This window comes from Oceaniovalibus guishaninsula JLT2003 (genome assembly GCF_000299575.1).
Classification (GTDB): Bacteria; Pseudomonadota; Alphaproteobacteria; order Rhodobacterales; family Rhodobacteraceae; genus Palleronia; species Palleronia guishaninsula.
The window spans coordinates 113,595-169,691 of sequence record NZ_AMGO01000011.1; the positions used below are offsets into that span (position 1 = coordinate 113,595).

Sequence of the window (56,097 nt, forward strand, 5' to 3'; positions counted from 1 at the left end):
ACCCATGCGCTTCCGACCAATTCTGCCGGGTTCGAGCGTCTGGCCGCGCTGATGGGCACCGACACCCGGTTGCTGCGAGGCGAGGTCGGCGATCGCCTTGCACGGGTTGAGCGGCTTACCGAAAGCTTCTTCGCGCCTGACCGCCCTTCGGACGGGATGCCAGACCTCACCGACGAACAGCGCGCTGTCATCGCAAGGTGGCGCGCGCTGCCGCTGTTGCGGTCCGAACGGGCGCTCGACATCTTCGACCGCATCCTGCCCCGGATGATGACGGCGCTTCTGGCGACCCCGAGGCCCGACCAGGCCCTGATGGCCTTCGACGGCTTCCTTGCCGGTCTGCCCGCCGGCGTGCAGCTTTTCTCGCTGTTCGAGGCGAACCCGCACCTGACCGACCTCATCGCCGACATTGCCGGCACGTCGCCGCAACTGGCGCAATATCTGGGCCGCAATTCCGCCGTTCTGGACGCGGTCATCGGCGGCAGCTTCTTCGACCCGTGGCGCGACGACGATCACCTTGCCGCGCGGCTGGATCGGCGGATCGCCAAGGCCGCCGATTACGAGGCCCGGCTGGACGAAACGCGGCGCTGGCAGCGTGACTGGCACTTCCGCATCGGCGTCCACCACCTGCGCGGACTGATCGACGGCGCGCAGGCCTCCCATCAGTATGCCGCGCTGGCGCGGACGGTGCTGCAAGCGCTCTGGCCCATGGTCGTGGCCGAGTTCGCCGCGCGCCACGGGCCGCCGCCGGGCCGGGGGGCCGCCGTGGTAGCCATGGGGTCGCTGGGGGCCGGGCGATTGACGGCGCGATCCGACCTCGACCTCATCGTCGTCTACGATCCTGCCGACACCGAGGCGTCCGACGGGCGCAAGCCGCTGGCGGTGCGTCCCTATTACGCGCGTCTGACGCAGGCGCTGGTGACGGCGCTGTCGGCGCCCATGGCGGCGGGGCGGCTATACGAGGTCGATATGCGCCTGCGTCCCTCGGGCCAGCAGGGGCCGGTCGCCACATCCCTGACATCGTTCGAGACCTATCAGCGCAACGATGCCTGGACATGGGAACATCTGGCCCTCACCCGCGCGCATCCCGTCGCGGGCGAGCCCCCGGTCATGGCAGAGATAGAGCGAATCCGAACCGCCATCCTGACCGCGCCGCACGACACGCTGAAGATCCGGCATGATTTGGCGGACATGCGCGCGCGCCTGCGATCCGCCAAAGCCGCCGACGAGACTAAGTCCGGGCCGGGCCGATTGCAGGATATCGAACTTGCCGCAACGGCCCTGGGGCTGCTGACCGGCTGTCCCGCGCGCGCTGTAGCGGCCCAGCTTGCGGCGGGCCGACGGGACGGTCTGCTGACGCCATCCGAATACGGCGATTTGGTCGCGGCGCACGATCACCTGACCGCGATCCGCATGGTCGAACGCCTGCTGGGTGCGGACAGTCTGGACCCCGAAAGCCTGGGGGCCGCCGGTCAGGCATTCCTGATGCGCGAGACGGCGACGGACGATCCCGACACGCTTCGCGCCAGAACCGGCAGGCTTGTCCAGGCCGCCGCATCCGTTATCGACCGGCTTTTCCGCGACATCTAGACTCCGGTCAATCCGGCCGCCTCGCGCGCCAGGGCGGTGATCCCGTCCCAGTCACCGGCGCGGATCCGATCCTCGGGCGCCACCCAGCTTCCGCCGACACACAGAACGTTGGACAGCGTCAGATAGTCGCGCGCATTGCCCAGTCCGATGCCGCCTGTCGGACAGAACCGGATGCGTGGAAGGGGCGCGCCGATCGCCCTCAACGCGGCAGCGCCGCCCGAGGCTTCGGCGGGAAAGAACTTCTGCACGGTATAGCCGCGTTCCAGAAGGGCCATCGCTTCGGTCGCGGTCGCGGCGCCCGGCAGCATCGGCAGCCCGGCTTCTTCGGCGGCGTCCAGCAGGGACGGCGTGGCACCGGGCGAGACGCCGAAACGTGCCCCGGCCTCGCAGGCCCTCGCCACATCGTCGGGACCGAGCAGCGTGCCTGCCCCGACGCAGCCGCCCGGTTCGCGCGCCATCTCGGCGATAACCTCGAGCGCTGCCGGGGTTCGCAGGGTGACTTCCAAAGCGGGCAGGCCGCCGGCGATCAACGCACGGGCCAGGGACCGGGCATCCGCCGGATCGTTGACGACCAGAACGGGAATGACAGGGGCCAGGCGGCAGATCTCCTCGGTCCGCCGGGACGCTTCATCGGGGGTCATGGGACGTTCCTTTTCGCATACAGAACAGGGGCTTATACGACGACGCTCGCCCCCTCGCTGGCAGGACCGACCGTGCGGCGAAAGACCTCGAACAATTCCCGTCCAAGCCCGTGAGCGGTGCCCGACAGGTCGGCCGCTACCGGATCGCGGCTGTCCAGATCGACCCCCAGAACGTCGATCGTGCCGCGCTCTCCATCCACGCGCACCTTGTCGCCGTCGCGCAGTCGTGCGATCGGGCCGCCATCCGCCGCCTCGGGCGACAGGTGGATCGCCGCGGGAACCTTGCCGCTTGCGCCCGACATGCGGCCATCCGTGACCAGCGCGACCCGCAGGCCGCGGTCCTGCAACACCGTCAGCACCGGCGTCAGCGAATGAAGTTCGGGCATGCCGTTCGCCTTGGGGCCCTGAAAGCGCACGACGACGACAGTATCTTCGGTGAACTCGCCGTGGCGGAAGGCATCCTTGACGGCCTCTTGCGAATGAAAGATGCGCGCCGGTGCCTCGATCACGCGCCGGTCCGGGGCAACTGCGCTGACCTTCATCGCGCAACGTCCCAGATTCCCCGACAGATCGGCCAGGCCGCCGGTCTTCTGGAACGGGTCCGATACCGGCCTGACGATCTTGTCGTTGAACGTCCGGCGATCCCCCGTCCGCCAGGCCACCGTTTCGCCGTCCAACACCGGTTCCTTCGTATAATCCTGCAAACTCTCGCCAGCGACGGTCAGCGTGTCGTCATGCAGCAACCCGGCATCCAGCAATTCGCCGATCAGATAGGCAAGGCCACCCGCCGCATGAAAGTGGTTCACGTCGGCCAGACCGTTCGGATAGACCTTGGCCAGAAGCGGCACGACAGCCGATATATCGGCGAAATCCTGCAAATCCAGAATGATACCGGCCGCTTTTGCCATGGCGGGCAAATGGATGATCAGGTTGGTGGATCCCCCCGTCGCCATCAGTCCTACGATGCCGTTGACGAAGGCGCGTTCGTCCAGCACCCGGCAGGCCGGACGGTAATCGTTGCCAAGGGCCGTGATCTGCGCGGCACGTTCCACCCCGGCAATGGTCAGTGCGTCGCGCAAGGGCGTGTTCGGATTGACGAAACTGGCGCCCGGCAGATGCAGGCCCATGAACTCCATCAGCATCTGGTTGGTATTCGCGGTTCCGTAGAAGGTGCAGGTGCCCGGTCCGTGATAGGACGCCATTTCGGCCTCCATCAGCTTGTCGCGGCCGACCTCTCCGGCGGCGAATTGCTGCCGCACCCGCGACTTTTCGTCGTTGGGCAATCCGCTCGTCATCGGTCCGGCCGGCAGAAACACCGCCGGGATGTGCCCGAAGGTCGCGGCGGCGATGACGAGGCCCGGCACGATCTTGTCGCAGACGCCAAGGTAAAGCGCCGCGTCGAAGACATCGTGCGACAATCCCACACCGGCCGCCAAGGCGATGACATCGCGCGAGAAAAGCGACAGCTCCATCCCCGGCTGTCCCTGGGTGACGCCATCGCACATCGCCGGAACGCCCCCGGCAACCTGTGCCGTTGCGCCCGTGCGGCGCGCGGCCTCGCGGATCAGGGCCGGAAACCGTTCGAACGGCTGATGTGCGCTGAGCATATCGTTATAGGCGGTCACGATGCCAAGGTTGGGCTGCGACCCGGTGGCCAGCTTGTCCTGATCGGCGCCGGCGGCCGCATAGGCATGCGCCTGGTTGCCGCAAGTGAGGTGCGCCCGTTTCGGCCCTTCGCCGGCCGCGCGCTGCATCCGATCCAGATAGGCGTCGCGCGTCGGTCTGCTGCGCTCGACGATACGGGCCGTAACGGTGGCAATGGTCTGGTCGAGAGGCATGTCCGTCTCCGATCTGTGCAGCCGATGTCCTAGCACGGAGCAGCTAGCGCTACCAGCGAGTGCCTTCCCATTGTCGGTCGGCCGGTCTAGGAAACGTGCATGACCCAACCGCGTTCCGATCTGCCTGTCGTCCGCCTTCGCCCCAAGGCCAATGCCCGCGCGATAAGGCACGGGGCCCCTTGGGTTTTCGCGGACGAACTGGTGGTGGACCGCCGGACCGGGAAGTTGCCGGGCGGCACGATCGCGCTTCTGGAGGATGCGGATCGCAACGCCATGGGCGTCGTGGCCGTCAACCCGGCGTCGAAGATCATTGCGCGGATGCTCGACCGCAATCCGCAGGCAACCATCGACACGAGCTGGTTCGCCGGGCGGATCGCCCGCGCGCTGGATCATCGCGAACGGCTGTACGAGCGGCCCTTCTATCGCCTGATCCATGCCGAGGCGGACGGGTTGCCCGGCGTCGTGGTGGACCGTTTCGGCGATGCGCTGGCTGTTCAGCCGAACGCAGCCTGGGCCGATAACATGCTGGAAACGCTTGTCGATGCCTTGCAGGCCGTGACGGGCGCAGGGGTCTTTGTCAAGAATGCGGGGGGGCGGACGCGGGCGCTGGAAGGGTTAGACGATCGGTCGGACGTGATCCGCGGCAGCGTGGGCGGGCCGGTGGCGGTGCCGATGAACGGCGCCGTCTATCTGGCGGATCTGACCGGCGGACAGAAGACCGGGCTGTTCTTCGACCAGCGCGAGAATCACGCCTTCGCCGCAAGGCTGGCGCGGGGGCAGAAGGTGCTGGATGTGTTCAGCCATGTCGGTGGATTTGCCCTTGCCATGCTTGCGGGCGGTGCGGAAAATGCTTTGGCCGTCGATGCTTCCGCACCGGCCTTGGCCTTGGCGTCCGAGGGCGCCGAACGCAGCGGGACCGGCACCCGGTTCGGGACGCGCCAGGGCGATGCGTTCGCGGTGATGGAAGGACTGGCGCGCGAGGGGGCGCGGTTTGGGGTCGTCGTGTGCGATCCGCCCGCCTTCGCACCGGCCAAGCCCGCGCGGGAAGCGGGGCTGCGCGCCTATGAGCGGGTGGCGCGCATGGCGGCGGGGCTGGTGGCGGATGGCGGCTATCTCTGCCTTTGTTCCTGCTCGCATGCCGTTGATATGACGGCCTTCCGTGACGCATCCGCGCGGGGGATCGGCCGTGCCGGGCGGGTGTCGCAACTGGTGCATTCGGGGTCGGCCGGGCCGGATCATCCGGTGCTGCCGCAACTGGCGGAAAGCGGATATCTCAAGTCGCTGTTCTTTCGGCTGTGAGGGCCGTTCTGGATGCCTGCGTCCTGTTCCCGACGGTTTTGCGTGAAATATTGATAGGTTGCGCGGCGGAAGGAATGTATCGCCCCGCCTGGTCGGCCCGCATTCTGGAGGAATGGGCGCGGGCCACGGTCAGGCTGGGACCGGGTGCCGAGCCTGTCGCGCGGGCCGAGATCGCGCTGTTGCAGGCCGCATGGCCGGGGGCTTCTTTCATGGCGGATCAGGACGTTATGGACCGTCTTTCACTTCCCGATCCGAACGATGTGCATGTGCTGGCGACGGCCGTCGCGGCGTCGGCGGATGTCATCGTGACGTTCAACGCGCACGACTTTCCGCGGGCGACACTGGCGGCCGAGGGGATCGAGCGTCTGTCCCCGGATCAGTTTCTGCTGGCATTTCAGCGTGTTGTGCCGAATGCTGTGCAAGAGGTCGTGGGGCGTGTGCATGGCAAGGCCGAGCGGTTGTCGGGCGAGGCGCTTCCCTTGCGGGGTCTGCTGAAGCGGACGAAATTACCGAAGCTGGCCAAGGCGTTAGCTGCCTAGCCACTTTCTTTCATTGGCTTCGATGGCGGCGATGCGGTTGTCGGTGGCCGGGTGGCTCATCATCCAAGCGGGCACCGCGCCGCGTTGCCCTGTCAGGGTTTCCAGCTTACGGAACAAGGACTTCTGGTGCGACGTTCCGATACCGGATTTGAGCAGCAAAGCTGAGGCGTAGGTGTCGGCTTCGTATTCGTCGGACCGGCTGAGCCGCGCGGCGAGGAGCGAGGCGATGCCGTTGGCGATCAGGATGCCGATACCGGGAAGAAAACGGCTTAGAATCATGGCCATAGCGGTCCGAAGGGCATTCTGGCCCGAGAAGTCGATCATCCGGCGCCGTGAATGGCCGAGCGCCACATGGCCGAGTTCATGGGCGATGACGGTCGCCAATTCTTCTGCCGTTACAACGCCTTGGCGATACTTGTCGTAGAAGCCGCGGGTGATGAAGATGCGGCCATCGGGGGCGGCGAGGCCGTTCACCGGATCGATTTCGTAGATATGGACCTTGATCGTGGCGAGATCCAGCGCCTCAGCCATGCGGTCGGTCAGCTTTTTCAGTTTGCCGTCAGCGAGTTGCGTGGATTTCCCGTCGAGTTCCTGCTTGGTGCGCCAGACCGAGAAGCGGTACATGGCGACGGCGTAAAGAATGGCCAGCAGGATCGGCGTGAACTTGAGCATGCCAGAGATATGGGGTGCGCGAGGGGCCGCTCAAGCGGCGGCCCCTGCGTGAGATGTACAATTTGTACAATTCAGGACGCGAAACGTACAAGTCGGCGTCGGATCGGTGCCGATGTCAGGCGAGGCGCGCATCCATCGTGATGGTCGGGCCGGCCAGCGCCTTGGAGACCGGGCATCCTTCCTTGGCGGCCTTGGCGGCGTCCATGAATTTCGATTCGTCCGCGCCCGGAATGCTGGCCGTCACGTCGAGGTGGATTTTCGAGATCTCGAACCCGCCCTCGACCTGGTCGAGCTGGACGGTCGCCTTGGTGTCGATGCTGTCGGGGGTCAGATCGTGATCGCCCAGGATGTTCGACAGCGCCATCGAGAAGCAGGCGGCGTGGGCGGCGGCGATCAGTTCCTCGGGGTTGGTATGGTGCCCCTCGCCGAAGCGGGAGTTGAAGCCATAACGCTGCTTGTCGAGCGCGCCCGTCTCGGTCGAGATCGTGCCTTTGCCTTCCTTCAGCGAGCCTTCCCAGTGGGCGGATCCGGTCTTCTTGGGCATGGGGTATCCTTTCGTGGTTCGGGGCGAGAACGTGCGAGGGAAGGAGGTGTTCCCTTCCCCCGGCAGGTCAGCCCAGAACCTTCATGCCCCGCGTCAGGCCGTCGAGGGTCATCGGCACCATGCGTCCTTCGCCGGTGATGGCGCGGATCATCGCGGTGCTTTGGGTATGGGGCCAATATCGTTCGGGGACGGGGTTGATCCAGAGATGCGCCGGCCAGTGATCGAAGGCGCGGCGCAGCCAGGTTTCGCCCGATTCGGCGTTCCAGTGTTCGTTGGCACCGCCGGGCATCGCCACTTCGTAAGGGGACATGGCGGCGTCGCCGACGAAGATGCACCGCCAGTCGGGACCGTAGGTGTTCAGCACGTCCCAGGTGGGGATCTGCGCGTCCCAGCGGCGGCGATTGTCGCGCCAGACGCCTTCGTAGAGGCAGTTGTGGAAGTAGTAGTATTCGAGGTGCCGAAACTCGGACCTGGCGGCCGAAAACAGGTCGGACACGGTGGTGACGTGATCGTCCATGCTGCCGCCCACGTCGAGAAAAAGCAGCACCCGCACGGCATTGCGGCGTTCGGGGCGGGTCTTCACGTCGATGAAGCCCTGATGCGCGCTGGAGCGGATCGTAGCGGGCAGGTCGAGTTCGTGCACCGCCCCTTCGCGCGCCCAGCGGCGCAGACGGCGCAGCGCGACCTTGATCGTGCGTGTGCCCAGTTCGCGGGTGTCGTCGAAATCGCGAAACTCGCGCTTGTCCCAGACCTTGACCCCGCGGCGGTGGCGGCTGGCATCCTGACCGATCCGCACGCCTTCGGGGTTGTAGCCGTAGGCGCCGAAAGGCGAGGTGCCGGCGGTGCCGATCCATTTGCTGCCGCCCTGGTGGCGGCCCTGCTGGTCGCGCAGACGCTGGCGCAGCGTGTCCATCAGCTTGTCGAAGCCGCCGAGCGCCTGGATCTCGGCCCGTTCTTCAGGCGTGAGGTGCTTTTCGGCCATCTTGCGCAGCCAATCCTCGGGCAGGTCGAGCGCGTTCAGGATTTCGGCGGGGGGGATCGCCTCGACGCCGGCGAAGGCTTCGGCGAAGGCGCGGTCGAAGCGGTCGATGCGGGATTCGTCCTTCACCAGCGCCGTGCGGGCGAGGAAGTAGAACCCGTCCACGTCGTAGGTGACGAGGTTGGCGCGCATCAGCGACAGGAAATCCAGAAACTCGCGCAGGGAAACCTGGACGCGGTGGCGGCGCAGCGTGTCGAAGAAGGGCAGGAACATTCACAGCATCCGTTCGAGGATCACCGTCAGGATAAGCCCGAGAAGCGCGCCGGCAATGGCGGCGGCGGCGGCCCATTGCGCCATGTCGAGGCGGTTGCCCTGACGCTTGCGGGCGGTAAGCGCGCCCCAGAGCGCGCCGATGACGATGCCGGCCAGAACGATCATGCGGCGGTCTCCTTGCGGTAACGGGGAGAGATCGAGGCGATTTCGGCGGCGCGCAGAAGCACCTCGTCGCCGGGGCCGAAGCCGTAGCTCGCCCATCCCAGCGCCTCGCGCCGCAGGGCCGCGGCGTCGGCGGGACGGTCGAGAAGGACCAGCGCCTCGGATTTGAGGATCAGCAGGGTGGCCAGAAGGGCGGCGTTCTGCGCGGCGATGGCGGCGTCGGTGCTGGCATCGACGATGGCGACGGTGCCCTGCGGCTGCCCGGCGGCCAGCGCGAAGGCCGCAAGCTGCATGGCGACATGGGCTTCGTGGATGCGGGTTTCGGGCGACGCGGCATAAAGGGACGCCGCGCGCAGGAAACTGGCGAGCGCCAGATCGGGATTGCGGCCCAGCGACAGGCGGCCGAGCGCGAATTGCGCGAAGCCCGCGCGGTTGTCGGTCCAGCCCGCGTTCTCGGCGATGCGGACGGCGCGGCGGGCGGCGGCCTGGCGGCTGCGGTCGCTCCCATGCGGGCCGAGCGCACGTTCCATCGCGGCGATCCAGGCGCGCGGGGTGAGCGCGCGCGGATTGGCGGCCACGCGCCGGCCAGCGGGGTTGATGCGCGCCATGATGCCGGGCAGGGCGCGCGCCACCGCCGCGCGGTCCATCCCCGAGCGCAGTTCGGGCGCGTAGGTCGCGCGCAGGATCAGCATGTCGAAGCCGGTCAGCACGGTATGGAAATTGTCGTCGTTGAAGACGCTGTCGGTCAGGCGATAGAGGTCGTTGAGCGGGCCGAGGGACTGGGCGATCTCCTCGTGCAGGCAATCGCGGGTTTCCTGCGGGGACACGTCGCGGGGGATGAAGATGGCGACGCGGCGGCGTTCGGTCAGCGTCGTCCAGTCGGTCGCCGCGCCGCGCGGATCGCTGCGGAACTCGGCCCAGGACGCGACGCGCGGCACGACGAAGCAGGCGGCCTGCGGCACGGCGCGCTGCAATTCGGCGCGCGGGACGATTTCGACGTTGATGGCGGCGGGGCGGTCGGCGGGGACGCGCGCGATGGCGATGCGCGCCTCGGTCCGCAGCCGGGTCAGCAGACGGCCGAGATCGGGTTCCAGACCCGGCGGCGCGTCGCCCAGGACGCGCAGGGTGATCGGCCCCTCGAACCGGGTGAAGACCGGCAGCGCGCGCCCCGATTCGAGCTGGAAGGACAGATCGAGGAAGTCGGCCGCGATGTCCGCGTTGGCGCGGGTGGGCGGCAGCGCGCGGGACGCGGCGAAGACCTTCATCGGCGGCAGCGCCATGGCGGGGACCGACAGCCGCGCTACGGGCTGGGCCGCGGGCGCGCATCCCGTCAGCGCAAGCGTCAGGCACAAGGCGAGGCGGCGCAGAAGTCCTGCGGGACGGTCGGAGAATCTCATCGCAGGCTCCGGGCGGGGTTCGGCGGCATTTTGGCGATATGCGCGGGGGAATGATAGGGTGCCCGGCAGGGTTTCGGACGGGCGCGACGGGATCGGGATTGAAGTTTGTACGCCATTGGCGTATATGAGCGGGACGGGAAGGAAGCCGGATGAAGATCCAGTGCGTCGCGTCGCCCACGGTCTATGCCGATGCGGCCCATCGCGGGATGAGCGAGGAGGATCTGGCCGATCTGATCGTGCGGCTGATCTGGGATCCGAGTGCCGGGCGGCGGGACGGCGACGGGTTTCTGTGGCTGGAGTGGCGCGGCGTGCGGGCGAAATACGCGCTGAACGAAACGGGGGGCGACGTGACGATCCTGCTTTATCGCCTGCATCCGGTGGAGGCGCCGGTCGCCGACAGATCGCGCGCGGTGGCCTTCGTGAAGGAATTGTCGGTGGGCATTCTGCGCGACTGGATCAAGCGCAAGTTGCAGCAAGCGAGGGGCGAATGACGGACAAGAGCTATGCCGATATGACCGAGGCCGAAAGGGACGCGCAGGCCGAAACGGCGATTGCCGGGCATCTGGACGGCAGCGCGCCGCTGGAGGTTCTGGGCGAGCGCGAGATCGCGCTGGTCGATGTGCGGGCCTTGCGCGCGCGGCTGGGGCTGACGCAGGACCGTTTCGCGCGGCGGTTCGGATTTTCCACCGCCGCCGTGCGCAACTGGGAGCAGTCGCGCCGCTGGCCGGACCGGTCGGCGCGCATCCTGCTGCGGATGATCGAGCTGGAACCCGAGAAGGTCGCGCGGATCGCCCGCGAAGCGTGAGTTGCGGGCGGCGGATTCGGGTATTTGGGGAAAGATGAAAGGGCGCGGTCAGCCGCGCCCGCGCGCCATGAAGGCCAGCCGTTCGAACAGATGCACGTCCTGTTCGGTCTTGAGCAGCGCGCCGTGCAGGCGGGGCAGGGCCGATGTGCCCTTCTGGCGCAGATCCTCGGCCGTCAGATCCTCGGCCAGAAGCAGCTTGAGCCAGTCGAGCACTTCGGAGGTCGAGGGCTTCTTCTTCAGGCCCGGCTGGTCGCGCAGTTCCAGAAATTGCGTCAGCGCGGTGGTCAGCAGCGCGTCCTTGATGCCCGGATGATGGACGGCGACGATCCTTTTCAGCGTCTCCATGTCCGGGAAGCGGATGTAGTGGAAGAAACAGCGGCGCAGGAAGGCGTCGGGCAGTTCCTTTTCGTTGTTGGACGTGATGATGACGATGGGGCGCTGGCGGGCGCGGATCGTCTGGCCGGTCTCGTAGACGTGAAACTCCATCCGGTCGAGTTCCTGCAACAGGTCGTTCGGAAACTCGATATCGGCCTTGTCGATCTCGTCGATGAGCAGGACGGTGCGCGTGTCGGCGACGAACGCCTCCCATAGCTTGCCGGGGCGGATGTAATTGGCGACGTCGTGCACGCGCGCATCGCCCAGTTGTGAATCGCGCAAGCGGCTGACGGCGTCGTATTCGTAAAGCCCCTGCTGCGCGCGGGTGGTCGATTTGACGTGCCATTCGATCATCGGCAGGTCGAGCGCTGCGGCCACCTGCCGGGCGAGTTCGGTCTTGCCGGTGCCCGGTTCGCCCTTGACCAGAAGCGGGCGTTCGAGGGCGATCGCGGCATTGACCGCGACGGTCAGATCCTGCGTCGCGACATAGCTGTCGGTCGATGTGAATTGCATTGGAAATCAGCCATCTGGGGGGCGGGGTCGCGGCCGACATTAGGGCTTGGCGGATCCGTCCGCAACCGCACATATCGCGCGTGACACCGCCCGGCCCATGCCGTAAGGGGCGCGCAGGGAAACGCCACAGGGACATGCCGGGCCGGGCCCTTCGCCCAGCCCGTCACGGGGAGAGAGCGACATGAGCAATATGAGGGTCACGGGCTTTTCGGCGGACGAATATCGCCCGCGCGACGACGAGCCTTTCATGAACCCGCGCCAGAAGGAATATTTCCGGCGCAAGCTGATCGACTGGCGGGCCGATCTGCTGGACGAGAGCAAGACCACGATCACCGGGTTGCAGGACGGCACGCGCAACATCCCCGACGTGGCCGACCGCGCCAGCGAGGAGACCGACCGCGCGCTGGAGCTTCGCACCCGCGACCGGCAGCGCAAGCTGGTCGCCAAGATCGACGCGGCGCTGCGGCGGATCGAGAACGGCGAATACGGCTATTGCGAGGTGACGGGAGAGCCGATTTCGCTGAAGCGGCTGGATGCGCGCCCCATCGCCACGCTGAGCCTGGAGGCGCAGGAGCGGCACGAGCGGCGCGAGAAGGTGCATCGCGACGACTGATCGCCGGCGGGAACGGGTGGGGCACCGGGGGACCGGTGCCTTTTTCATTGGGGGTGCGGCGATGCGGGTGGCGGTGCTGGGCGGCGGGATCGGCGGGCTGGCGGCGGCGCTGGCCTTTGCGCGGCGGGGCCATGACGTCGCGGTGTTCGAGCGCGCGCCGGACCTGACGGAAGTGGGCGCGGGGTTGCAGATCAGCCCCAACGGCATGGCGGTGCTGCGCGCGCTGGGCGTGGGCGATGCGATTGCTACCGCGGGGCTGCGCAGCGCGGCGGTGGTGCTGCGCGATGGGCCGTCGGGGCGGCTTGTGCTGCGGATGGATCTGGCGGGACGGGACTTCCTGCTGATGCACCGCGCCGACCTGATCGGGGTGCTGGCGGATGCCGCGCGCGCGGCGGGCGTGGCGCTGCGGCTGGGGCGCGCGGTGCGCGCGGTGGGGACCGACGGCCGGGTGGATGGCGAGGCGTTCGATCTGGTGGCGGCGGCGGACGGGCTGCATTCGGTGGCGCGGGGGGTGCTGAACGGGCCGGCCCATCCGTTCTTCACCGGGCAGGTGGCGTGGCGCGCGACGGTGCCGGGGGACGCGGCGCGCGAGGCGGTGGTGCGGATGGGGCCGGGGCGGCATCTGGTCGCCTATCCGCTGCGGGGCGGGACGGTGAACCTGGTGGGCGTCGAGGAACGGCGCGACTGGACCGCCGAGGGTTGGCACCATGCGGGCGACCCGGACGCGTTCCGCGCGGCCTTTGCCGGCTTCGGCGAGGCGCGCGATCTGCTGGGCCGCGTCGATGGCGTGAACCTCTGGGGGCTGTTCCGGCATGAGGTGGCGCAGATATGGCAGGCAGGGCGGCTGGCGCTGCTGGGCGATGCCGCGCATCCGACGCTGCCGTTTCTGGCGCAGGGGGCCAATCTGGCGCTGGAGGATGCCTGGGTGCTGGCCGCGCAGGCGGACGACCTGCCGCGCTATCAGGCTTTGCGGCGGCCCCGCGCGGTGCGCGCCATTGCCGCCGCGAACGCCAATGCGCGCAACTATCACCTGCGCGGCCCGGCGCGGCTGGCGGCGCATGCGGCCCTGCGGATGGCGCCGGGGACGCTGATGCTGCGGCGGCTGGACTGGCTTTACGGCTGCGACGTGACGCGGGGCTAGTCTTCGGCGGTCGCCTCGGCGCGGCTTTTGCCGGTGACGTCCTGCGCCAGGGTGGCGGCCATGAAGCGGTCGAGATCGCCGTCGAGCACGCCCTGGGTGTCGGACGTTTCGACCTGGGTGCGCAGATCCTTGACCATCTGGTAGGGTTGCAGGACGTAGGAGCGGATCTGGTTGCCCCAGCCGGCATCGCCCTTGGCCTCGTGCGCGGCGTTGATGTCGGCGTTCCGGCGGTCGAGTTCCATCTGGTAGAGCCGCGATTTCAGCGCCTTCATGGCGATGTCGCGGTTCTGGTGCTGGGACTTTTCCGAGGATGTGACGACGATGCCGGTGGGGATGTGGGTGATGCGCACCGCCGAATCCGTGGTGTTGACGTGCTGGCCGCCCGCGCCCGAGGACCGGTAGGTGTCGAGGCGGATGTCGGAGGGGTTGACCTCGATCTCGATATTGTCGTCCACCACGGGATAGACCCAGACGCTGCTGAACGAGGTATGGCGGCGCGCGGCGCTGTCATAGGGGCTGATGCGGACCAGGCGATGCACGCCGGATTCGGATTTCAGCCAACCATAGGCGTTGTGGCCGCTGATCTTGTAGGCGGCGGACTTGATGCCCGCCTCCTCGCCCGGAGATTCGGACTGAAGCTCGACCTTGTAGCCCTTCTTTTCCGCCCAGCGGACATACATCCGCGCCAGCATCGCGGCCCAGTCGCAGGATTCGGTGCCGCCCGCGCCCGAGTTGATTTCGAGGAAGGTGTCGTTGGCGTCCGCTTCGCCGTTCAGAAGCGCCTCGATCTCGGCCTCGGCGGCGCGGTCGCGCAGGCCGCGAAGGGCCGCTTCGGCCTCGGCCACGATGTCGGCGTCGCCCTCGGCCTCGCCCAGCGCGATCAGCTCGACATTGTCGTCGAGTTCGCGGGTCATGGTGCGGTAGCGGTCCATCGCATCCACCAGCGTCTGGCGGTCGCGCATCAGCTTCTGCGCGGTGTCGGGATCGTCCCAGAGCGCGGGATCCTCGACGCGGGCGTCAAACTCCTCCAGCCGGTGCGCGGCGGTCGGCCAGTCCATCCGCTGGGCGAGCAGGTCGAGCGACTTGCGGATGGCGGCGGTGACGGTCTGGATTTCGGCGCGCATGGGGGATCCTTGCTGTGGTCTTGCGATGTAACCTTGCGGGGGAAGGGGGCAAGGGAGGGGTGCCGCCCGGCGCGCGCGGGGTTAAAGTCAAAGGCAGGGAGGATCGCCATGAAACACACCGTCGTCTTCGACTGCGAGTTCCTGACCGCCGGAGGGGCGCCTTCGCGCTTCTGGTGCGGGCCGTATGACCCTGATCCGGTCGTTGCCCAGATCGGGGCGGTGAAATTGGGGCTGGAACCAGACTTTCCACTGATCGAGACGCTGCGCCTTTACGTCGTTCCGCACGATCGGCATGGCAAGCGCGTGGCACTGGAACCATTCTTCACCAAGTTGACGGGAATCGCGGAGGACCATGTCGAGCGCGAAGGGCTGCGGTTGGGCGACGCGCTTGGACAGGTCAGCGGTTTTGCCTCGGGCGCGCGTCTATGGTCGTGGGGCAAGGACGAGTTCAACATGGTGGCGATCAGCTGTTACGTCGAGGACGTTCCGCCGCCGATTCCCGCTGCGCAGTTCGGGAATGCGTGCCACCTTCTGCTGAAGGCCGGGATGCCCTATGAGGATTTGGAGAAGACCCGCAGCGACCGGCTGGCCGACCATTTCGGCATCGCGCATCCGCCGCTTCGGGGGCATGATGCGCTGGATGACGCCCTGTCGGTCGCCTATGTGCTTCGAAGCTTCCTGAGAAGCGGGACGTTGCAGTCCTTTGACTTCGAGTGACAGCGGGGCGTCCCCGATCCGCCCCTAATACAACCCGCCCGAGGACATCGAGCCGAACGTGGCCTTGCGGCCCGGAATGACGGCCGTGCCGCCGCCGCCCGAACGGACCTGCTGGGCGCCGCCCGATTGCTGGTAGAGCGGCAGGTTGGCGCCCATCGCGAAGCCGCCATCGTAGGCCACGCCGAAGAGCGGCTCTTCGCCAAGGCGGAAATACTCGGCGACCACGTTGTCGCCGGTGGCGTCGTCGGACAGCCGCGCGCCGGTGAAGCGGTCGATGTTGATGAAGCGGCCGCCGGGCGGGATGCGGAACGGGCCGCCGCCGTATTTCGCCGTCGCCGCCTTCATGAAGCTGTTGAAGACCGGCGCGCAAAGCCCGCCGCCCGAACCCGACCGGCCCATCGGACGCGGACGGTCGTAGCCGATATAGCACCCCGCCGCGATGTTCGAGGTGAAGCCGACGAACCATGCATCCTTTTCGTCGTTCGTGGTGCCGGTCTTGCCGGCGGTGGGCACGCCGAGGTCGATCTTGCCGCGCGCGGTGCCGCGTTCGACCACGCCCTTGAGCATCGAGGTGAGCTGATAGGCGGTGATGGCGTTCATCACCTGATCGTTCTCGGACACGATCTGCGGTCCCTTGCCGGGCGGCAGCGAGGGCAGCAGGCAATCGACGCAGGTGCGCCTGTCGTGGCGATAGACGGTCTTGCCATAGCGGTCCTGCACGCGGTCCACCAGCGTCGGTTCCACCCGTTCGCCGCCATTGGCGAACATCGCGTAAGCCGCGACCATCTTGTAGAGCGTCGTTTCCTCGGCCCCCAGCGAATTGGCCAGATACCGGCCCATATTGTCGTAGACGCCGAAGCGTTCGGCGTAGCGCGCGACGGTGTCCATGCCCATCTCCTCGGCCAGACGGACGGTCATCAGGTTGCGCGACTGTTCGATCCCGGTGCGCAGCGGCGTGGGGCCGTAGAAGCGGTTGGAATAATTCTTGGGTCGCCAGAGGCCCTGCGGCGTGTTCACCTCGATCGGGGCATCGACGACGATGGTGGCCGGCGTGAAGCCCGAATCGAGCGCGGCGGCATAGACGAAGGGCTTGAAGGCCGAACCGGGCTGGCGGGTGGCCTGCGTGGCGCGGTTGAAGACCGAATGCTGATAGCTGAAGCCGCCCTGCATCGCCAGAACGCGCCCGGTATGCACATCCATCGCCATGAACGCGCCCTGGACGGCGGGCACCTGCCGCAGCGTCCAGCGGATGAAGGCGCCGTCCTCGTCGGCGGTCATGGCGCGGACATGGACGACATCGCCCACCGACAGGATCGCGTCCATCGGCTTGCCGGTCCATTCCACGTCCTTCGCGGGCACGACCGGATCGGGGTCGCCCTCGGCCCAGCCCTCGATGCCGAGTCTCGCCTCGCCGCCCTCGATCCCCAGCACGACGGCGGGGAACCATTCGTTCTCCAGATGGATGTCGCGGGCGATCTCGGTCTCGGCCAGCGCCTCGCGCCAGTTGTCCAGCTGCTCGGGCGGGATGGTCTTGCCCGATCCGCGCCAGCGGCCCAGGCCCCGGTCGTATTGTTCCAGCGCGCGGCGCAGCGCCTCGGCGGCGTCGTCCTGAAGGTCGGGGTCGATGGTGGCGCGCACGGCAAGGCCACCGCCCAGAAACTCGCCCTCGCCGTAATCGCGGCTGAGCTGGCGGCGGATTTCGTCGGTGAAGTAGTCGCGGGGCGGCAGGGCGGATTTGAAACTGTCGATCTGGCCGCCCTGCACGGTGTCGAGGGGGGCCGCGATGGCGGCCTCGTAGGCGGCCCGGTCGAGATAGCCGTTGTCGCGCATCTGGCCCAGGACGTAGTTGCGCCGTTCGATCGCGCGGTCGCGGGCGCGCACGGGGTGATAGGTGCTGGGCGCCTTGGGCAGCGCCGCCAGATACGCGGCCTCGGCCGGGGTCAGGTCGGCGAGGGGCTTGTTGAAATAGGTCTGCGCGGCGGCGGCGACGCCGAAGCTGTTCTGGCCCAGAAAGATCTCGTTCATGTAGAGTTCGAGGATCTTCTCCTTGCTCAGCGTGTCCTCGATCCGGCTGGCGAGGATCAGTTCCTTAACCTTGCGCTCGGCCGAGCGTTCGCCGCCCAGAAGGAAGTTCTTCATCACCTGCTGGGTGATGGTCGAGGCGCCGCGCACCGCGCCGCCGCGCGCGGCGTCCACCGCCGCCGACAGCATCCCCATCGGGTCGTAGCCCTGATGCTGATAGAAGGTCTTGTCCTCGGCCGAGATGAAGGCCGCCTTGACCAGATCGGGGATCTCTTCGGCCGGGACGAAGAGGCGGCGCTCGGTGGCGAATTCGTCGATGATGCGGCCTTCGCCCGAATAGATGCGGCTGACCGTGGGGGGCTGGTACTGGGCGAGCTGGTCGGTATCGGGCAGGTCGCGCCCATACATCCAGAACACCCCGCCGATGGTCAGCGCGGCAAAGAGCGCGCCGATGGTCACGAGCGAGAAGATGCCGCCGAGGATCGACAGGACGAAGCGGATCATGTGGGGCCCCCAAAGGCGCTGCCCTGTCCGGGCACCGGACGCGGTTTATAGGGCAGGGCGGGGTCTGCGTCAAAACCGGCGGGGGCGGAAAGGCGCCGGGTGACGGCCTTGTGAGGGGCGGTCAGCGGTCGGCGTGCCAGTCGGTCAGGCGGCGCAGGCCCTCGCGCATGCGTTCGGTGCTGCCGGCATAGGAGAGCCGCATCCACGACGCGCCGCGGGTCGGGTCGAAGTCGAGGCCGGGCGTCACCGCGACGCGGGCGCGGTCGAGGATTTCGCGCGACAGCGCCAGCGAATCCGGCCCCAGCGCCGAGGTGTCGGCATAGATGTAGAAGGCCCCGTCGGGGGGTGCGATGCGGTCGAACCCGGCGGCGGGCAGCCCCGCCAGCAACAGATCGCGGTTGGCGGCATAGACGGCGCGGTGCGCGTTCAGTTCGTCCGCGCAGTCGAACGCAGCCAGCGCAGCGATCTGGCTGGCATGGACGGGGCAGATGAACATGTTCTGCGCCAGCCGCTCGACCCGGCGGACGTGATCCGGCGGCACGATCATCCAGCCGATCCGCCAGCCGGTCATCGAGAAGTATTTCGAGAAGGAATTGATGACATAGACGTCGTCGGTCAGTTCAAGCGCCGACGTGGCGCGCGTGCCGTAGTCGATGCCGTGATAGATCTCGTCCGCCACCACGGCGATGCCGCGATCCCGCGCGGCGTCCAGCAGCCCGCCCAAAGCCGCGCGGTCCAACATGGTGCCCGCCGGATTGCCGGGCGAGGCGAGGATGAGGCCCGCCAGATCACCGGGCAGGGTATCGGGGACGGGCTGCATCCGGTGTTCCAGATGCGTCTCGATCCCCACGGCGCGCAGCGACAGCGCCTTGAGGATGTGGCGATAGCTGGGATAGCCGGGCAGGCCGAGGCCCACGCGGTCGCCGGCGTCGAAAAGCGCGGTGAAGGCCAGCAGGAAGCCCGCCGAGGCGCCCGAGGTGACGACGACGCGCGCCGGATCCAGATCGACGCCATACCAGTCGGCGTAATGGCGCGCGATGCGCGCGCGCAGTTCGGGCAGGCCCAGCGCGACCGTATAGCCCAGAGGCCCCGACGCCATCGCGCGCACCAGCGCGTCGCGCGCGCCCTGCGGCGCGGGGGTGGCGGGCTGGCCCACCTCCATGTGCACGATGTCGCAACCTTGCGCGTCGGCGGCGCGCGCGGCCTCCATCACGTCCATGACGATGAAGGCGTCCACGTCGCCGCGCGAGGATTGTCGCATGGGGGTTCTCCGCAATTCAGGCCCGTCCTGCCGCGCCCGGCGGGCGGGGTCAACCGATCACGATCGGGCCATCGCGCTTGCGCGCGGGCGCCATCGCGGGAATGGTGCCGCGACCCATTCGCCGGAGCGTCCCATGCTGAAAGCCCTGCCCCTTGCCCTGCTGGCGTTTGCCGCGCCCGCGGCCGCCGATATCGCCGCCATGACCGATGCCGAGCGCGAGACGTTCCGCGCCGAGGTGCGCGATTACCTGATGGAAAACCCCGAAGTGCTGATGGAGGCGATCGGCGTGCTGGAAACGCGGCAGGCCGAGGCGCAGGCGGCGGGCGACAGCCAGATCGTCGCCGCCAACAGGGACGCGCTGACCGGCGACGGCCATTCGTGGGTCGGCGGCAACCCCGAGGGCGACCTGACGGTGGTGGAGTTCATGGATTACCGCTGCGGCTATTGCCGTCGGGCGGCGCCGGAAGTGGCCGAGCTGCTGGAAAGCGACGGCAATATCCGGCTGATCGTCAAGGAGTTTCCCATTCTCGGCGAGCAATCGGTGCTGGCCAGCCGCTTCGCCATCGCGACGCTGCGCGAGGCGGGCGATGCGGCCTACGAGACGGTGCACGACGCGCTGATCGCCCTGCGCGGCGACGTGACGCCCGAGGCGCTGGCCGATGTCGCGCGCGCGGCCGATCTGGACGCGCAGGCGATCCTGGCGGGCATGGACGATGCCGAGGTGGATCGCATCATCACCGAGAATCACGCGCTGGCGCAGGCGCTGGCGATCAACGGCACGCCGAGCTTCGTCATCGGCGACCAGCTTGTGCGCGGCTATGTGCCGCTGGAGGCGATGCAGCAAATCGTCGAGGCCGAGCGCGAGGGCTGATGCGGGGGAACCGGACGGGCCGTCCGCGATTGGGCGGCATGCCCGGACTGACATCGTGAGCGCATCGGACGAAGCGAAAAAGAACGGAAGCGCCACCGAATCCGAGGAGGAGGAGGCGTCCGTCAACGAGGCGGGCCGCCTGACGGCCCGGCTGATCTATGAGGTCGTGCGCCGCGACGGCCTGGACGAGATGTCGCGCCCGGTGATGTCGCTGACCTTCTCGGCGCTGGCCGCGGGAATCCTCATCGCTTTCTCTGTCCTGGGCGAGGCGGTGTTCAGGACGCATCTGCCCGAGCATGCCGCCTGGAGCGGGCTGGTGCAGAGCCTGGGCTATTCGTTCGGCTTCGTTCTGGTGATTCTGGGGCGGATGCAGCTTTTCACCGAAAACACCATCAGCACCGTCCTGCCGCTGATGGCCGGACCGTCGCGGCACTATTTCATCTGCACCGCGCGGCTTTGGGCGATCGTGCTGTCGTGCAACGTTGCGGGCTGCTTCGTCGCGGCGCTGTTCATCGCCTATTCGGGCGGGGTGTCCGACGATCTGGTGGCGGCCGTGCGCGCCATTTCCGAACATGCGACCAGCATTTCGGGCTGGACCGCCTTCGCCAGGGCGATCCCCGCGGGCGTGCTGATCGCCGCCTTGGTCTGGATGTTGCCCGCGCTGCCGCATAACGGGCTGCTGCTGATCGTGATGTTCACCTGGCTGATCTCGGTCGGGGATTTCGCCCATGTGGTCGCCGGGTCGGTCGAGATGGCCTTTCTGATGGTGACGGGGCATCTGGGCGTGGCGGAGGGATTCGTGGGGTTCTGGCTGCCGGTTCTGGCGGGGAACTTCGCCGGCGGAACGGCGGTGTTCACGCTGATCACCTGGGCGCAGGTCAAGTCCGAGGTACGCGACGACGCGTAACGCGCGCTTTTCAAGCGGTCGCGGCTGTCCTACCGTCGCGGGGCCGCAACCCCGGAGAGTGCCTTCATGTTCGACGCATCCATGACCTTCGATCTGGGCGAGGACGTGAACGCCCTGCGCGAGACCGTGCATCGCTGGGCGCAGGAGCGGGTGAAGCCCATCGCCGGCGAGATCGACCGCACCAACGATTTTCCTGCGGATCTGTGGCCAGAGATGGGCGATCTGGGGCTGCTGGGCATCACCGTGCCCGAGGAATACGGCGGCGCGGGGATGGGCTATCTGGCGCATGTCGTCGCCGTCGAGGAGATCGCCCGCGCCAGCGCCAGCGTGTCGCTGAGCTATGGCGCGCATTCCAACCTGTGCGTGAACCAGATCGCGCTGAACGGCACCGACGCGCAGCGGCAGCGTTACCTGCCGCCGCTGGTCGCGGGGCGGCATGTCGGCGCGCTGGCCATGTCGGAAGCGGGGGCCGGATCGGACGTGGTGGGCATGAAGCTGCGCGCGGAAAAGCGCAACGATCACTACCGCCTGTCGGGCACGAAATACTGGATCACCAACGGCGCCGAGGCGGAAACGCTGGTCGTCTATGCCAAGACCGACCCCGAGGCGGGCAGCCGCGGCATCACCGCCTTCCTGATCGAGAAGTCGATGACCGGCTTCACGCAATCGGCGCATTTCGACAAGCTGGGGATGCGCGGATCGAACACGGCCGAGCTGATCTTCGACGACGTGGAGGTGCCCTTCGACAACGTGCTGGGCACCGAGGGCGGCGGCGTGAAGGTGCTGATGTCGGGGCTGGATTACGAACGCGTGGTGCTGTCGGGCATCGGCACGGGCCTGATGGCGGCCTGTCTGGACGAGGTGATGCCCTATATCGCCGAGCGGCGGCAATTCGGGCAGCCGGTGGGATCGTTCCAGTTGATGCAGGGCAAGATCGCCGACATGTATGTCGCGATGAACACCGCGCGGGCCTATGTCTATGAGGTCGCGCGCGCCTGCGACGCGGGCCGCGTCACCCGCCAGGACGCCGCCGCCTGCGTGCTTTACGCCAGCGAGAAGGCGATGGAGGTCGCGCATCAGGCGGTGCAGGCGCTGGGCGGCGCGGGGTTCATGAACGACGTGGCCGTCAGCCGCATGTTCCGCGACGCCAAGCTGATGGAGATCGGCGCCGGCACCAGCGAGATCCGGCGCATGCTGATCGGGCGCGAGCTGATGGGGGCGATGCGGTGAGAAGGGCGGCTTGATCTGGCGGGTCCTGTTGTGTCTTGCGGTTCCGGCGGCGGTCGCGGGCTGGGCCTGGGGACGCCTGCCGGACGAGGGCGACGCGATCCGCGCGGTGGCGCAGCGCCATGTCGCCGCGATGGCGGCGGCGGGGCAGGGGGCGGCCGAAACCGATTGCGTCGGGCGGCCCGGATCGGGGCCGGGCGTCTGGATCGCCGTGATCTGCCGGTCGGGCGCGGGTGCCGCGCGCATTTATCGTCTGGACCGGCGCGGACGCATCCTGCCGCCGGGCGCGCCGTCGGCATGACGCCGCAGCGCTTGCCGGTGCGCGACAGCCCCACTAGGCTGCGGCGGATGGCAGGCAGGAACGGGACCGCAGGGTGAAGCTAGGCTCGACCATCGTGACCGGCGGGGCGGAGTTCGCCGCCAACCGCGCGCATCACCTGGCGCTGATCGACCGCGTGGGCGATGCCGCCCGGCAGGCGGCGGAAGGCGGCGGCGAGCGGGCGCGCGACCGGCATACGAAACGCGGCAAGCTGCTGCCGCGCGACCGGATCGCGGGGCTGCTGGACCCCGGATCGCCGTTTCTGGAAATCGGCGCGACCGCCGCGCACGGGATGTACGACGGCGCCGCCCCCGGCGCGGGCGTCATCGCCGGGGTGGGTCGCGTGCAGGGCCGCGACGTGATGGTGGTGTGCAACGACGCCACCGTGAAGGGCGGCACCTATTTCCCGATGAGCGTGAAAAAGCATCTGCGCGCGCAGGAGATCGCCGAGGAATGCCGGTTGCCCTGTCTCTATCTGGTCGATTCGGGCGGCGCCAACCTGCCCCAGCAGGACGAGGTTTTCCCCGACCGCGACCATTTCGGGCGCATCTTTTACAACCAGGCGCGGATGAGCGCCAAGGGCATCGCGCAGATCGCGGTCGTCATGGGGTCGTGCACGGCGGGGGGCGCCTATGTGCCCGCGATGTCGGACGTGACGATCATCGTGCGCGATCAGGGCACGATCTTTCTGGCCGGCCCGCCGCTGGTCCGCGCGGCCACGGGCGAGGTCGTGACGGCCGAGGATCTGGGCGGCGGCGACGTGCATACGCGGCTGTCGGGCGTGGCCGATTATCTGGCCGAGGACGACGCGCATGCGCTGGCGCTGGCGCGGCAGGCGGTGGCGTCGCTGGGCCGGGACGCCGGTGCGGCGGTGGACCGGCGCAACCCCGAACCGCCCGCCTATGACCCCGAGGAGATCCTGGGGATCGTGCCCGCGCAGCTGACGGCGCCCTATGACGTGCGCGAGGTGATCGCGCGGATGGTGGACGGCAGCCGGTTCGACGAGTTCAAGGCGCGGTTCGGCTATACGCTGGTGACGGGCTTCGCGCATCTGGCGGGCATTCCCTGCGGGATCGTGGCCAATAACGGCGTGCTGTTCAGCGAGGCGGCGCAGAAGGGCGCGCATTTCGTCGAGCTGTGTTCGCAGCGGTCCATCCCGCTGGTCTTCTTGCAGAACATCACGGGCTTCATGGTCGGACGCCGGTACGAGAACGAGGGCATCGCGCGACACGGCGCCAAGATGGTGACGGCGGTGGCGACGACGGCGGTGCCCAAGGTGACGATGGTGATCGGCGGCAGTTTCGGGGCGGGCAATTACGGCATGGCGGGACGCGCCTATCAGCCGCGGTTCATGTGGTCGTGGCCTGGCAGCCGCATTTCCGTCATGGGGGGCCCGCAGGCGGCGGGGGTGCTGGCCACCGTGCGCCGCGACGCGATGGAGGCGCGCGGCGAGCCCTGGTCCGAGGCGGACGAGGCGGCGTTCCGCGCGCCCATCGTCGCGCAGTTCGAGGAGCAGTCCGATCCGCTCTATGCCTCGGCGCGGCTTTGGGACGACGGCATCGTCGATCCGCGCAAGGCCCGCGACGTGCTGGCCCTGTCGCTGCGCGCCGCCCTGAACGCCCCAATCGAGGAGACGCGGTTCGGCGTCTTTCGGATGTGAGCGGGGCCGACGTCATGGAACGGCTGGCCAGCGCTTATCCGGGTGCCGAAACCTTCACCTTCGGGGACGGTCCCGACCTTTGCGCCGCGTTGCTGGCGGCGGCCCGGTCGGGCGCCAAGACCGCGACCTGCGGCGCGCTGCGCGATTTCGAGGCGGGCGAACCGATGCCGGTCGTCGGACGCCGAGACATCGCGCTGGACCGGGACGGAACGCCTGCGCTGGTGATCGAGACGACCGAAGTCACCCTTGTGCGCTTTCGCGACGTGCCCGAGGGAATTGCCCTGGCCGAGGGCGAGGGCACGTTCGAGGAGTGGCGCATGGGACACGAGAGGTTCTTCGCGCGCAACGGCGGATACGACCCGGAAATGATGCTGGTCTGCGAGCGGTTCCGGCTGTTGGAGGATCTCGATGCACGGTGACGCCCCGATGTTCGACCGCATCCTGATCGCCAACCGGGGCGAGATCGCGTGCCGGGTCGTCGCCACCTGCCGCCGGATGGGGGTCGAGACGGTCGCGGTCTATTCCGACGCCGATGCGGGCGCGCGGCATGTCGCGATGGCCGACCGCGCGGTGCATATCGGCGGCCCTGCGCCCGCCGACAGCTATCTGCGCGGCGACCGGATCATCGCGGCCGCGCTGGAAACCGGCGCGCAGGCGATCCATCCCGGTTACGGCTTCCTGTCTGAGAACCCCGATTTCGTCGAGGCCGTGGTGAAGGCCGGGCTGGTCTTCATCGGACCGTCCGCTGATGCGATCCGGGCGATGGGCCTGAAGGATGCGGCCAAGGCGCGCGTGGCCGATGCGGGCGTGCCGGTCGTGCCGGGCTATCACGGTCGCGACCAGGCCGATGTGCGTCTGGCGCAGGAAGCCGCCGGGATCGGCTGGCCGGTGCTGATCAAGGCGGTGGCGGGCGGCGGCGGCAAGGGCATGCGTCTGGTCGAGCGCGAGGCCGATTTCCCCGACGCGCTGCGCGCCGCGCGGGCCGAGGCGAAGGGCGCCTTCGGCAACGACGCGGTGCTGGTCGAGAAGTTCATCGCCGCGCCGCGCCATATCGAGGTGCAGATCTTCGGCGACGGCACGCGGGCCGTGCATCTGTTCGAGCGGGATTGTTCGCTTCAGCGCCGCCACCAGAAGGTGATCGAGGAGGCCCCGGCCCCCGGCATGACGGACGAGATGCGTGCGGCGATGGGCGACGCGGCAGTGCGCGCGGCCGAGGCCATCGGCTATGCCGGCGCGGGCACGGTCGAGTTCATCGTGGACGGGTCCGACGGGCTGCGGCCCGACCGGTTCTGGTTCATGGAGATGAACACGCGCTTGCAGGTCGAGCATCCGGTCACGGAAGCCATCACCGGCGTCGATCTGGTCGAATGGCAGTTGCGCGTCGCGGCCGGGGCGCCGCTGCCGGTGGCGCAGGCGGATCTGGCCATCGACGGCCACGCCTTCGAGGCGCGGCTTTATGCCGAGGACGTGCCGGCGGGGTTCCTGCCCGCCACCGGCACGCTGACGCATCTGGCCTTTCCCGACGACGCGCGCGCCGATACCGGCGTGCGGGCGGGCGACACGATCAGCCCCTGGTACGATCCGATGATCGCCAAGATCGTCGTGCACGGACCGGACCGGGCGCAGGCGCTGGCGCGGCTGCGGCGGGCGCTGGCGGCGACGCAGGTGGCCGGGTCGGTCACGAACCTCGCCTTCCTGCGCGCGCTGGCCGCGCATGAGGGGTTCGCGCGGGGCGAGGTCGAGACCGGGCTGATCGCGCGGGATCTGGACGATCTGACGCGCGAGGTCGCGCCCGCGCCCCGCGACCTGGCGGCGGCGGCGCTTCTGGCGGCGGGGCTGACGGCGGGGCTGGACGCCACGGCCCCGTTCGAGGGGTTTTACCTTTGGTCGCCGCTGACGCACCGGGTGCATCTGGACGAACGCGCGGTCGCGCTGACGCCCGCCGATAACGGGTGGCACGTTTCGGGCGACGGCTGGCAGGTGCTGGCGCGGCGCGCGGCGGGCGGCTGGCGGATCGACGGACGGGACGCGCCGCCGGCGGTGCGGCACGGCGCGACGGTGACGGTCTTCGGCGAGGCGACGCATGCCTTCGCCGTCCCCGATCCGCTGGACCGCGCAGGCGCGGCGGGGGCAGGGGCGGGCACGATCGAGGCGCCGATGCCGGGGCTGGTGCGCAAGGTGCATGTGGGACCGGGCGACGACGTGACGGCGGGCGATCCGCTGGCCGTGCTGGAGGCGATGAAGATGGAACACGTGCTGCGCGCCGCCCGCGACGGCAGGGTGGCCGAGGTGCTGGCGACGGAAGGCGCGCAGGTCGATGCGGGGACGGTGCTGATCGTGCTGGAGGACGAGGAATGATCGTGCTGCATCATTGCCACGAGACCCGCTCGATGCGGGTTCTGTGGCTGCTTCACGAGCTGGAGGTCGAGTTCCAGGTTCGGGTGCGGCCCTTCGACCGGTCGCTGCGCGATCCCGAATACCTGTCGCTCAGCCCCGCCGGGCGCGTGCCCGCACTGGAGATCGACGGCGAGACGTTGTGGGAATCGGGCGCCATCATGGAAGTGCTGTGCGAGCGGTTCGCCGAACGCGGGCTGGGGCGGCCGCCGGGCGACATCGACCGGCCCGACTGGCTGGTCTGGTTGCATTTCGCGGAAACGGTCAGCCAGCATTCCGCCGCGCTGACCCAGCAGCACATCGCGCTGCGCGAGGATGCCATGCGCTCGCCGGTCATCATGCGGCTGGAGGCCGCGCGGCTGCGCAAATGCTATGCCGCGATCGAGGCGCGGCTGAGCACGCCGGTCGAGAACCGCGAGCATCTGCTGACCAGCGGCTTTTCGGCCGCCGACATCGCCGTGGGGCAGGCCGTCTATATGGCGCGGCATTTCGCGGCGCTGGACGATTTCCCCGAAACCGCGCGGTGGTATGCGCAGATCACCCAGCGGCCGGCCTTTCTGGCCTCTCTGCCGCCAGAAGGGGCGGAGCGGCTCTTCGCGCGCGACTTCTATCCGGCCTGGGACAGATGAGCCGCCCGGTCCAGATCGTCGAGGTCGGCCCCCGCGACGGATTGCAGAACGAGCCGGGGATCATCCCGACCGCCGCCAAGATCGCGCTGATCGACGCGCTGGCCGATGCCGGGTTGCGGCGGATCGAGGCGGCGTCGTTCGTGTCGCCGCGCTGGGTGCCGCAGATGGCCGATGGCGCCGACGTGCTGGCCGGCATCGCGCGGCGGCCGGGCGTCGTCTATTCGGCGCTGGTGCCCAATCTGCGCGGTCTGGAAGCCGCGCGCGCGGCGGGCGCGGACGAGGTCGCGGTCTTCGCCAGCGCGTCCGAAGGGTTCAGCCGGGCCAACCTGAACTGCACCATCGCCGAATCGCTGGACCGCTTCGCGCCGGTGCTGGACGCGGCGGACAGGCCGGTGCGCGGCTATGTCAGTTGCGTGACCGACTGCCCGTTCGACGGCCCGGTGGCGCCCGAGGCGGTGGCCAAGGTCGCGCGGGCGCTTTTCGACATGGGCTGTTTCGAGGTGTCGCTGGGCGACACGCTGGGCCGGGGCACGCCCGACCGGGTGGGCGCGATGCTGGATGCGGTGCTGGACGCGGTGCCGGCCGAGGCGCTGGCGGGGCATTTCCACGATACGGGCGGTCTGGCGCTGCGCAATGTCGAGGAGGCGCTGGAACGCGGCGTGCGGGTCTTCGACGCGTCGGCCGGGGGGCTGGGGGGATGTCCCTATGCGCCGGGCGCGGCGGGCAACCTTGCGACCGAGGCGCTGGTGGCGCGGCTGGAGGCGCTGGGATTCGCCACCGGCGTCGATGCGGCGCTGCTGGACCGGGCGGCGGGAATGGCGCGCGGAATGAAGGGGGCGAAAGATGGACACGATCGCGGTTGAGCGCGACGCGCGCGGCGTGGCGACGGTGACGCTGGCGCGGCCCGAAAAGCGCAACGCCCTGTCGGCGGCGATGATCGCCGAGCTGCACGCGGCGGCGACCGATCTGGGCGGCGACGCATCGGTCCGCGCGGTGGTGCTGACGGGGCAGGGCGCGGCCTTTTGCGCGGGGGGCGATCTGGACTGGATGCGCCGGCAGATGGGCGCCGATGCCGCCACCCGCGCATCCGAGGCCGGGGCGCTGGCCGCGATGCTGGGCGCCTGGGACGCGCTGCGGCGTCCGGTGATCGGGCGCGTGCAGGGCGCGGCGCTGGGCGGCGGCGTCGGGCTGGCCTGCATTTGCGACGTGGCGGTGGCGTCGGACGAGGCGACCTTCGGGCTGACCGAGGTGCGGCTGGGGCTGATCCCGGCGACGATCGGCCCCTATGTCGTGGCGCGGATGGGGCTGGCGCGGGCGCGCGAGGTGTTCTTTTCAGGCCGGACCTTCGGGGCGGACGAGGCGGTGCGGCTGGGGATCGTCGCGCGCGCAGTGCCGGCGGCGGATCTGGACGCGGTGGTCGAGGCCGAGGTCGCGCCCTATCTGAAGGCCGCGCCGGGGGCCGTCGCCGCGGCCAAGACGCTGGCGCGGCGGCTGGGCGGGGCCGCGTCGGACGCCGATGTGCGCGCCAGCATCGACGCGCTGGTCGCCGCCTGGGAAGGGGACGAGGCACCGCAAGGCGTCGCCGCGTTCTTCGACCGCCGCCCGCCGCCCTGGGCCGGGTGAACCCGGCCGTTGACCCCGGATGCCCAGGGGATTAGACCCGCCACGATACCCGACCCGGAGAGTTGCGCATGGATGTCGCCTTCGTCTCGATCGACGCGATGCTGTCGCGCGATTACCTGCCGATCCTGATCCTGCTGGACATGGCCGTGGCGCTGGGCGCGATCCTGGTGCTGGCCGCGGTGATCCTGGCCGTCCGCAGCCCCGACCCCGAGAAGGTCAGCGCCTACGAATGCGGGTTCAACGCCTTCGACGACGCGCGGATGAAATTCGACGTGCGGTTCTATCTGGTCTCGATCCTGTTCATCATCTTCGATCTGGAAATCGCGTTCCTGTTCCCGTGGGCGGTGTCGTTCTGGGCGATGACGGATCTGGCGTTCTGGTCGATGATGGTGTTCCTGACCGTGCTGACCATCGGCTTCGCCTATGAATGGAAGAAAGGCGCGCTCGACTGGGAATAGGCTGCGACCGGGTGGCGCGGCCGCGTTGACCGCACCCTGCGCAACGACTAGCTGAACGTCAAAGTGCCCGTTCGCGGCATTTTCGGAAGGACGATATGACATGACCGTCATGACGGGCACCAACACCGCCGGGTTCGACCGCGAGGTCACGACGCAGGCCCTGAACAAGGACTTGCAGGACAAGGGCTTCATCGTCACCACGACCGAGGACATCATCAACTGGGCGCGCACCGGGTCGCTGCACTGGATGACGTTCGGTCTGGCCTGCTGCGCGGTCGAGATGATGCATACCTCGATGCCGCGCTATGACGCCGAACGGTTCGGCGTGGCCCCGCGCGCCAGCCCGCGCCAGTCGGACGTGATGATCGTGGCCGGAACGCTGACCAACAAGATGGCCCCGGCGCTGCGCAAGGTCTATGACCAGATGCCCGAGCCGCGCTATGTCATCTCGATGGGTTCGTGCGCCAATGGCGGCGGCTATTACCATTACAGCTATAGCGTCGTGCGCGGCTGCGACCGGATCGTGCCGGTGGACATCTATGTGCCCGGCTGCCCCCCGACCGCCGAGGCGCTGCTTTACGGAATCATGCAGTTGCAGCGCAAGATCCGCCGCACCGGCACCATCCGGCGCTAGCCGGGGAACAGGAAAGCCCATGACCGCCGCCCTGGAAGAACTCGGCGCCCATATCGCCGCCCGCCGTCCCGATTGCGTGCTGGGACACGAGATCGCGCGCGGCGAGCTGACCGTGCAGATCGCGCTGTCGTCGCTGGTGTCGATGACCGATTTCCTGAAGACCGACCGCACCTGCCGGTTCACCACGCTGATCGACCTGACGGCGGTGGATCATCCCGACCGCGAGACACGGTTCGATCTGGTCTATCACTTCCTGTCGATGCACCAGAACCACCGCATCCGGCTGCGCACCGCGATCCGCGAGGACGAGATGGCGCCGTCGATCACCGGCGTCTATCCGGCCGCCAACTGGTTCGAGCGCGAGGTGTTCGACATGTTCGGCATCCTGTTCACCGGGCATCCCGACCTGCGCCGCATCCTGACCGATTACGGATTCCGCGGCCATCCCTTGCGCAAGGATTTCCCGACCACGGGTTATACCGAGGTGCGCTATGACGAGACGGTCAAGCGCGTCGTCTACGAGCCGGTGAAGCTGGTGCAGGAATACCGGCAGTTCGACTTCATGTCGCCTTGGGAAGGGGCGGAATACGTCCTGCCCGGCGACGAGAAGACGGAGGCGAAGTGATGGCGTTTCGCAGGAGGACGGGGCGATGATGGACGGCGACATTCGCGGCCATGTCTATGACGACGGATCGCACGACGCGCTGACCGGCGAGCAGCGGATCCGCAACTTCAACATCAATTTCGGGCCGCAGCATCCCGCCGCCCACGGCGTTCTGCGGCTGGTGCTGGAGCTGGACGGCGAGATCGTCGAACGCTGCGATCCGCATATCGGCCTTCTGCATCGCGGCACCGAGAAGCTGATGGAAAGCCGCACCTATCTTCAGAACCTGCCCTATCTGGACCGGCTGGATTACGTGGCGCCGATGAACCAGGAACATGCCTGGTGCCTGGCGATCGAGCGTCTGACCGACACGCCGGTGCCCCGGCGCGGCCAGTTGATCCGGGTGCTCTATTCCGAGATCGGGCGCATCCTGTCGCATCTGCTGAACGTGACCACGCAGGCGATGGATGTCGGCGCGCTGACCCCGCCCTTATGGGGGTTCGAGGAGCGCGAGAAGCTGATGATCTTCTACGAACGGGCCTGCGGCGCGCGGCTGCACGCGGCCTATTTCCGGCCCGGCGGCGTGCATCAGGATCTGCCGCCCGACCTGATCGAGGATATCGACGCCTGGGCGGTCGAGTTTCCCAAAGTGCTGGACGATATCGACGGCCTGCTGACCGAAAACCGGATCTTCAAGCAGCGCAACGTCGATATCGGCGTGGTCAGCCCGCAGGAAGCGCAGGATTGGGGTTTTTCGGGCGTCATGGTGCGCGGCAGCGGCATGGCGTGGGATCTGCGGCGCGCGCAGCCCTATGAATGCTATGACGAGTTCGCGTTCCAGATCCCGGTCGGCCAGAACGGCGACTGCTTCGACCGCTATCTGGTGCGGATGGCCGAGATGCGCGAATCGACCTCGATCATCCGGCAGGCCTGCGCCAAGCTGCGCGCCGAGCCTGGCCCGGTGCAGACCAAGGGCAAGATCGCCCCGCCCCGTCGCGGCGACATGAAGACGTCGATGGAAGCGCTGATCCATCACTTCAAGCTTTATACCGAAGGCTTCCACGTGCCCGAGGGCGAAATCTATGCCGCGGTCGAGGCGCCCAAGGGCGAGTTCGGCGTCTATATCGTCGCCGACGGCACCAACCGCCCCTATCGCGCCAAGCTGCGCGCGCCGGGCTATCTGCACCTTCAGGCGATGGACCATATCAGCAAGGGTCATCAACTGGCGGATGTCGCGGCGATCATCGGCACGATGGATGTCGTGTTCGGCGAGATCGACAGGTGATGCGTCGGCGGATCGCCACGGCTGCGCTGCTGGCGCTGGCGCTGCCCTGTGCGGCATGGGCGCAGCAGGGCGATGACGGGCCGGAATCGGCCAAGGCGCTTGCGGAACGCGGCTTCGTTCCCTTCGGGGTCAGCCCGGCGGGCGGGGCCGTTTTCGGGATGATCGACGGGTCCGACATCCGGCTTTGCTTCTTCGCGGATGGCGAGGACGGAGGCCAGTGGCGGGGCCAGGTCGAGCGGTTCCGGCATGGCGGCGGCGGATCGGTGCCGACGATCGGCCTCGTCTGCATACCAACACAGTAGGATTACGATGCTTCGCCGACTTTACCACGACCAGCCCGCCTCGTTCGCGTTCACGCCCGCCAATCTGGACTGGGCGCGCGCGCAGATGACCAAATATCCCGACGGACGGCAGGCCAGCGCCGTGATCCCGCTGCTATGGCGCGCGCAGGAGCAGGAGGGTTGGCTGAGCCGCCCGGCCATCGAGGAAGTCGGCCGGATGCTGGACATGGCCTATATCCGCGTGCTGGAGGTGGCGACGTTCTATTTCATGTTCCAGCTTCAGCCGGTGGGCAGCGTGGCGCATGTGCAGATTTGCGGCACGACATCGTGCATGATCTGCGGTGCCGAGGATCTGATCGCCGTCTGCCGCGAGAAGATCGCGCCGAAGGCCCATCAACTGAGCGCGGACGGCCGTTTCAGCTGGGAAGAGGTCGAGTGTCTGGGCGCCTGCGCCAACGCGCCGATGGCGCAAATCGGCAAGGATTATTATGAGGATCTGACCGCCGACAGCCTTGGCGCGCTGCTGGACCGGCTTGCCGCCGGCGAGGTGCCGCGGCCCGGACCGCAGGCAGGGCGGTTCGCGTCCGAGCCGGCCGAGGGACGCACGTCGCTGACGCAGGGTGATGCGTCCGAGGCGCACAATGCCAGCGTGGCGCTGGCGATCGCGCTAGGAGACACGATCCGCCGGATCGACGGGACCGAGACGCCGCTGCGCACGCCCTGGCAGAAGGCCGACGCACATGCGCAGCCGGCGCGACAGAACGACGATCTGCTGGGGCCGCGCGGCATGACCGGCCCAACGCCGGGGCCGAAACCCGGCAAGGACGAGCCGGTGGACGATACCGGCACGACCGTTCAGGAGGCCGACGCCGAGGATGTCGCCCGCCCCGCCGAGGGCGACCCGGCGCCCGGTGGCAGCCAGCCCGCACCCGGCACCGGCCCGAGGCCCACGGACGGCCACGCTCCGGCCGGAAGTGCCGATGGCGACAGCCCGCCGCCGGGCGAGGGACGCGAGGGCGCCCGCCCCGGCCCGTCGCCGCTGAACCGGACCGACGATTGAGCGTTCGGGTCGCGGCGGGGCAGACAGGGGCTGCGTGACCCGCTAGCGTCGGGATGGACGCAAACAGCGGGAGTGCGCGAGATGGCCGGACTGAAGCGGGAGACGACGACCTTCGTGGCGGTGGTGGCGGGTGCCGCGGGGGTATTCACCCTGCTTGCTCTGCTCATCGTCGGGTTCGAATTTCTGAGTGCGCTACTGATGGCCCTGATCGTCGGCGGCGTCGCGGCGGCGGTGCTGGTTCTGGGATACCCCGACGATCTTGCCCGGTGGAGCGGAAGCGACGCAAAAGCCCCCGAGGCCGGAGACGCGCCCGCTGCCGTGACCGGGGCGGATGCCGGCGGAATGGCGATGAACGACCCCGTGGTCACACCGTCGCAGAGTTCGGACCGGGTGGAGCGTAGCGGCACCGCCGATGAAGCGCCCGCTGCCGTTGGCGCGTCCGAGGTAGAGGCCCGGCCCGGCATGCCGGACGACGATCCGCGCGATGCGGCGGTGGCGCATCCGGGGGCGGAAGGGACGGCATCGGTCGAGGCGGACGACGCGCCGGGGGATCTGGATGCGCCGATGCCGCTCGAGGGCGATGCGGAAGGCGTGTCCGAAGCCGAAGCGCGGCCCGATGGCAATGCGGAACCGGCGGAACGAAGCGCCGAGGGCACGTCCGAGGCCCAGGCGCGGCAGGAGAAGGCCAGCGACGATCCGGCCGATGCGGCCGTGGCGCATCCGGGGGCGGACGGGGCGGCATCGGTCGAGGCGGACGACGCGCCAGGGGATCTGGACGCCCCCTTGACGCCCGAACCGGGGGCCGGAGGCGCGTCGGAGGTCGAAGCGCGGCCCGAGGGTGACGACGGGGCGGTGCCGGGGATCGAGCCGTCGCGGCTGGATGCGGCGCGAGACGGGGCCGGGGACGACTTGCAGCGCATTCGGGGCTTCGGGCCGAAGCTGGCCGAGATGCTGAACGATCTGGGGTTCTATCACTTCGATCAGATCGCCGGCTGGACACCGGCGGAAGTGGCTTGGGTGGACGACCGTCTTGAGGGGTTCAAGGGCCGTGTCCTGCGCGACGACTGGATCGGGCAGGCCCGCGCGCTGGCACAGGGCGACGGACCGGATGCGGCGTCCGGCGAAGGGCGGGACGATGCGCGCGACGACTGACCGGGGCGCGATCCCGTGAACGATGATCTGGCGCAGGCGCGGCGGGCGCGGACCATCGGCTTTGTCATGGCGGGCACGATCGTCGCATGGTTCGGTCTGCAATTTCTGGCCGCGCGGCTGAACTGGCCGGTGCGGCTGATGGGGCTGATCGACCTTGTCGTTCTGGCGGTGTTCGTCTGGGGGCTGATCGGGACATGGCAGCTTTGGCGCGCGCGGCGGGACCGCGACGAATAGCGCCGCGGACGGCCCGGACCCGTGACACCGATGCCGCATTGTGCCAATGACGGCGCAGACGGCCCAGCCCGCAGCCCGAGGATAGGACGATGCTGAAAGACAGCGACCGGATTTTCACCAACCTGTACGGCATGTACGACCGCAGCCTGGCTGGCGCCAAGGCGCGCGGCGCCTGGGACGGCACGGCGGACCTGATCGGCAAGGGTCGCGACTGGATCGTGCAGGAGATGAAGGACAGCGGCCTGCGCGGCCGGGGCGGCGCGGGCTTTCCGACCGGGCTGAAATGGTCGTTCATGCCCAAGGAAAGCGACGGACGCCCGGCCTATCTGGTGGTCAATGCCGACGAGTCGGAGCCGGGCACCTGCAAGGATCGCGAGATCATGCGCCACGATCCGCATACGCTGATCGAGGGCTGTCTGATCGCGTCCTTCGCGATGAACGCGCATGTCTGCTATATCTATATCCGCGGCGAATATATCCGCGAGCGCGAGGCGCTTCAGGCGGCCATCGACGCCGCCTATGACGACGGCCTGCTGGGACCGAACGCCGCCGGATCGGGCTGGGACTTCGACCTTTACGTCGCCCACGGCGCGGGCGCCTATATCTGCGGCGAGGAGACCGCGCTGCTGGAATCGCTGGAAGGCAAGAAGGGCATGCCGCGCATGAAGCCGCCCTTTCCGGCGGGCGCGGGCCTTTACGGCTGTCCGACCACGGTGAACAACGTCGAGAGCATCGCGGTGGTGCCGACGATCCTGCGGCGCGGGGCGTCGTGGTTCGCGGGGTTCGGGCGGCCCAACAATGCGGGCACCAAGCTGTTCGCGATTTCGGGGCATGTGAACCGGCCCTGCGTCGTCGAGGAGGAGATGTCGATCACCTTCCGCGAACTGATCGACCGCCATTGCGGCGGCATCCGCGGGGGGTGGGACAACCTCAAGGCCGTGATCCCCGGCGGGTCGTCGGTGCCGCTGCTGCCCGGACGCATCATGCAGGACGAAGCCATCATGGATTTCGACTGGCTGCGCGAGCAGAAGTCCGGTCTGGGAACGGCGGCCGTGATCGTGATGGACCAGAGCACCGATGTCATCAAGGCGATCTGGCGGCTGGCCGCGTTCTACAAGCATGAATCCTGCGGCCAGTGCACGCCCTGCCGCGAAGGGACCGGCTGGATGATGCGGGTGATGGAGCGTCTGGTGAAGGGCGACGCCGAGCCGGCCGAGATCGACATGCTGCTGGACGTGACCAAGCAGGTCGAGGGGCACACGATCTGCGCCCTGGGGGATGCCGCCGCCTGGCCGATCCAGGGGCTGATCCGGCATTTCCGTCACGAGATCGAGGATCGCATCGCCCACAAGCGCGGCGGCCGCATCGCGGCGGAGTAAGGGCTGCCGCAGCGCCGTGCTTGCGCCGGTGGCGGCCGTCTGTAGATTGCGCGCATCGAGGGGGTGACGGCATGCGGACCATCGTTCTGATCGGCCTTGTCGCGGCTTTGGGCTTGCCGGGCTGCGACCTGCTGCCGACGGTTAACCGCCGCGCGGTGCCCGAAGCGCCCTTGCCCTATACCGCGCGCATCTCGACCGAGCGGGGATCGCCGGACTTTCTGGTGTCGGTGCGGGCGGGGAACGCGCCGCTGCCGGCGTTCCGGGAATCCGCGCGATACGAAGGCACGCGCTATTGTCTGGACAGGTTCGGCACGTCGGACATCGACTGGCGGATGAACCCGGCCAGCGGGGATTGGGCAGTTGTGCGCGACCGGGCGGGAAACGCTGTCGTCGGCGGGGCGTGTTCGGGCCGCTGACGCGCTGTCGCGATCTTGACTTGAAGCGCCGCGCGGCCCGCCCTTAAGTTGAGCGCGCCGCCAATCCGATACTGGAGAGACCGATGCGACTGCGTTTCCTGCTGCCCCTGATCCTGATGGCGTCCAGCGGATCCGTCGCCGCGCAGGGCGCGCTGGAGCGGGATCCGATCGTCCGCGCGGGGTTCTATGCCATCGGGCTGGCCGACGAGGTGCGGCGCAACTGCCCGCAGATCTCGCCCCGGCTGGTCAGGGCCTACAGCTATCTGAAATCGCTGGAATCGTATGCGCGCAATGCGGGGTATTCCGAAGCCGAGATTCAGGCGCTGACGAAGAACAAGGATGCCAAGAACGCCCTGCGCGCCGAGATCCGCGCCGACCTGGCCAGCCGCGGGGCGACGCCCGGCAACGCGTCCGGCTATTGCGCCGTCGGGCGGCAGGAGATAGCGCGCGGCACCGAAGCGGGAAAACTGTTGCAGGAGAACTGACATGCTGCGCGCGATGACGACCGCCCTGATCCTGGCGCTGCCGCTGCCGGCCGTGGCCCAAAGCTTCGATCTGCCCGAGCGGAGCGCGGCGCCGCAGGGCCGGATCATCCTGCCGATCCCGCCCGAGATCCTGTTCGCGCCGTTGCCGGGCCGGTCCTTCGACATGTGGGTGACGAATCGTCTCAGCTACGAGGCGGCGCAGCGCGTGGCGGCACCGCAGGCCGCCGCCTATTGCCTGCGGACCTTCGGCATCCGCTTCGCGCGTGTCGACGAGGTCGCGCGCTATTCCGACGCGTTTCTGGATCGCTGGGGCTTCAAGGGCTATTGCGAAGGCTGACGTCGCGCGACAAAAGCACGCCGGGGCGAACGGGACGGTTCACCTTGGCGGCGATAGGCGCTAGGGACGGCACCAGGCGCGGGGCATCCGGGGTCGCACCCCTTCGCGCGAATGACGGAGAGAGCGGCATGAGCGATCTGCGCAAGATCACGATCGACGGACGCGAGGTCGAGGTCGACCCCGCGCTGACCCTGATACAGGCCTGCGAACAGGCCGGCATCGAGATCCCGCGCTTTTGCTATCACGAGCGGCTGTCGATCGCCGGCAATTGCCGGATGTGCCTGGTCGAGATCGTGGGCGGGCCGCCCAAACCCGCGGCAAGCTGCGCCATGCAGGTGCGCGACCTGCGCCCCGGCAAGGACGGCGCGCCGCCCGAGGTGCGCACCAACAGCCCGATGGTGAAGAAGGCCCGCGAGGGGGTGATGGAGTTCCTGCTCATCAATCACCCGCTGGATTGCCCGATCTGCGACCAGGGCGGCGAATGCGACCTTCAGGATCAGGCGATGGCCTATGGCGTCGATTTCAGCCGCTATCGCGAGCCGAAACGCGCGCAGGCCAACCTTGATCTGGGGCCGCTGGTGGGCACGCACATGACGCGCTGCATCTCGTGCACCCGCTGCGTGCGGTTCATCACCGAAGTCGCGGGCATGCCGGAACTGGGCCAGACAGGGCGCGGCGAGGATGCCGAGATCACGTCGTATCTGGGCGCCACGCTGGAAAGCGAGATGCAGGGCAACATCGTCGATCTGTGCCCGGTGGGCGCGCTGACCAGCAAGCCCTATGCGTTCACCGCCCGGCCATGGGAGTTGAGCAAGACCGAGACCATCGACGTCATGGACGCGATGGGCAGCAACATCCGCGTCGATACCAAGGGGCGCGAGGTCATGCGCATCCTGCCGCGCAACCACGACGGCATCAACGAGGAATGGCTGGCCGACCGGTCGCGTTATGTCTGGGACGGATTGCGCCGTCAGCGGCTGGACCGGCCCTATCTGCGCGTCAACGGCAAGCTGCGCCCGGCGACATGGCCCGAGGCACTGGCAGCCGCCGCCAGGGCGATGACGGGACGGCGCGTGGCCGGGCTGATCGGCGATCTGGCCCCGGTCGAGGCGGTGTTCGCGCTCAAGCACTTGGTCGAGGGGCAGAGCGGTCAGGTCGAGTGCCGTCTGGATGGCGCGCATCTGCCGGCCGGGAACCGCGCGGGCTATGCCGGGACCGCCACCATCGCGGATATCGACCATGCCCGCCGCATCCTCATCGTCGGCGCCAACCCGCGTGCGGACGCCCCGGTGCTGAACGCGCGGATCCGCAAGGCCTGGATCAACGGGGCCGATGTGGCGCTGGCCGGCGTGCCGGTCGATCTGACCTACGATTATGCCCATCAGGGCGCCAAGCCGGACGACATGGCGGCGCTGGACGGCGACGGGCCGGGGCTGGTCATAATCGGCATGGGGGCGCTGCGGCGCAAGGACGGCGCGGCGATTCTGGCCCGCACCAAGGCGCTGGCGGACGCGATGGACGGCGGATTGCTGATCCTGCACACCGCCGCCGGGCGCGTCGGCGCGATGGATGTGGGCGCGGTCAGCGATGGCGGTTTCGCCGGGATGGAACCGCCCGAGACGGTTTTCCTGCTGGGCGCGGACGAGGTCGAGATCGGGGCGGGTCCGACCGTGATCTATCAGGGCAGCCACGGCGATCGCGGCGCGCACCGGGCCGACATAATCCTGCCGGCCAGCGCCTGGACCGAGGAGCACGGGCTGTTCGTCAACCTGGAAGGGCGTCCGCAACTGGCCCTGCGCGCGGGCTTCGCGCCCGGCGAAGCCAAGGAGAACTGGGCGATCCTGCGCGCCCTGTCGGCCGAGATGGGCGCGACGCTGCCCTACGATTCGCTGGCCGAGCTGCGTCGCGCGCTGATCAAGGCGGTGCCGCATCTGGGCCTGCCGGGCGAGGTTCCGATCAACGAGTGGCGCGATACGGGCGATTCCGGCACGCTGGACGGCGCACCCTTCGCGCTGCCTGCCGTGGACCATTACCTGACGAACCCCGTCATGCGTGCCAGCGTGCTGATGGCCGAGCTCAGCGCCAATGCGCGGGCGCGGCGGCAGACCGCGCTGGCGGCGGAATGACCCGCCCGCGCGTCGCGCCGCAGGGTGACGGATCGGCGAACGGGGTGGCATCCGGTGGCCGGATGGGGTTTATAGCGCCTTGCCAGCCGCACCGCGCGCAATGCCGCGCGATGCGACGGATCTGATTTGCTGGAGCAGTGAGGGCCGATGTCCGAATTCCTTGTTACGCCGGGCGGAATCGCCCTGATCATCGCGGCGCAATCGCTGCTGATCGTGGCCTTCGTGATGATCAGCCTGCTGTTCCTGGTCTATGGCGACCGCAAGATCTGGGCCGCCGTGCAGATGCGGCGCGGCCCCAACGTGGTGGGCGCCTTCGGCTTGCTGCAATCGGTCGCGGATGCGCTGAAATACGTCCTGAAGGAAGTCGTCGTGCCCGCCGGGGCGGACCGCACGGTGTTCATCCTGGCGCCTATGGCGTCCTTCGTTCTGGCAATGGTGGCCTGGGCGGTCATCCCGTTCGACGAGACGTGGGTGCTGGCCGACATTAACGTGGCGGTGCTGTTCCTTTTCGCGGTGTCCAGCCTCGAGGTTTACGGCGTTATCATGGGCGGCTGGGCCTCGAACTCGAAATACGCGTTCCTCGGGTCGCTGCGGTCGGCGGCGCAGATGATTTCCTATGAGGTGTCGCTGGGGCTAATCATCATCGGCGTCATCATAACCACGGGCAGCCTGAACTTCGGCGACATCGTGCGCGCGCAGGACGGGGCGCTGGGAATCTTCAACTGGTACTGGCTGCCGCATTTCCCGATGGTGTTCCTGTTCTTCATCTCTTGCCTGGCGGAAACCAACCGCGCGCCGTTCGATCTGCCCGAAGCCGAGTCGGAACTGGTGGCGGGCTATCAGGTCGAATATTCCTCGACCCCGTTTCTTCTTTACATGGCGGGGGAATACATCGCGATCTTCCTGCTTTGCGCGGTGATCTCGCTGCTGTTTTTCGGCGGCTGGCTGTCGCCGGTGCCGTTCCTGCCGGACGGGGCCTTCTGGATGGTGCTGAAGATGGCGTTCTTCTTCTTCATGTTCGCCATGGTGAAGGCCGTCGTGCCGCGCTATCGCTATGACCAGCTGATGCGCCTGGGCTGGAAGGTGTTCCTGCCGTTCAGTCTGGCCTGGGTGGTGCTGGTCTCGTTCTTCGCGCATTTCGGACTGTTCGGCGGCGCCTATGCCCGCTGGGCGATCGGGGTATAAAATGATTGTCAGTTGCATGGTGAGGAAATGACCGTCGAAGCTTCTACATCGGTGTCCCGCGATACGAAGGCCATGATGGCCTTTCAGAACGACAGGAAATCGACGGGCGTCGCCTATCTTCTGTGGTTCTTCCTGGGGGGTTTCGGGATCCACAGGTTCTATTTGGGAAAGACCACGAGCGCGGTGATGATGCTGCTGCTATCGCTGTTTTCGTGGCTGACGCTGGCCTTCGTAATCGGATTTTTCACGCTTGCGATCTGGGGCATCTGGATGTTGGTGGACCTTTTCCTGATCCCCGGAATGGCGCGGGCCCATAACGAGCGACTGGCGGCAAGCCTGTCTCTCTGACCACGAGGAGATACGACCATGGCCAGTATCGACTATGTCCGCGCCGGGAAGTACTGGCTGCTTTTCGACATGTTCAAGGGGCTGGGGCTGGGGTTCAAATACTTCTTCTCGCCCAAGGCCACGCTGAACTATCCGCACGAGAAGGGGCCGCTTTCGCCGCGCTTCCGGGGCGAGCATGCCTTGCGCCGCTATGCCAACGGCGAGGAACGGTGCATCGCGTGCAAGCTGTGCGAAGCGATCTGTCCCGCCCAGGCGATCACCATCGACGCCGAACCGCGCGCCGACGGCAGCCGCCGCACGACGCGCTATGACATCGACATGACCAAGTGCATCTATTGCGGCTTCTGCCAGGAAGCGTGCCCGGTCGATGCCATCGTCGAGGGGCCGAATTTCGAGTATTCGACCGAGACGCGCGAAGAACTTTACTATGACAAGGCCAAGTTGCTGGATAACGGCGAACGCTGGGAAGCCGAGATCGCGCGCAATCTGGAAATCGACGCGCCGTATCGGTAGGGGACGGACATGACCGCGCATCTTATCGCCTTCTATCTTTTCGCCATCACGGTGGTCGCCGCGGGCCTGTTCACGGTCATCGCGCGCAACCCCGTTCATTCGGTGCTTTGGCTGATCCTGGCCTTCCTGTCCTCGGCGGGGCTTTTCGTGCTGCTGGGGGCCGAGTTCGTGGCGATGCTGCTGGTCATCGTCTATGTCGGCGCGGTCGCGGTGCTGTTCCTGTTCGTCGTGATGATGCTGGATGTCGATTTCGCCCAGCTTCGGGGCGAGATGGCCAGATACGTGCCGGTCGCTCTGCTGATCGGCGTGATCCTTCTGATGCAGCTCGGCATCGTGTTCGGCGTCTGGCAGGTCTCGCCGCTGGCGGACGAATTGCGGCAAGCCGATCCGGCGGTCTATGCCAACGCGTTCAACACGCAGATCATCGGGCAGCTCGTCTATGACGATTATATCCTGCTGTTCCAGCTTGCGGGGCTGATCCTGCTGGTGGCGATGATCGGCGCGATCGTCCTGACGCTGCGCCACCGGGCGGACGTCAAACGGCAGAACGTCGTGGCGCAGATGATGCGCGATCCGGCGCAGGCGTTGCAGATGCGGGACGTGAAGCCGGGTCAGGGGCTTTAGGGCAACGGACGGCAAGGGAAAATCGGGCGCGCCACCTTGCTTGTGGCCGCGCACCGGGCGTAAAGGCAGGGCCATGATCGGCATCGAACATTATCTCACCGTGGCGGCCATGCTGTTCGTCATCGGCATTTTCGGTCTGTTTCTGAACCGCAGGAACATCATCATCATACTGATGAGCATCGAACTGATGCTGCTGGCCGTGAACATCAACTTCGTCGCGTTCAGCGCGTATCTGGGCGATCTGGTGGGGCAGGTCTTCACGCTGTTCGTGCTGACTGTCGCCGCCGCCGAGGCCGCGATCGGGCTGGCGATCCTGGTCTGCTTCTTCCGCAATCGCGGGACCATCGACGTTGAAGACGTCAACGTGATGAAAGGCTGATTCCCGTGACGACCATCATCCTTTTCGCCCCGCTGCTGGGCGCGCTGATCTGCGGTTTCGGCTGGCGCATCCTGGGCGAGGCCGCCGCGCAGTGGACCGCGACGGCGCTTCTGTTCCTGGCCGCCGCCCTGTCCTGGGTCGTGTTCCTGACCTTCGACGGCCAGACGCAGCAAATTCCCATCGCCGCCTGGATCGAAAGCGGTTCGCTGGTCACGGACTGGGCGATCCGGCTGGACCGGCTGACCGCGATCATGCTGATCGTCGTCACGACGGTGTCGGCGCTCGTGCATCTCTACAGCTTCGGCTACATGGCGCATGACGATAATTTCCGCCCCGGCGAAAGCTATCGGCCGCGGTTCTTCGCGTATCTGTCGTTTTTCACGTTCGCGATGCTGATGCTGGTGACGGCGGACAACCTGCTGCAACTGTTCTTCGGCTGGGAGGGGGTGGGCGTCGCGTCCTATCTGCTGATCGGGTTCTACTTCCGCAAACCCAGTGCCAACGCCGCGGCGATCAAGGCGTTCGTCGTCAACAGGGTGGGCGATTTCGCCTTCCTGCTGGGCATTTTCGCGATCTATTTCATGGTCGATTCAATCCAGTTTTCGACCGTGCTGGCGTCGGGGCCGGCTTTGGCACAGGCCGAGATGACGTTCCTCTGGCGCGACTGGAACGCGGCCGAGGTGATCGCCGTGCTGCTGTTCATCGGCGCGATGGGCAAGTCCGCGCAGCTTTTCCTGCACACCTGGCTGCCCGACGCGATGGAAGGCCCGACGCCCGTTTCCGCGCTGATCCATGCCGCGACGATGGTGACGGCGGGCGTGTTCCTGGTCTGCCGCATGTCGCCGATCATGGAATTCGCGCCGAACGCGCTGGTCTTCGTGACGTTTATCGGGGCGACCACCGCGTTCTTCGCGGCGACGGTCGGTCTGGTGCAGACCGACATCAAGCGCGTCATCGCCTATTCGACCTGTTCGCAGCTCGGTTACATGTTCGTGGCGGCCGGCGTCGGCGTCTATTCGGCGGCGATGTTCCATCTGTTCACGCATGCCTTCTTCAAGGCGATGCTGTTTCTGGGTGCGGGATCGGTCATTCACGGGATGCACCACGAACAGGACATGCGGAATTACGGCGGCCTGCGCCACAAGATGCCCTGGACCTTTTGGGCGATGATGATCGGCACGCTGGCGATCACCGGCGTCGGCATTCCGCTGACCCATATCGGGTTCGCGGGCTTCCTGTCGAAGGACGCGATCATCGAAAGTGCCTGGGGCGCGCATTCCGGGATCGGTCTTTATGCCTTCTGGATGCTGGTCATCTCGGCGCTGTTCACCAGCTTCTATTCGTGGCGGCTGATGTTCCTGACCTTCTTCGGCAAGCCGCGCGGCGACCGCCATACGCACGAACACGCGCACGAATCCCCGCCGGTGATGCTGGTGCCGCTGGGCGTGCTGGCCGTGGGCGCGGTGCTGGCCGGAATGATCTGGTACAATCCGTTCTTCGGCGATCACGAGGATGTCGAGACGTTCTTCGGCATCCCCGCTGTCTACGCCGCCGAGGACGGGGGCGAGGGTGTCGTCGCGGCGATCGAGGATCTGGCCGAGGGCGACGTGGAAGGCGCGGGGCTTGCCGTGACCGAGGACGCCATCGGCGACGAGCCTGCCCAGCCCGTGCTGCTGCATCCGGCGCCGGGTGCCGGCGCGATCTATATGGGCGCCGAGAACCATGTTCTGGAAGAAGCGCATCACGCGCCCGTGCTGGTGAAGGTCAGCGCCTTCATCGCCATGCTGATCGGGTTTGTGGCCGCCTGGGTCGCCTATGTCTGGCGGGTGGCGCTGCCGGGGCAGATCGTTGCGCAGATGGGACCGGCCTATCGTTTCCTTCTGAACAAATGGTATTTCGACGAGGTCTATGACGCGGTGTTCGTCAGGCCCGCCCGCAGGCTGGGCGCGTTTTTGTGGCGCCGCGGGGATGGCGACGTGATCGACGGGGGCATCAACGGCGTGGCCTTGGGGATCATTCCGTCGATCACCCGCCTCGCCGGGCGCGCGCAGTCGGGATACATCTTTCACTATGCGTTCGCGATGGTGCTGGGCATCGCGATCCTCGTCACCTGGATGACGCTTGCCGGAGGCGCGCGATAACATGGACAGCCTTCTGTCGATCGTCACCTTCATCCCGCTGCTTGCCGCGATCATCCTGGCGTTGTTCCTGCGCGGCGACGACGCGGCGTCGCAGCGCAACGCCAAGTGGCTGGCGCTGATCGCGACCGGGGCCAGCTTCGTCCTGTCGCTGATCGTTCTGGCGCAATACGACCCCGAGGTAGCCGGCTTCCAGATGGTCGAACGGCACGACTGGCTGCTGGGCCTCAACTACAAGGTCGGCGTCGATGGCATCAGCGTCCTGTTCGTTCTGCTGACCACGTTCCTGATGCCGCTGGTGATCCTGTCGTGCTGGGACGTGACGTTCCGCGTCAAGGAATACATGATCGCGTTTCTGGTGCTGGAAACGCTGATGCTGGGCGTCTTCGTGGCGCTGGATCTGGTGCTGTTCTACCTGTTCTTCGAGGCCGGGCTGATCCCGATGTTCCTGATCATCGGGATCTGGGGCGGCAAGGAACGGATCTATGCCAGCTTCAAGTTCTTCCTCTATACCTTCCTCGGGTCGGTGCTGATGCTGGTGGCGATGATCGCCATGTATATCGACGCGGGCACCACGGACATTCCCGCCCTGCTGGGGCATTCGTTCAGCGCGGCGCCGGTCGGCATCGGCGCGATCACCCTGCCGGGCGGGTTGCAGACGCTGCTTTGGCTGGCCTTCTTCGCGTCCTTCGCGGTGAAGATGCCGATGTGGCCGGTGCATACCTGGCTACCCGACGCGCACGTTCAGGCGCCCACCGCCGGGTCGGTGGTGCTGGCGGCGATCCTTTTGAAATTGGGCGGCTACGGCTTCATCCGGTTCAGCCTGCCGATGTTTCCGGTGGCGTCCGATCTGCTGGCGCCGTTCGTCCTGTGGCTGAGCGCGATCGCCATCGTCTATACGTCGCTGGTCGCGCTGGCGCAGACGGACATGAAGAAGCTGATCGCCTATTCGTCCGTCGCGCATATGGGCTATGTGACGGCCGGGATTTTCGTTGCCAACCAGCAAGGGCTGGACGGCGCGATCTTCCAGATGATTAGCCACGGTTTCGTGTCCGGCGCGCTGTTCCTTTGCGTCGGTGTCATCTACGACCGGATGCATACCCGCGACATCGACGCCTATGGCGGGCTGGCCAACCGGATGCCGGCCTATGCGGCGGTGTTCCTGCTGTTCACCATGGCCAATGTGGGTCTGCCGGGGACAAGCGGGTTCGTAGGCGAATTCTTGACGCTGATGGGGATGTTCCAAGCGAATACCTGGGTGGCGCTGGTGGCGACCAGCGGCGTGATCCTGTCGGCGGGGTATGCGCTGTGGCTTTACCGGCGCGTCGTGCTGGGCGACCTGATCAAGGAGTCGCTGCGGTCGATCACCGACCTGACAGGGCGGGAAAAGGCGATCTTCGCGCCGCTGGCGGTGATGACGATCCTGCTGGGCGTCTATCCCGCGCTTGTAACCGACATCATCGGCCCGTCGGTCGCGCGACTTCTGGCCGGATACGACGTGGCGCTGCTCAACGCCGCCGCGCAAAGCGCCCTGGCGCTGAACTGAGGAACGAGAACCATGCTGTCAGCTGACGTCACCACGCTGCTGCCCGAGATCGGTCTTGCGGTCTATGCGATGATCGCCCTGCTGGGCGCGGTCTATACGACGAAGGACCGTGCGGCCCCGTTTCTGGTCTGGCTGACGGCGGCGCTGTTCGTCGTCATCGCCGCCTGGATCGGCCTGGCGGGGCAGGGCACCAATATCGCCTTCGGCGGCATGTTCATCGACGACGGGTTCGCGCGGTTCGCCAAGGTGACGATCCTGCTGAGCGCCGCCGCCGTTCTGGTGATGAGCCAGGACTATATGGAACGCCGGGGCCTTTTGCGGTTCGAGTTTCCGGTGCTGGTGACGCTGGCCGTCGTCGGCATGATGGTGATGGTCAGCGCCGGCGATCTGATGGCGCTCTATATGGGGCTGGAGCTGCAATCGCTGTCACTCTACGTCATCGCCGCCCTGCGCCGGGACAGCGTGAAATCGACCGAGGCGGGCTTGAAGTATTTCGTGTTGGGCGCGCTGTCGTCGGGTTTGCTGCTTTACGGCGCGTCGCTGACCTATGGGTTCGCGGGAACGACGCTTTTCCCCGGCATCATTTTGGCGGCGGGAACGGGCGCGGCACCGCTGGGGCTGTTGTTCGGGCTGGTCTTCATCGTCGCGGGGCTGGCCTTCAAGATCAGCGCCGTGCCGTTCCACATGTGGACGCCCGACGTTTATGAGGGCGCGCCGACGCCGATCACGGCGTTCTTCTCGACCGCGCCCAAGGTCGCGGCCGTGGCATTGTTCGCGCGCGTGGTCCACGATGCGTTCGGCGGCGTCGTGGGCGACTGGCGGCAGGTGCTGGCGGCTCTGTCGGTGGCGTCGATGTTCCTGGGCGCCGTGGCCGGGATTGGCCAGACCGACATCAAGCGGCTGATGGCCTATTCGTCGATCAATCACATGGGTTTCGCGTTGATGGGTCTGGCCAGCGGCACGGCGTTCGGCGTGCAGGCGATGCTGGTCTACATGGCGATCTACGTCACGATGAGCATCGGCACCTTCGCCTTCATCCTGACGATGGAAAAGGACGGACGCCCGGTGGTGCGGATCGACGCGCTGAACCTCTATTCCCGGCGCGAACCGGCCAAGGCACTGGCGGTGCTGGTGCTGATGTTCAGCATGGCCGGGGTGCCGCCGCTGGTGGGCTTTTTCGGAAAGTTCTATGTCCTGACGGCGGCGGTTCAGGGCGGGATGACCTGGCTGGCGATCCTGGGGGTCATCGCATCGGCAATCGCGGCCTATTACTACCTGCGCATCGTCTATCTGATGTATTTCGGCGTCGAAACCGACGCGTTGGACGGCGGCAGATCGCCGGTCCTCTGGGGGCTTTTGATGGTGTCCGCGGGGGCGATGGTGCTGGGTGTCGTCAACCTTTTCGGGATCGAGGGGGCAGCGGCAGTCGCGGCGGCGACCCTTGTCAACTGAGCCGGGCTGGCCGGAAGGATACGACCGCATCGTCCTGCGGACGGTGGACAGCACCAATGCCGAAGCCGCGCGTCTGGCGCCCGAACTGGGCCGACCGACATGGATCATGGCCGAAGAACAGCAGGCCGGGCGCGGCCGTCGCGGGACCGTGTGGCGGATGCCGGCGGGAAATCTTGCGGCCAGCCTGATCCTGCGGCCGACCGGAACGGCGGGATGGGCCGCTTTGCGGAGTTTCATGGCCGCGAATGCGCTATATGAAACGCTGGCGCTTTACGTCGATCGAACGAGGCTGGGGCTGAAATGGCCCAACGATGTCCTGCTCGACGGTGGCAAGGTGGCGGGGATCCTGCTCGAGGCGGCGGGCAGCGGCGGCGCGGTGGATTGGCTGATCGTCGGGGTCGGCGTCAATCTGGCGGCGGTGCCGGATGGCGTGACCGATGCCGCCTTCCCCCCGATCTGCCTGGCCGACGCCGGTGCGCGCGCCACGCCCGAGGACTTCCTGCTGCGGCTGGCCGGATTCTATGCGACCGAAGAGTCGATCCTGGAACAGCTCGGCTTCCAACCCATCCGCGAGAAGTGGCTGCGCGGCGCGGCGCGTCTGGGCGAGGAGATCACGGCGCGCACCCCGCAGGGCGAGACGCGCGGCCGGTTCCGGATCATAGACGAGGCTGGCCGGCTGGTTCTGGAAACCCCCCAGGGCGAGGTGCGCATCGCCGCCGCCGAGGTGTTCTTCTGATGCTGCTGGCGGTCGATTGCGGGAACACGAACACGGTCTTCGCCCTCTGGGACGGGACAGCGTTCGTGGCGACATGGCGCACCTCGACCGAATGGCAGCGCACGGCGGATCAATATTACGTCTGGCTGATGACGCTGATGAAGCTGCGCGGGATCGAGGGCGACATCACCGAGGTCATCGTCAGCTCGACCGTGCCGCGCGTGGTCTTCAACCTGCGGGTTCTGTCGGATCGCTATTTCAACACCCGCCCCCTTGTCGTCGGGCGACCGGGATGCCAGTTGCCTTCCGACCCCCGCGTCGATGCGGGCACGACCATCGGGCCGGACCGGCTGGTCAACACGGCGGGGGCCTTCGACCGACATGGCGGCGATCTGATCGTCGTCGATTTTGGCACGGCGACGACCTTCGACGTGGTGTCGAGCGACGGCGCCTATATCGGCGGCGTGATCGCGCCGGGTGTGAACCTGAGCCTCGAGGCTTTGCACAACGCCGCGGCGGCGCTGCCGCATGTGGACATCACCCGGCCGCAGGCCGTCATCGGATCGAACACGGTGGCTTGCATGCAGTCGGGTATCTTCTGGGGCTATGTCGGCCTCATCAAGGAAATCACGGCGCGCATCCGGGGCGACTACGATCGCCCGATGCGCGTCATCGCGACGGGCGGGCTGGCGCCCCTGTTCCAGCAGAGCGAGGCGTTGTTCGACGCCTTCGAGGACGAACTGACGATGCACGGGCTGACCGTCATCCACAGATACAACAAGGAACTTGAGAACACATGAGCAACGATAGGCTGATCTACCTGCCCCTGGGCGGCGCGGGCGAGATCGGGATGAACTGTTACGTCTACGGCTATGGTCCGCGCGACCGCGAACGGCTGATCGTCGTGGATCTGGGCGTCGCCTTCCCCGACATGGATACCAGCCCCGGCGTCGATCTGATCTTTCCCGATATCCAGTGGCTCGCCGACCGGCGCGACCGGATCGAGGCGATCTTCATCACCCATGCGCACGAGGATCACGTCGGCGCGCTGGGGCATCTGTGGGACAGGCTACGTGCGCCGGTCTATGCGCGTCAGTTCACCGCGATGAACGCCGTGCGGAAGATGGAGGAGCAGGGCGCCGATCCCGCCAATGTGCATGTCGTCGGCAAATGGCCCGAAACCGTCACGGCGGGTCCGTTCACGGTTGGCTTTCTGCCGGTCAGTCACTCGATCCCCGAATCCTCGGCGCTGGTCATCGACACGCCAGAAGGCCGGGTGATCCATACGGGCGACTTCAAGATCGACCACATGCCCGGCGTGGGCGAACCGTTCGACCGCGAGCTGTTCGCCCAGGTTTCGAAAGACGGCGTTCGGGCGCTGGTCTGCGATTCGACCAATGTCTTTTCGCCCCATGAGGGCCGCAGCGAAAGCACCGTCGGCCCCGAGATAGCGCGGCTGGTGGCCGAGCAGCCCGGCATGGTCGTGGCGACCACCTTCGCCAGCAACGTCGCACGGGTGCGGACGCTGGCGCAGGCCGGCATCGCCTCGGGGCGGTCGGTCTGCCTGCTCGGACGGGCGATGCGGCGGATGATCGAGACGTCGGTTCAGGCCGGGGTTCTGTCCGACTTTCCGTCCACGATCTCGCCCGAGGATGCGCGTGAAGTGCCGCGCGAAAGCTTGATGCTGATCGTGACGGGCAGTCAGGGCGAACGGCGCGCGGCCAGCGCGCAACTGGCGCGCGGCAAGTATCTGGGCCTGACCATGGCCGAGGGCGATACGTTTCTCTTTTCGTCCAAGACCATCCCCGGCAACGAGCGGGGGGTGATTCGCGTGATGAACCAATTTTCCGAAATGGGCGTCGATGTCGTCGATGACGATAACGGCCGGTATCACGTATCGGGCCACGCCAATCGTCCCGACCTGCTGGCGATGCACGAATTGACGCGGCCGCAGATGGTCGTGCCGATGCACGGCGAACATCGGCATCTGCGCGAACACGTCAAGCTGGCCACGGCCAATGGCCGCGACGGGGTTCTGGCACCGAACGGCACCTGCATCTCGCTGTCGGGCAACAAGCCCGAGGTGGTCGAATATGTCGAGACGGGGCGCACCTATCTGGATGGGTCGGTGCGGATCGGGGCGATGGACGGCGTGGTGCGCGACCGTATCCGCATGGCGCTGAACGGGCATGTCGTCGTGACGCTGATCATGGACGAGGACGACACGCCGCTGGGCGATCCGTGGGTCGAGTTGATGGGGCTGCCGGAAAAAGGCGTGTCCGGTGCGTCGCTGACCGAGGTGATGGAGGCCGATCTCGGCCAGTTCCTGCAACGCGCCGACGACAAGACGCTGCTGGACGACGACAAGCTCGACACCGGGCTGCGGCGTGTCGCGCGGCAGGTGGCCGTGACCGAAATCGGGCGCAAGCCCGAGGTGACGGTGGTGGTCAGTCGGTTGAGCTGACGTCCGCCGCCGCGTCGCCGTCGCGGCAAAGCCAGACGGCACCGCCGACGGCGACGACGCTGACCGCGGCCGCCCCCGCGACGGCCGGGGCCGCAAGCGCCGCGGTGACATTCGCTGCAGTGGTGCCGAGGCTGGTCGCCACGCTGGCCGCAGACCCCGAAAGGATCGCCGCCCCCGACGCATGCAGGATCGCGGTGGTGCGCGTCTCGCCGCCCTCGACATCGCGGCGCGTGGCGATGTCGGCCGCCGTTCCCGCCACCGACAACGCGCCGTCCTTGGCCGCGTTCACCTTGTCGCAGGTGGTCGTGGCGCAGCGGCCGCGATACGTACGCTCGCCCGGCACAAGGATGAAGCCCAGCTTCTCGTCGGGCAGCAGGCAATAAACCGCGATCTGATCGGCAGCGACTTCCTGGCTGAGAAAGGCGATCAGCGTTTCGCTGTCGCAGGCCGGCGGGCGGCCGATCAGACGGTTCAGACTGCCCGACGGCCAGGCCGTCAGCCGTTCGGTCAGGCCCGGCCTGGCCGGTTCCAGCGGCAGCGCGTCACGGTCGATGGTCAGCACGGTCGAGTTGACCTCGGCGCGGCAAAGCTCGGCCGCCATAGCCGGGGACGAAATCAGCGCAAGGGTGGCCAGCAGACGCAGCATGTCACCCGCCTATCCCGCCATGCGTTCTGCAAAGGACTTTTCGATGAAACCGGGCATGTGATCGCCCATGCCGACAACCTCGGTGCCATTCCGGTCGTGCCGGGGCTTGCGTTCGGAACGGGGCGCTTCCGCCTGCGCGGCGGCGGGACGTGGGGTCTCATCGACCTGCGGGGATGGCGCGGGCGCGGGGGCCGCTTCGGCATCGGCCGGACGGCGCCGGGTGCGGCTGCGGCGGGGCTTTTCCGTGTCCTCGGCCGGGGCGGTCTCGACCGACGGCGCATCCACCGCATCGCCCATGGGGCTTGTAAGACGCGGGATTTCCTTGCCCAGCAAACGCTCGACATCCTCGAGGTTCTTTTCGTCAGACGGCGTGCAGATCATGATCGCCTTGCCTTCCCGACCGGCCCGGCCCGTCCGTCCGATCCGGTGCACGTAATCCTCGGCATGGCTGGGCACGTCGAAGTTGAAGACATGGCTGACCGCCGGCACGTCGAGACCGCGCGCCGCGACATCGGACGCGACCAGAAACCGCAGATCGCCGGTGCGGAACCCGTCCAGCGTCCGCGTGCGCTGCGACTGTTCCAGATCGCCGTGGATCGGGGCCGCGTCATAGCCGTACTTGGCCAGCGACTTGGCGACGATATCGACATCCGTCTTGCGGTTGCAGAAGATGATGGCGTTCTTGCAGGCCGCCCCTTCGGCGTCGATCAGCGCGCGCAGAAGATTGCGCTTTTCCGACGGCTGGCGATCCTTGCGGCTGCCCTTAAACAGCACGACTCCCTGCGAAATCGTCTCGGACGCGGTGGCCTGACGCGCGACCTCGATGCGGACCGGATCGGTCAGGAAGGTGTTGGTGATGCGCTCGATCTCGGGGGCCATCGTGGCACTGAAGAACAGCGTCTGGTAGGGGCGGCGCAGAATGTTGAAGATCCGCTCGATATCCGGAATGAACCCCATGTCGAGCATGCGGTCGGCCTCGTCGACGACCATGATCTTGACATCGTTCAGCAGCAGCTTGCCCCGCTCGTGATGGTCCAGCAGGCGGCCCGGCGTCGCGATCAGCACGTCGACGCCGCGGTCGATCAACTGGTCCTGCTCCTTGAAGCTGACGCCGCCGATCAGCAACGCCTTGGTCAGCTTCACATGCGCCGAATAGGTGTCGAAATTCTCGGCCACCTGCGCGGCCAGTTCGCGCGTCGGACACAGCACGAGGCTGCGGGGCATGCGCGCCTTGGCGCGCCCGCGGGCAAGCTGGGTGATCATCGGCAGGGTGAAGCTGGCCGTCTTGCCGGTGCCGGTCTGCGCGATGCCCAGAACGTCGCGGCCGTCCAGAGCCGCGGGAATGGCGGCCTCCTGGATCGGGGTGGGCTGGGTATAGCCCGCCTCGTCGATGGCTTGCAGGACTTTCGGCCCCAGCTTGAGGTCAGAGAATTTTGTCATGTACATCCGCAGATTTGCGGACGTGTCATGGCCCGCGCGTTGGGGGACGGCCCGGATGGCCAGCCGTCCGCGACGGCGCTTTCCCGAATGAACGCTGACTAGCGCATCGCCCTGTCAAGGTCAATCTGCCGCCGGTGGTCGCCCCGATCAAGGTTCGGCGAGCAGGCCTTCGGCTTCGTCCGCGAAAGGCGCATCGGGATCGAGTTGAAGCGCGCGGCGCAGCCGGTCGGGTCCCGCCACGGTTTCACCCTGCGCCATCAATATCCGACCCAACCTGTAATTCGCCGTCGCATCGTCCGGTTTTGCGGCCAGCACCTTGTCGAACATGGTTCGCGCGGTGACGAGATCATCGGCATGAAAGCTCGCCCAGCCCAGGGTGTCGGCTACCTGCACCTCGTCTGGAACCTGCGCCGCAGCCTTCCGCGCAAGCTCGACGGCCCGGAATGGATCACTCTCGGTCAACAGCACGGCAAGGTTGTTTTGCGCTATCCAACCGCCGCGGTTGTTGTCGACAAGTGTCGAATAGGTCTCGATGGCCGCGTCGATGTCCCCGGCCGCCTCCTGCACACTGGCCAGCCACAGACGGTCGCGGTCGGTTGCGGCGGGGTCGTTCGCCACCTTTTCCGCATGGCTGCGGGCGGCAGGCAGATCGTTCGAGCGATAGGCAGCAAAGCTGGCGCCGCGCGAAAGCTCGACTTCGTCGGGAGTATCATCCAATGCGTTGCGATAGACAGTCAGCGCGTCGCCGAACCGTCCCTGCGCCGCCAGCATCTTGCCAAGATCGAGGACGATCGGTGTCCGGCGGGGAAATCGTACGGCCGCTGCGGTCAGGGTTGCGGTGGCCGCGTCGAGTTCGCCTGATTCCGCTTCGGCGCGGGCCTGGAGAAGATAGAGTTCGGGCGCATCGGGCGCGAGGCTCCGGGCCTTGGCGAAGGCCTTGGCCGCGTCCTTGGGGCGACCGATCGCGGCGTTGACATGTCCCAGTGCGGCCCACGCCTCGGGGCTGTCGGGATCCCCGGCCGTCGCCGTGTCGAGGATCGCCACCGCGACATCGCCTTCACCCCTGTCAAGATGCAGCTTGGCAAGACGCAGCGATGGAAACAGTCTGTCAGGAGGAGCGTCGGCGCGCGCTTCTTCGTAAAGCTGGATAGCTTTTGCAACGTTGGCGTCCCGCTCGGCTAGAAGGGCCAGATTTTCAGTTGCGCGCCATTGGTTCGGGTCACGCGCCAGGGCCTCGGCCCACGCAGCCTCGGCCGCGTCCCGGTTTCCCTGCAACAGACGCAGCTCGCCGATGGTCACGAGGGGTTCGGCGCTTTGCGTATAAAGCGCCGCCGCCTTGGTCAACGCAGCGATAGCCTCGTCGCCGCGGTCGAGATTGGCAAGCGCCATTCCCAGAAGGTGCCAGCCTTCGGCGCTTTCGGGGTGCGCGGCGACGATCCGGCGGGCCAGCGGCTCGGCCTCGGCCGATCTGCCCAGACCCACCAGTTCCGCGGCACGGATCATCTGGGCGGTGACGTTCACTCCGTCGTCGCCCCGCAGGATCGCCAGCGCACGAGGCGGGGGGGCCCCGTCGTGCTCGAACAGGGCGTCGAAGTCGGTCGTGGCCCCCAGGGCCGGGCCTCCGAGGGCGGCCACGAAAAGAACATGGATCAGGCGGAACGACGGAAGGTGCATCGCAAGGCAACTTTTGCTGAATGGATCGAGACTAGGACGAACCCACGCCGCGCGTCCAGCCGCTCGGCTCAGAAATGTTGACCAAGGGTAAGGTTATCTTTGCCGTAAGGTCAATTCGCTGTTAACGTTTCCGTATGCTGTCCCGGACGGACCCGCGATACCGGCGGCAGCAAGGCGCAAGTTGATGCTTGCGAGGGCTTTTGGTGCGTCCAACAGGGAAATTCAGGGTGAAGGACATGACAATCAAATTAATAAGGCGTTCGGCTGTCGGAGCCGCCTTCGGGGCGGGGATGCTGCTGGCGGCAGGGCTTGCTGCGGCCGACACGATTTCGCCGATGAGCTATACGAACGACGATCTGGCGGTCGGGGAAAGCGTCACCATCCAGAAGACCGTAGTGATCGAGGCTTCCGGCGCCACCGACGCGCTGATCGACGCCTTTTTCCTGATCGACACGACAGGCAGCATGGGAGACGAGGTCGAGGCCGCCAAGATTGCCGCCGCCGACCTGCTGACCGGACTGCGGTCCTTCGGCGATCTCAGCTCGGGCGTCGGCGTCTTCGGCGAACGCGCGCTGCTTTCAGACGCGATCCGCTCGGATCTGAACACCAACGACTCGATCACCACGACGGCCATTGCTGCGCAGGTCAATCTGGGCGACCCCGATGGCGGGTTCGACTTCCCGGAATCGTCCAACACGGCCATCGACCTGGTGGCGAACAACGCGTCGTTCCGGCCCGGATCAAACCGCTTCATCTTCGTGCTGGGAGACGCATCGGCCAAAGGCACACCGGATGCCGACGTAATCGCCAGTCTGGCCGCAAAGAACGTCAATCTGGTAGGTATCAACTTTGGCGGATCGGCTTTCGCCGACGACATCACCGATCTGGGCGGCACGGTGTTCTCCAGCGGGGCCGATGCCGATGAAATCGTTGCTGCGGTGACCGCAGGAATTTCGGCCGGGTTCGCCGAGTATAACAGCGTCACGGTGGGCGATCTGGGCGGCGGCGGCGTTATCGGCGTCAGCGCGGTCTGCACCGGCGCCGATATCGGCACCTGTTCGGGCGCCGAAGCGATGGGCGATTTCGACCGCGCAACCGACAGAACGTTCACCTTCGACGTGACGTTCACGCGCAACGCCGCTGGCGCTTCGACCTTCCCGACCTATGCGCTGGTCGATGGCGGCATCGTGGCACGCGAGACGGACAGTTTCGGCGACACGACGGCCCCGGTCATTCCGCTGCCCGCTGCTGGCTGGCTGATGCTTGGCGGGTTCGGCGCGCTGGCCGCGTTCCGCCGCCGCAAGCCTTAGGATCGCCGAAAGGCCGACGGAAGGCCCCCAGACAATGGGGGCTTTTTCTTTTTCAGACCATCATTTCCTTGGTGGCGGTCAGTTGCACCTCGGGATGATCGCGGCCGATCCGGTCGATATCCCATTGCAGGCGCGTCAGATAGACAAGATCGCCGTCGCTGTCATGGGCGACATGGCCCTTGTTGACCTTCACGAAGGCATCGACGGCCTCCGCAGGGCCCGACACCCAGCGGGCCGAGGTGAATTGCGACGGCTCGAACCGGACGGGCAGGCCGTATTCCAGCTCGATCCGGCTGGCCAGAACCTCGAATTGCAAGGCGCCTACGACGCCGACGATGAACCCTGACCCGAGCATCGGGCGAAACACCTTCGCGGCGCCTTCCTCGGCGAATTGGGTCAGCGCCTTTTCCAGATGTTTCGACTTCATCGGATCGCCCGCCCGGCAAACCTGAAGCAACTCGGGCGCGAAGGACGGAATGCCCGAGACGCGCAAGGCCTCGCCTTCGGTCAGCGTATCGCCGATACGCAACTGGCCGTGATTGGGGATGCCCATGATGTCGCCGGCCCAGGCTTCGT

At 67.3% G+C, this 56,097-nt stretch carries 57 protein-coding genes and 1 pseudogene (2 of these 58 running past the window's edge); 43 read left to right on the top strand and 15 right to left on the bottom strand.

The window, feature by feature from the left end; all coding sequences use genetic code 11:
* Positions 1-1,587: the 3' portion of a [protein-PII] uridylyltransferase family protein gene (locus OCGS_RS04095; protein ID WP_007425966.1), read on the top strand. Its footprint begins 1,182 nt before the window's first position; the window shows 1,587 of its 2,769 coding nt (coding positions 1,183-2,769); the start codon falls outside the window, past its left edge; it ends in the stop codon at positions 1,585-1,587.
* On the opposite strand, the gene OCGS_RS04100 is transcribed toward OCGS_RS04095, so the two are convergent.
* Positions 1,584-2,228, bottom strand: coding sequence for a bifunctional 4-hydroxy-2-oxoglutarate aldolase/2-dehydro-3-deoxy-phosphogluconate aldolase (locus tag OCGS_RS04100; protein WP_007425967.1), 645 nt, complete (start codon positions 2,226-2,228; stop codon positions 1,584-1,586). The genes OCGS_RS04095 and OCGS_RS04100 overlap by 4 nt on opposite strands.
* A gap of 32 nt (positions 2,229-2,260) precedes the next feature.
* Entirely contained in the window at positions 2,261-4,066 is a 1,806-nt protein-coding gene (edd, locus tag OCGS_RS04105; RefSeq protein WP_007425968.1) for a phosphogluconate dehydratase, read from the bottom strand.
* 99 nt (positions 4,067-4,165) lie between these two features.
* On the opposite strand from edd, the gene OCGS_RS04110 reads away from it, so the two are divergent.
* Positions 4,166-5,365, top strand: a complete 1,200-nt coding sequence (locus OCGS_RS04110) for an RSP_2647 family RNA methyltransferase (RefSeq protein WP_007425969.1) — start codon at positions 4,166-4,168, stop codon at positions 5,363-5,365.
* A complete protein-coding gene (locus OCGS_RS04115; protein ID WP_040610485.1) occupies positions 5,362-5,904 on the top strand; it encodes an RSP_2648 family PIN domain-containing protein in 543 nt (180 codons plus the stop codon). Before OCGS_RS04110 ends, OCGS_RS04115 begins: the two co-directional genes overlap by 4 nt.
* On the opposite strand, the gene OCGS_RS04120 is transcribed toward OCGS_RS04115, so the two are convergent.
* The 5 genes from OCGS_RS04120 to OCGS_RS04140 all read right to left on the bottom strand — a co-directional run bounded on the left by OCGS_RS04120 (position 5,893) and on the right by OCGS_RS04140 (position 9,931).
* Positions 5,893-6,576, bottom strand: coding sequence for a M48 family metallopeptidase (locus OCGS_RS04120; protein ID WP_007425971.1), 684 nt, complete (start codon positions 6,574-6,576; stop codon positions 5,893-5,895). The genes OCGS_RS04115 and OCGS_RS04120 overlap by 12 nt on opposite strands.
* Positions 6,577-6,691: 115 nt before the next feature.
* Complete coding sequence (locus tag OCGS_RS04125; protein WP_007425972.1) at positions 6,692-7,120, bottom strand: OsmC family protein; 429 nt, start codon at positions 7,118-7,120, stop codon at positions 6,692-6,694.
* A 67-nt stretch (positions 7,121-7,187) separates the two neighbouring features.
* Entirely contained in the window at positions 7,188-8,372 is a 1,185-nt protein-coding gene (locus OCGS_RS04130; protein ID WP_007425973.1) for a vWA domain-containing protein, read from the bottom strand.
* Positions 8,373-8,537: a hypothetical protein gene (locus OCGS_RS15295; protein ID WP_007425974.1), complete on the bottom strand. Its 165-nt coding sequence runs from the start codon at positions 8,535-8,537 to the stop codon at positions 8,373-8,375.
* Positions 8,534-9,931: a DUF2927 domain-containing protein gene (locus tag OCGS_RS04140; RefSeq protein WP_007425975.1), complete on the bottom strand. Its 1,398-nt coding sequence runs from the start codon at positions 9,929-9,931 to the stop codon at positions 8,534-8,536. The genes OCGS_RS15295 and OCGS_RS04140 overlap by 4 nt, the downstream gene beginning before the upstream one ends.
* Before the next feature lie 149 nt (positions 9,932-10,080).
* Here OCGS_RS04140 and OCGS_RS04145 point away from each other — a divergent pair, with 149 nt between their 5' ends.
* Positions 10,081-10,422 (top strand): hypothetical protein, encoded by a 342-nt coding sequence (locus tag OCGS_RS04145; RefSeq protein WP_007425976.1) that lies wholly within the window; start codon positions 10,081-10,083, stop codon positions 10,420-10,422.
* Entirely contained in the window at positions 10,419-10,736 is a 318-nt protein-coding gene (locus tag OCGS_RS14490) for a helix-turn-helix domain-containing protein (protein WP_007425977.1), read from the top strand. The genes OCGS_RS04145 and OCGS_RS14490 overlap by 4 nt, the downstream gene beginning before the upstream one ends.
* Before the next feature lie 48 nt (positions 10,737-10,784).
* On the opposite strand, the gene OCGS_RS04155 is transcribed toward OCGS_RS14490, so the two are convergent.
* Entirely contained in the window at positions 10,785-11,624 is an 840-nt protein-coding gene (locus tag OCGS_RS04155) for an AAA family ATPase (protein ID WP_007425978.1), read from the bottom strand.
* Positions 11,625-11,814: 190 nt separating this feature from the next.
* Between OCGS_RS04155 and dksA the strand changes: the two genes are divergently transcribed.
* Positions 11,815-12,237 carry an RNA polymerase-binding protein DksA gene (gene dksA / locus OCGS_RS04160; RefSeq protein WP_007425979.1) on the top strand — a complete coding sequence of 141 codons (423 nt, stop codon included), beginning with the start codon at positions 11,815-11,817 and terminating at the stop codon, positions 12,235-12,237.
* A 61-nt stretch (positions 12,238-12,298) separates the two neighbouring features.
* Positions 12,299-13,378: an FAD-dependent oxidoreductase gene (locus tag OCGS_RS04165; protein WP_007425980.1), complete on the top strand. Its 1,080-nt coding sequence runs from the start codon at positions 12,299-12,301 to the stop codon at positions 13,376-13,378.
* Here the strand turns inward: OCGS_RS04165 and prfB are convergent.
* Positions 13,375-14,502 carry a peptide chain release factor 2 gene (gene prfB, locus OCGS_RS04170; protein WP_007425981.1) on the bottom strand — a complete coding sequence of 376 codons (1,128 nt, stop codon included), beginning with the start codon at positions 14,500-14,502 and terminating at the stop codon, positions 13,375-13,377. The two genes, OCGS_RS04165 and prfB, sit on opposite strands and share 4 nt — an antisense overlap.
* Positions 14,503-14,610: 108 nt before the next feature.
* Between prfB and OCGS_RS04175 the strand changes: the two genes are divergently transcribed.
* On the top strand, positions 14,611-15,219 hold the full coding sequence (locus OCGS_RS04175) for a 3'-5' exonuclease family protein (protein ID WP_007425982.1): 609 nt from the start codon (positions 14,611-14,613) through the stop codon (positions 15,217-15,219).
* A 24-nt stretch (positions 15,220-15,243) separates the two neighbouring features.
* Here OCGS_RS04175 and OCGS_RS04180 read toward each other — a convergent pair whose 3' ends face one another.
* Positions 15,244-17,745: a penicillin-binding protein 1A gene (locus tag OCGS_RS04180; protein ID WP_007425983.1), complete on the bottom strand. Its 2,502-nt coding sequence runs from the start codon at positions 17,743-17,745 to the stop codon at positions 15,244-15,246.
* 121 nt (positions 17,746-17,866) lie between these two features.
* Positions 17,867-19,006, bottom strand: a complete 1,140-nt coding sequence (locus OCGS_RS04185) for a pyridoxal phosphate-dependent aminotransferase (RefSeq protein ID WP_007425984.1) — start codon at positions 19,004-19,006, stop codon at positions 17,867-17,869.
* Between the two features lie 133 nt (positions 19,007-19,139).
* Here OCGS_RS04185 and OCGS_RS04190 point away from each other — a divergent pair, with 133 nt between their 5' ends.
* From OCGS_RS04190 to OCGS_RS04355, 34 genes are all read left to right on the top strand, one after another.
* A complete protein-coding gene (locus tag OCGS_RS04190) occupies positions 19,140-19,877 on the top strand; it encodes a DsbA family protein (protein WP_007425985.1) in 738 nt (245 codons plus the stop codon).
* Positions 19,878-19,932: 55 nt separating this feature from the next.
* Positions 19,933-20,784, top strand: a complete 852-nt coding sequence (locus tag OCGS_RS04195) for a formate/nitrite transporter family protein (RefSeq protein ID WP_007425986.1) — start codon at positions 19,933-19,935, stop codon at positions 20,782-20,784.
* A 66-nt stretch (positions 20,785-20,850) separates the two neighbouring features.
* Entirely contained in the window at positions 20,851-22,014 is a 1,164-nt protein-coding gene (locus tag OCGS_RS04200; protein ID WP_007425987.1) for an acyl-CoA dehydrogenase family protein, read from the top strand.
* Positions 22,015-22,024: 10 nt separating this feature from the next.
* Positions 22,025-22,312: a hypothetical protein gene (locus OCGS_RS04205; protein WP_007425988.1), complete on the top strand. Its 288-nt coding sequence runs from the start codon at positions 22,025-22,027 to the stop codon at positions 22,310-22,312.
* A gap of 73 nt (positions 22,313-22,385) precedes the next feature.
* Positions 22,386-23,990, top strand: a complete 1,605-nt coding sequence (locus OCGS_RS04210) for a carboxyl transferase domain-containing protein (RefSeq protein WP_007425989.1) — start codon at positions 22,386-22,388, stop codon at positions 23,988-23,990.
* A 14-nt stretch (positions 23,991-24,004) separates the two neighbouring features.
* The gene (locus OCGS_RS04215; protein ID WP_007425990.1) at positions 24,005-24,409 is read left to right on the top strand and encodes an ASCH domain-containing protein; all 405 of its coding nucleotides are present in this window, start codon (positions 24,005-24,007) and stop codon (positions 24,407-24,409) included.
* Positions 24,410-24,416: 7 nt separating this feature from the next.
* Complete coding sequence (locus OCGS_RS04220; RefSeq protein ID WP_040610486.1) at positions 24,417-26,348, top strand: acetyl/propionyl/methylcrotonyl-CoA carboxylase subunit alpha; 1,932 nt, start codon at positions 24,417-24,419, stop codon at positions 26,346-26,348.
* Positions 26,345-27,013 carry a glutathione S-transferase family protein gene (locus tag OCGS_RS04225; RefSeq protein WP_007425992.1) on the top strand — a complete coding sequence of 223 codons (669 nt, stop codon included), beginning with the start codon at positions 26,345-26,347 and terminating at the stop codon, positions 27,011-27,013. The genes OCGS_RS04220 and OCGS_RS04225 overlap by 4 nt, the downstream gene beginning before the upstream one ends.
* Positions 27,010-27,876, top strand: a complete 867-nt coding sequence (locus tag OCGS_RS04230; protein WP_007425993.1) for a hydroxymethylglutaryl-CoA lyase — start codon at positions 27,010-27,012, stop codon at positions 27,874-27,876. Before OCGS_RS04225 ends, OCGS_RS04230 begins: the two co-directional genes overlap by 4 nt.
* Complete coding sequence (locus OCGS_RS04235) at positions 27,857-28,636, top strand: crotonase/enoyl-CoA hydratase family protein (RefSeq protein ID WP_007425994.1); 780 nt, start codon at positions 27,857-27,859, stop codon at positions 28,634-28,636. The genes OCGS_RS04230 and OCGS_RS04235 overlap by 20 nt, the downstream gene beginning before the upstream one ends.
* 89 nt (positions 28,637-28,725) lie before the next feature.
* Complete coding sequence (locus OCGS_RS04240) at positions 28,726-29,094, top strand: NADH-quinone oxidoreductase subunit A (protein WP_040610519.1); 369 nt, start codon at positions 28,726-28,728, stop codon at positions 29,092-29,094.
* A 109-nt stretch (positions 29,095-29,203) separates the two neighbouring features.
* Positions 29,204-29,728, top strand: coding sequence for a NuoB/complex I 20 kDa subunit family protein (locus tag OCGS_RS04245; protein WP_040610520.1), 525 nt, complete (start codon positions 29,204-29,206; stop codon positions 29,726-29,728).
* A gap of 19 nt (positions 29,729-29,747) precedes the next feature.
* On the top strand, positions 29,748-30,353 hold the full coding sequence (locus OCGS_RS04250; RefSeq protein WP_007425997.1) for an NADH-quinone oxidoreductase subunit C: 606 nt from the start codon (positions 29,748-29,750) through the stop codon (positions 30,351-30,353).
* 25 nt (positions 30,354-30,378) lie between these two features.
* Positions 30,379-31,617, top strand: a complete 1,239-nt coding sequence (locus OCGS_RS04255) for an NADH-quinone oxidoreductase subunit D (RefSeq protein ID WP_007425998.1) — start codon at positions 30,379-30,381, stop codon at positions 31,615-31,617.
* Entirely contained in the window at positions 31,617-31,919 is a 303-nt protein-coding gene (locus OCGS_RS04260) for a hypothetical protein (RefSeq protein WP_007425999.1), read from the top strand. The genes OCGS_RS04255 and OCGS_RS04260 overlap by 1 nt, the downstream gene beginning before the upstream one ends.
* A 7-nt stretch (positions 31,920-31,926) precedes the next feature.
* A complete protein-coding gene (gene nuoE / locus OCGS_RS04265) occupies positions 31,927-32,958 on the top strand; it encodes an NADH-quinone oxidoreductase subunit NuoE (protein ID WP_007426000.1) in 1,032 nt (343 codons plus the stop codon).
* Positions 32,959-33,039: 81 nt separating this feature from the next.
* Positions 33,040-34,110, top strand: coding sequence for a hypothetical protein (locus OCGS_RS15300; protein ID WP_007426001.1), 1,071 nt, complete (start codon positions 33,040-33,042; stop codon positions 34,108-34,110).
* Between the two features lie 15 nt (positions 34,111-34,125).
* Positions 34,126-34,344 carry a DUF5337 domain-containing protein gene (locus OCGS_RS04275; RefSeq protein ID WP_007426002.1) on the top strand — a complete coding sequence of 73 codons (219 nt, stop codon included), beginning with the start codon at positions 34,126-34,128 and terminating at the stop codon, positions 34,342-34,344.
* Positions 34,345-34,433: 89 nt separating this feature from the next.
* The gene (nuoF, locus tag OCGS_RS04280; RefSeq protein WP_007426003.1) at positions 34,434-35,723 is read left to right on the top strand and encodes an NADH-quinone oxidoreductase subunit NuoF; all 1,290 of its coding nucleotides are present in this window, start codon (positions 34,434-34,436) and stop codon (positions 35,721-35,723) included.
* Positions 35,724-35,794: 71 nt separating this feature from the next.
* Positions 35,795-36,139: a hypothetical protein gene (locus tag OCGS_RS04285; protein ID WP_007426004.1), complete on the top strand. Its 345-nt coding sequence runs from the start codon at positions 35,795-35,797 to the stop codon at positions 36,137-36,139.
* Positions 36,140-36,222: 83 nt separating this feature from the next.
* Positions 36,223-36,624 carry a DUF5333 domain-containing protein gene (locus OCGS_RS04290; RefSeq protein ID WP_007426005.1) on the top strand — a complete coding sequence of 134 codons (402 nt, stop codon included), beginning with the start codon at positions 36,223-36,225 and terminating at the stop codon, positions 36,622-36,624.
* Between the two features lies 1 nt (position 36,625).
* Positions 36,626-36,961 (top strand): hypothetical protein, encoded by a 336-nt coding sequence (locus OCGS_RS04295; RefSeq protein WP_007426006.1) that lies wholly within the window; start codon positions 36,626-36,628, stop codon positions 36,959-36,961.
* A gap of 128 nt (positions 36,962-37,089) precedes the next feature.
* The gene (gene nuoG / locus OCGS_RS04300; RefSeq protein WP_007426007.1) at positions 37,090-39,087 is read left to right on the top strand and encodes an NADH-quinone oxidoreductase subunit NuoG; all 1,998 of its coding nucleotides are present in this window, start codon (positions 37,090-37,092) and stop codon (positions 39,085-39,087) included.
* A gap of 147 nt (positions 39,088-39,234) precedes the next feature.
* A complete protein-coding gene (nuoH, locus tag OCGS_RS04305; RefSeq protein ID WP_007426009.1) occupies positions 39,235-40,272 on the top strand; it encodes an NADH-quinone oxidoreductase subunit NuoH in 1,038 nt (345 codons plus the stop codon).
* Positions 40,273-40,299: 27 nt separating this feature from the next.
* Positions 40,300-40,620, top strand: a complete 321-nt coding sequence (locus OCGS_RS04310; protein ID WP_238538216.1) for a TM2 domain-containing protein — start codon at positions 40,300-40,302, stop codon at positions 40,618-40,620.
* 18 nt (positions 40,621-40,638) lie between these two features.
* Positions 40,639-41,133 (top strand): NADH-quinone oxidoreductase subunit NuoI, encoded by a 495-nt coding sequence (gene nuoI, locus OCGS_RS04315; RefSeq protein ID WP_007426011.1) that lies wholly within the window; start codon positions 40,639-40,641, stop codon positions 41,131-41,133.
* Between the two features lie 9 nt (positions 41,134-41,142).
* Positions 41,143-41,757, top strand: a complete 615-nt coding sequence (locus OCGS_RS04320; RefSeq protein WP_007426012.1) for an NADH-quinone oxidoreductase subunit J — start codon at positions 41,143-41,145, stop codon at positions 41,755-41,757.
* Positions 41,758-41,830: 73 nt separating this feature from the next.
* On the top strand, positions 41,831-42,136 hold the full coding sequence (nuoK, locus tag OCGS_RS04325; protein ID WP_007426013.1) for an NADH-quinone oxidoreductase subunit NuoK: 306 nt from the start codon (positions 41,831-41,833) through the stop codon (positions 42,134-42,136).
* A gap of 5 nt (positions 42,137-42,141) precedes the next feature.
* Positions 42,142-44,277 carry an NADH-quinone oxidoreductase subunit L gene (nuoL, locus tag OCGS_RS04330; protein WP_007426014.1) on the top strand — a complete coding sequence of 712 codons (2,136 nt, stop codon included), beginning with the start codon at positions 42,142-42,144 and terminating at the stop codon, positions 44,275-44,277.
* A gap of 1 nt (position 44,278) precedes the next feature.
* The gene (locus OCGS_RS04335) at positions 44,279-45,820 is read left to right on the top strand and encodes an NADH-quinone oxidoreductase subunit M (RefSeq protein WP_007426015.1); all 1,542 of its coding nucleotides are present in this window, start codon (positions 44,279-44,281) and stop codon (positions 45,818-45,820) included.
* Positions 45,821-45,832: 12 nt separating this feature from the next.
* On the top strand, positions 45,833-47,272 hold the full coding sequence (gene nuoN, locus OCGS_RS04340; RefSeq protein WP_007426016.1) for an NADH-quinone oxidoreductase subunit NuoN: 1,440 nt from the start codon (positions 45,833-45,835) through the stop codon (positions 47,270-47,272).
* Positions 47,262-48,008: a biotin--[acetyl-CoA-carboxylase] ligase gene (locus OCGS_RS04345; RefSeq protein WP_007426017.1), complete on the top strand. Its 747-nt coding sequence runs from the start codon at positions 47,262-47,264 to the stop codon at positions 48,006-48,008. The genes nuoN and OCGS_RS04345 overlap by 11 nt, the downstream gene beginning before the upstream one ends.
* Positions 48,008-48,787 (top strand): type III pantothenate kinase, encoded by a 780-nt coding sequence (locus OCGS_RS04350; protein WP_007426018.1) that lies wholly within the window; start codon positions 48,008-48,010, stop codon positions 48,785-48,787. The genes OCGS_RS04345 and OCGS_RS04350 overlap by 1 nt, the downstream gene beginning before the upstream one ends.
* On the top strand, positions 48,784-50,451 hold the full coding sequence (locus OCGS_RS04355; protein ID WP_007426019.1) for a ribonuclease J: 1,668 nt from the start codon (positions 48,784-48,786) through the stop codon (positions 50,449-50,451). Before OCGS_RS04350 ends, OCGS_RS04355 begins: the two co-directional genes overlap by 4 nt.
* Here the strand turns inward: OCGS_RS04355 and OCGS_RS04360 are convergent.
* The 3 genes from OCGS_RS04360 to OCGS_RS04370 form a co-directional block, all read right to left on the bottom strand.
* Positions 50,435-51,097, bottom strand: coding sequence for a hypothetical protein (locus OCGS_RS04360; RefSeq protein ID WP_007426020.1), 663 nt, complete (start codon positions 51,095-51,097; stop codon positions 50,435-50,437). The two genes, OCGS_RS04355 and OCGS_RS04360, sit on opposite strands and share 17 nt — an antisense overlap.
* Before the next feature lie 9 nt (positions 51,098-51,106).
* On the bottom strand, positions 51,107-52,537 hold the full coding sequence (locus OCGS_RS04365; RefSeq protein ID WP_007426021.1) for a DEAD/DEAH box helicase: 1,431 nt from the start codon (positions 52,535-52,537) through the stop codon (positions 51,107-51,109).
* A 147-nt stretch (positions 52,538-52,684) separates the two neighbouring features.
* Positions 52,685-54,211: a tetratricopeptide repeat protein gene (locus OCGS_RS04370; protein ID WP_007426022.1), complete on the bottom strand. Its 1,527-nt coding sequence runs from the start codon at positions 54,209-54,211 to the stop codon at positions 52,685-52,687.
* A 236-nt stretch (positions 54,212-54,447) separates the two neighbouring features.
* On the opposite strand from OCGS_RS04370, the gene OCGS_RS15410 reads away from it, so the two are divergent.
* Positions 54,448-55,521, top strand: coding sequence for a VPLPA-CTERM sorting domain-containing protein (locus OCGS_RS15410; RefSeq protein WP_083848194.1), 1,074 nt, complete (start codon positions 54,448-54,450; stop codon positions 55,519-55,521).
* A gap of 52 nt (positions 55,522-55,573) precedes the next feature.
* Here the strand turns inward: OCGS_RS15410 and OCGS_RS04380 are convergent.
* Positions 55,574-56,097, bottom strand: a pseudogene (locus OCGS_RS04380) (peptide chain release factor 3); it runs 1,086 nt beyond the window's last position.

Bases quoted from the DNA above. Each gene is read 5' to 3' on its own strand.
- OCGS_RS04100 (WP_007425967.1), bottom strand. From the start codon at position 2,228: ATGACCCCCGATGAAGCGTCCCGGCGGACCGAGGAGATCTGCCGCCTG.
- edd (WP_007425968.1), bottom strand. From the start codon at position 4,066: ATGCCTCTCGACCAGACCATTGCCACCGTTACGGCCCGTATCGTCGAG.
- OCGS_RS04110 (WP_007425969.1), top strand. From the start codon at position 4,166: ATGACCCAACCGCGTTCCGATCTGCCTGTCGTCCGCCTTCGCCCCAAG.
- OCGS_RS04120 (WP_007425971.1), bottom strand. From the start codon at position 6,576: ATGCTCAAGTTCACGCCGATCCTGCTGGCCATTCTTTACGCCGTCGCC.
- OCGS_RS04125 (WP_007425972.1), bottom strand. From the start codon at position 7,120: ATGCCCAAGAAGACCGGATCCGCCCACTGGGAAGGCTCGCTGAAGGAA.
- OCGS_RS04130 (WP_007425973.1), bottom strand. From the start codon at position 8,372: ATGTTCCTGCCCTTCTTCGACACGCTGCGCCGCCACCGCGTCCAGGTT.
- OCGS_RS15295 (WP_007425974.1), bottom strand. From the start codon at position 8,537: ATGATCGTTCTGGCCGGCATCGTCATCGGCGCGCTCTGGGGCGCGCTT.
- OCGS_RS04140 (WP_007425975.1), bottom strand. From the start codon at position 9,931: ATGAGATTCTCCGACCGTCCCGCAGGACTTCTGCGCCGCCTCGCCTTG.
- OCGS_RS04145 (WP_007425976.1), top strand. From the start codon at position 10,081: ATGAAGATCCAGTGCGTCGCGTCGCCCACGGTCTATGCCGATGCGGCC.
- OCGS_RS14490 (WP_007425977.1), top strand. From the start codon at position 10,419: ATGACGGACAAGAGCTATGCCGATATGACCGAGGCCGAAAGGGACGCG.
- OCGS_RS04155 (WP_007425978.1), bottom strand. From the start codon at position 11,624: ATGCAATTCACATCGACCGACAGCTATGTCGCGACGCAGGATCTGACC.
- dksA (WP_007425979.1), top strand. From the start codon at position 11,815: ATGAGGGTCACGGGCTTTTCGGCGGACGAATATCGCCCGCGCGACGAC.
- OCGS_RS04165 (WP_007425980.1), top strand. From the start codon at position 12,299: ATGCGGGTGGCGGTGCTGGGCGGCGGGATCGGCGGGCTGGCGGCGGCG.
- prfB (WP_007425981.1), bottom strand. From the start codon at position 14,502: ATGCGCGCCGAAATCCAGACCGTCACCGCCGCCATCCGCAAGTCGCTC.
- OCGS_RS04175 (WP_007425982.1), top strand. From the start codon at position 14,611: ATGAAACACACCGTCGTCTTCGACTGCGAGTTCCTGACCGCCGGAGGG.
- OCGS_RS04180 (WP_007425983.1), bottom strand. From the start codon at position 17,745: ATGATCCGCTTCGTCCTGTCGATCCTCGGCGGCATCTTCTCGCTCGTG.
- OCGS_RS04185 (WP_007425984.1), bottom strand. From the start codon at position 19,006: ATGCGACAATCCTCGCGCGGCGACGTGGACGCCTTCATCGTCATGGAC.
- OCGS_RS04190 (WP_007425985.1), top strand. From the start codon at position 19,140: ATGCTGAAAGCCCTGCCCCTTGCCCTGCTGGCGTTTGCCGCGCCCGCG.
- OCGS_RS04200 (WP_007425987.1), top strand. From the start codon at position 20,851: ATGTTCGACGCATCCATGACCTTCGATCTGGGCGAGGACGTGAACGCC.
- OCGS_RS04215 (WP_007425990.1), top strand. From the start codon at position 24,005: ATGGAACGGCTGGCCAGCGCTTATCCGGGTGCCGAAACCTTCACCTTC.
- OCGS_RS04220 (WP_040610486.1), top strand. From the start codon at position 24,417: ATGTTCGACCGCATCCTGATCGCCAACCGGGGCGAGATCGCGTGCCGG.
- OCGS_RS04225 (WP_007425992.1), top strand. From the start codon at position 26,345: ATGATCGTGCTGCATCATTGCCACGAGACCCGCTCGATGCGGGTTCTG.
- OCGS_RS04230 (WP_007425993.1), top strand. From the start codon at position 27,010: ATGAGCCGCCCGGTCCAGATCGTCGAGGTCGGCCCCCGCGACGGATTG.
- OCGS_RS04235 (WP_007425994.1), top strand. From the start codon at position 27,857: ATGGACACGATCGCGGTTGAGCGCGACGCGCGCGGCGTGGCGACGGTG.
- OCGS_RS04245 (WP_040610520.1), top strand. From the start codon at position 29,204: ATGACGGGCACCAACACCGCCGGGTTCGACCGCGAGGTCACGACGCAG.
- OCGS_RS04250 (WP_007425997.1), top strand. From the start codon at position 29,748: ATGACCGCCGCCCTGGAAGAACTCGGCGCCCATATCGCCGCCCGCCGT.
- OCGS_RS04255 (WP_007425998.1), top strand. From the start codon at position 30,379: ATGATGGACGGCGACATTCGCGGCCATGTCTATGACGACGGATCGCAC.
- OCGS_RS04260 (WP_007425999.1), top strand. From the start codon at position 31,617: ATGCGTCGGCGGATCGCCACGGCTGCGCTGCTGGCGCTGGCGCTGCCC.
- nuoE (WP_007426000.1), top strand. From the start codon at position 31,927: ATGCTTCGCCGACTTTACCACGACCAGCCCGCCTCGTTCGCGTTCACG.
- OCGS_RS15300 (WP_007426001.1), top strand. From the start codon at position 33,040: ATGGCCGGACTGAAGCGGGAGACGACGACCTTCGTGGCGGTGGTGGCG.
- nuoF (WP_007426003.1), top strand. From the start codon at position 34,434: ATGCTGAAAGACAGCGACCGGATTTTCACCAACCTGTACGGCATGTAC.
- OCGS_RS04285 (WP_007426004.1), top strand. From the start codon at position 35,795: ATGCGGACCATCGTTCTGATCGGCCTTGTCGCGGCTTTGGGCTTGCCG.
- OCGS_RS04290 (WP_007426005.1), top strand. From the start codon at position 36,223: ATGCGACTGCGTTTCCTGCTGCCCCTGATCCTGATGGCGTCCAGCGGA.
- OCGS_RS04295 (WP_007426006.1), top strand. From the start codon at position 36,626: ATGCTGCGCGCGATGACGACCGCCCTGATCCTGGCGCTGCCGCTGCCG.
- nuoG (WP_007426007.1), top strand. From the start codon at position 37,090: ATGAGCGATCTGCGCAAGATCACGATCGACGGACGCGAGGTCGAGGTC.
- nuoH (WP_007426009.1), top strand. From the start codon at position 39,235: ATGTCCGAATTCCTTGTTACGCCGGGCGGAATCGCCCTGATCATCGCG.
- OCGS_RS04310 (WP_238538216.1), top strand. From the start codon at position 40,300: ATGACCGTCGAAGCTTCTACATCGGTGTCCCGCGATACGAAGGCCATG.
- nuoI (WP_007426011.1), top strand. From the start codon at position 40,639: ATGGCCAGTATCGACTATGTCCGCGCCGGGAAGTACTGGCTGCTTTTC.
- OCGS_RS04320 (WP_007426012.1), top strand. From the start codon at position 41,143: ATGACCGCGCATCTTATCGCCTTCTATCTTTTCGCCATCACGGTGGTC.
- nuoK (WP_007426013.1), top strand. From the start codon at position 41,831: ATGATCGGCATCGAACATTATCTCACCGTGGCGGCCATGCTGTTCGTC.
- OCGS_RS04335 (WP_007426015.1), top strand. From the start codon at position 44,279: ATGGACAGCCTTCTGTCGATCGTCACCTTCATCCCGCTGCTTGCCGCG.
- nuoN (WP_007426016.1), top strand. From the start codon at position 45,833: ATGCTGTCAGCTGACGTCACCACGCTGCTGCCCGAGATCGGTCTTGCG.
- OCGS_RS04350 (WP_007426018.1), top strand. From the start codon at position 48,008: ATGCTGCTGGCGGTCGATTGCGGGAACACGAACACGGTCTTCGCCCTC.
- OCGS_RS04355 (WP_007426019.1), top strand. From the start codon at position 48,784: ATGAGCAACGATAGGCTGATCTACCTGCCCCTGGGCGGCGCGGGCGAG.
- OCGS_RS04360 (WP_007426020.1), bottom strand. From the start codon at position 51,097: ATGCTGCGTCTGCTGGCCACCCTTGCGCTGATTTCGTCCCCGGCTATG.
- OCGS_RS04365 (WP_007426021.1), bottom strand. From the start codon at position 52,537: ATGACAAAATTCTCTGACCTCAAGCTGGGGCCGAAAGTCCTGCAAGCC.
- OCGS_RS04370 (WP_007426022.1), bottom strand. From the start codon at position 54,211: ATGCACCTTCCGTCGTTCCGCCTGATCCATGTTCTTTTCGTGGCCGCC.
- OCGS_RS15410 (WP_083848194.1), top strand. From the start codon at position 54,448: ATGACAATCAAATTAATAAGGCGTTCGGCTGTCGGAGCCGCCTTCGGG.